The organism is Teredinibacter turnerae T7901 (genome assembly GCF_000023025.1).
Taxonomy (GTDB): Bacteria; Pseudomonadota; Gammaproteobacteria; order Pseudomonadales; family Cellvibrionaceae; genus Teredinibacter; species Teredinibacter turnerae_B.
Genome location: NC_012997.1, coordinates 3,978,586 through 4,036,256, shown reverse-complemented (window position 1 = coordinate 4,036,256; position 57,671 = coordinate 3,978,586). Strand labels below are relative to the sequence as shown.

Annotated in this window: 45 protein-coding genes and 1 riboswitch (1 of these 46 running past the window's edge); of the genes, 16 read left to right on the top strand and 29 right to left on the bottom strand. The window is 51.7% G+C overall.

The window, feature by feature from the left end:
- Positions 1 to 14: 14 nt before the first annotated feature.
- The 3 genes from TERTU_RS16140 (at position 15) to TERTU_RS16125 (ending at position 1,609) form a co-directional block, all read left to right on the top strand.
- Positions 15 to 356 (top strand): hypothetical protein, encoded by a 342-nt coding sequence (locus TERTU_RS16140; protein ID WP_041590447.1) that lies wholly within the window; start codon positions 15 to 17, stop codon positions 354 to 356.
- A 786-nt stretch (positions 357 to 1,142) separates the two neighbouring features.
- Positions 1,143 to 1,307 (top strand): DUF1328 domain-containing protein, encoded by a 165-nt coding sequence (locus TERTU_RS21470; RefSeq protein ID WP_015820981.1) that lies wholly within the window; start codon positions 1,143 to 1,145, stop codon positions 1,305 to 1,307.
- Between the two features lie 17 nt (positions 1,308 to 1,324).
- Positions 1,325 to 1,609, top strand: a complete 285-nt coding sequence (locus tag TERTU_RS16125; RefSeq protein WP_041590281.1) for a FliH/SctL family protein — start codon at positions 1,325 to 1,327, stop codon at positions 1,607 to 1,609.
- A gap of 246 nt (positions 1,610 to 1,855) precedes the next feature.
- On the opposite strand, the gene TERTU_RS16120 is transcribed toward TERTU_RS16125, so the two are convergent.
- Positions 1,856 to 2,584: a BON domain-containing protein gene (locus tag TERTU_RS16120; protein ID WP_015818542.1), complete on the bottom strand. Its 729-nt coding sequence runs from the start codon at positions 2,582 to 2,584 to the stop codon at positions 1,856 to 1,858.
- A gap of 41 nt (positions 2,585 to 2,625) precedes the next feature.
- Between TERTU_RS16120 and TERTU_RS16115 the strand changes: the two genes are divergently transcribed.
- The 4 genes from TERTU_RS16115 (at position 2,626) to TERTU_RS16100 (ending at position 5,130) form a co-directional block, all read left to right on the top strand.
- The gene (locus TERTU_RS16115; protein WP_228378176.1) at positions 2,626 to 3,822 is read left to right on the top strand and encodes an AI-2E family transporter; all 1,197 of its coding nucleotides are present in this window, start codon (positions 2,626 to 2,628) and stop codon (positions 3,820 to 3,822) included.
- Positions 3,823 to 4,031: 209 nt separating this feature from the next.
- Positions 4,032 to 4,358 (top strand): hypothetical protein, encoded by a 327-nt coding sequence (locus TERTU_RS16110; protein WP_015819924.1) that lies wholly within the window; start codon positions 4,032 to 4,034, stop codon positions 4,356 to 4,358.
- A 66-nt stretch (positions 4,359 to 4,424) separates the two neighbouring features.
- Positions 4,425 to 4,913 (top strand): hypothetical protein, encoded by a 489-nt coding sequence (locus TERTU_RS16105; protein WP_015820861.1) that lies wholly within the window; start codon positions 4,425 to 4,427, stop codon positions 4,911 to 4,913.
- A complete protein-coding gene (locus TERTU_RS16100) occupies positions 4,888 to 5,130 on the top strand; it encodes a hypothetical protein (RefSeq protein WP_015820370.1) in 243 nt (80 codons plus the stop codon). Before TERTU_RS16105 ends, TERTU_RS16100 begins: the two co-directional genes overlap by 26 nt.
- A gap of 501 nt (positions 5,131 to 5,631) precedes the next feature.
- On the opposite strand, the gene TERTU_RS16095 is transcribed toward TERTU_RS16100, so the two are convergent.
- From TERTU_RS16095 to TERTU_RS16070, 6 genes are all read right to left on the bottom strand, one after another.
- The gene (locus TERTU_RS16095) at positions 5,632 to 5,832 is read right to left on the bottom strand and encodes a lipoprotein (protein ID WP_015820816.1); all 201 of its coding nucleotides are present in this window, start codon (positions 5,830 to 5,832) and stop codon (positions 5,632 to 5,634) included.
- Positions 5,833 to 6,267: 435 nt separating this feature from the next.
- Complete coding sequence (locus TERTU_RS16090) at positions 6,268 to 8,259, bottom strand: response regulator (RefSeq protein WP_015819220.1); 1,992 nt, start codon at positions 8,257 to 8,259, stop codon at positions 6,268 to 6,270.
- Between the two features lie 30 nt (positions 8,260 to 8,289).
- Positions 8,290 to 8,757, bottom strand: coding sequence for a response regulator (locus tag TERTU_RS16085; RefSeq protein ID WP_015820670.1), 468 nt, complete (start codon positions 8,755 to 8,757; stop codon positions 8,290 to 8,292).
- On the bottom strand, positions 8,754 to 10,235 hold the full coding sequence (locus TERTU_RS16080) for a sensor histidine kinase (protein WP_015819070.1): 1,482 nt from the start codon (positions 10,233 to 10,235) through the stop codon (positions 8,754 to 8,756). Before TERTU_RS16080 ends, TERTU_RS16085 begins: the two co-directional genes overlap by 4 nt.
- A gap of 39 nt (positions 10,236 to 10,274) precedes the next feature.
- Positions 10,275 to 10,484 (bottom strand): histidine kinase, encoded by a 210-nt coding sequence (locus tag TERTU_RS16075; RefSeq protein ID WP_015818338.1) that lies wholly within the window; start codon positions 10,482 to 10,484, stop codon positions 10,275 to 10,277.
- Positions 10,485 to 10,494: 10 nt separating this feature from the next.
- On the bottom strand, positions 10,495 to 11,823 hold the full coding sequence (locus TERTU_RS16070) for a sigma-54-dependent transcriptional regulator (RefSeq protein ID WP_015818741.1): 1,329 nt from the start codon (positions 11,821 to 11,823) through the stop codon (positions 10,495 to 10,497).
- Positions 11,824 to 12,100: 277 nt separating this feature from the next.
- Between TERTU_RS16070 and TERTU_RS16065 the strand changes: the two genes are divergently transcribed.
- The 4 genes from TERTU_RS16065 (at position 12,101) to TERTU_RS16050 (ending at position 17,659) form a co-directional block, all read left to right on the top strand.
- Positions 12,101 to 12,760: a hypothetical protein gene (locus tag TERTU_RS16065; RefSeq protein ID WP_015818284.1), complete on the top strand. Its 660-nt coding sequence runs from the start codon at positions 12,101 to 12,103 to the stop codon at positions 12,758 to 12,760.
- A gap of 217 nt (positions 12,761 to 12,977) precedes the next feature.
- Positions 12,978 to 14,291 (top strand): efflux RND transporter periplasmic adaptor subunit, encoded by a 1,314-nt coding sequence (locus TERTU_RS16060; RefSeq protein ID WP_015817559.1) that lies wholly within the window; start codon positions 12,978 to 12,980, stop codon positions 14,289 to 14,291.
- The gene (locus tag TERTU_RS16055) at positions 14,288 to 16,246 is read left to right on the top strand and encodes a MacB family efflux pump subunit (protein ID WP_015817108.1); all 1,959 of its coding nucleotides are present in this window, start codon (positions 14,288 to 14,290) and stop codon (positions 16,244 to 16,246) included. Before TERTU_RS16060 ends, TERTU_RS16055 begins: the two co-directional genes overlap by 4 nt.
- An 18-nt stretch (positions 16,247 to 16,264) precedes the next feature.
- Positions 16,265 to 17,659, top strand: coding sequence for a TolC family protein (locus tag TERTU_RS16050; protein WP_015820132.1), 1,395 nt, complete (start codon positions 16,265 to 16,267; stop codon positions 17,657 to 17,659).
- Here the strand turns inward: TERTU_RS16050 and TERTU_RS16045 are convergent.
- The 8 genes from TERTU_RS16045 to TERTU_RS16010 all read right to left on the bottom strand — a co-directional run bounded on the left by TERTU_RS16045 (position 17,651) and on the right by TERTU_RS16010 (position 26,105).
- Positions 17,651 to 18,583 carry a cobalamin-binding protein gene (locus TERTU_RS16045; RefSeq protein WP_015820579.1) on the bottom strand — a complete coding sequence of 311 codons (933 nt, stop codon included), beginning with the start codon at positions 18,581 to 18,583 and terminating at the stop codon, positions 17,651 to 17,653. The genes TERTU_RS16050 and TERTU_RS16045 overlap by 9 nt on opposite strands.
- A complete protein-coding gene (locus tag TERTU_RS16040) occupies positions 18,547 to 19,317 on the bottom strand; it encodes an adenosylcobinamide-GDP ribazoletransferase (protein WP_015818481.1) in 771 nt (256 codons plus the stop codon). Before TERTU_RS16040 ends, TERTU_RS16045 begins: the two co-directional genes overlap by 37 nt.
- Positions 19,317 to 19,949 (bottom strand): histidine phosphatase family protein, encoded by a 633-nt coding sequence (locus tag TERTU_RS16035; RefSeq protein ID WP_015818282.1) that lies wholly within the window; start codon positions 19,947 to 19,949, stop codon positions 19,317 to 19,319. The genes TERTU_RS16040 and TERTU_RS16035 overlap by 1 nt, the downstream gene beginning before the upstream one ends.
- The gene (gene cobT, locus TERTU_RS16030; RefSeq protein WP_015817975.1) at positions 19,936 to 21,000 is read right to left on the bottom strand and encodes a nicotinate-nucleotide--dimethylbenzimidazole phosphoribosyltransferase; all 1,065 of its coding nucleotides are present in this window, start codon (positions 20,998 to 21,000) and stop codon (positions 19,936 to 19,938) included. The genes TERTU_RS16035 and cobT overlap by 14 nt, the downstream gene beginning before the upstream one ends.
- A 26-nt stretch (positions 21,001 to 21,026) precedes the next feature.
- Entirely contained in the window at positions 21,027 to 21,527 is a 501-nt protein-coding gene (gene cobU / locus TERTU_RS16025; protein WP_015818250.1) for a bifunctional adenosylcobinamide kinase/adenosylcobinamide-phosphate guanylyltransferase, read from the bottom strand.
- The gene (locus TERTU_RS16020) at positions 21,524 to 22,984 is read right to left on the bottom strand and encodes a cobyric acid synthase (RefSeq protein ID WP_015819583.1); all 1,461 of its coding nucleotides are present in this window, start codon (positions 22,982 to 22,984) and stop codon (positions 21,524 to 21,526) included. The genes cobU and TERTU_RS16020 overlap by 4 nt, the downstream gene beginning before the upstream one ends.
- Before the next feature lie 102 nt (positions 22,985 to 23,086).
- On the bottom strand, positions 23,087 to 24,958 hold the full coding sequence (locus TERTU_RS16015; protein ID WP_015819083.1) for a TonB-dependent receptor plug domain-containing protein: 1,872 nt from the start codon (positions 24,956 to 24,958) through the stop codon (positions 23,087 to 23,089).
- A 106-nt stretch (positions 24,959 to 25,064) separates the two neighbouring features.
- A riboswitch (cobalamin riboswitch) is annotated at positions 25,065 to 25,206 on the bottom strand.
- A 173-nt stretch (positions 25,207 to 25,379) separates the two neighbouring features.
- Positions 25,380 to 26,105 carry a glycerophosphodiester phosphodiesterase family protein gene (locus TERTU_RS16010; protein ID WP_015820427.1) on the bottom strand — a complete coding sequence of 242 codons (726 nt, stop codon included), beginning with the start codon at positions 26,103 to 26,105 and terminating at the stop codon, positions 25,380 to 25,382.
- 456 nt (positions 26,106 to 26,561) lie between these two features.
- On the opposite strand from TERTU_RS16010, the gene TERTU_RS16000 reads away from it, so the two are divergent.
- The 3 genes from TERTU_RS16000 to TERTU_RS15990 all read left to right on the top strand — a co-directional run bounded on the left by TERTU_RS16000 (position 26,562) and on the right by TERTU_RS15990 (position 33,682).
- A complete protein-coding gene (locus TERTU_RS16000) occupies positions 26,562 to 28,925 on the top strand; it encodes a S8 family serine peptidase (RefSeq protein ID WP_015817282.1) in 2,364 nt (787 codons plus the stop codon).
- A 484-nt stretch (positions 28,926 to 29,409) separates the two neighbouring features.
- A complete protein-coding gene (locus tag TERTU_RS15995) occupies positions 29,410 to 31,635 on the top strand; it encodes a DUF6359 domain-containing protein (protein ID WP_015818503.1) in 2,226 nt (741 codons plus the stop codon).
- 46 nt (positions 31,636 to 31,681) lie between these two features.
- Positions 31,682 to 33,682, top strand: a complete 2,001-nt coding sequence (locus tag TERTU_RS15990) for a bifunctional 2',3'-cyclic-nucleotide 2'-phosphodiesterase/3'-nucleotidase (RefSeq protein WP_015820386.1) — start codon at positions 31,682 to 31,684, stop codon at positions 33,680 to 33,682.
- Between the two features lie 156 nt (positions 33,683 to 33,838).
- On the opposite strand, the gene otsA is transcribed toward TERTU_RS15990, so the two are convergent.
- The 5 genes from otsA to TERTU_RS15965 form a co-directional block, all read right to left on the bottom strand.
- Positions 33,839 to 35,260: an alpha,alpha-trehalose-phosphate synthase (UDP-forming) gene (gene otsA / locus TERTU_RS15985; protein ID WP_015820510.1), complete on the bottom strand. Its 1,422-nt coding sequence runs from the start codon at positions 35,258 to 35,260 to the stop codon at positions 33,839 to 33,841.
- Positions 35,257 to 37,050 carry a glycoside hydrolase family 15 protein gene (locus TERTU_RS15980; RefSeq protein ID WP_015818860.1) on the bottom strand — a complete coding sequence of 598 codons (1,794 nt, stop codon included), beginning with the start codon at positions 37,048 to 37,050 and terminating at the stop codon, positions 35,257 to 35,259. The genes otsA and TERTU_RS15980 overlap by 4 nt, the downstream gene beginning before the upstream one ends.
- Positions 37,051 to 37,077: 27 nt before the next feature.
- Positions 37,078 to 37,803, bottom strand: coding sequence for a trehalose-phosphatase (otsB, locus tag TERTU_RS15975; RefSeq protein WP_015819622.1), 726 nt, complete (start codon positions 37,801 to 37,803; stop codon positions 37,078 to 37,080).
- 181 nt (positions 37,804 to 37,984) lie between these two features.
- Positions 37,985 to 40,843 carry an endo-1,4-beta-xylanase gene (locus TERTU_RS15970; protein WP_015817859.1) on the bottom strand — a complete coding sequence of 953 codons (2,859 nt, stop codon included), beginning with the start codon at positions 40,841 to 40,843 and terminating at the stop codon, positions 37,985 to 37,987.
- A 585-nt stretch (positions 40,844 to 41,428) separates the two neighbouring features.
- The gene (locus TERTU_RS15965) at positions 41,429 to 42,004 is read right to left on the bottom strand and encodes a hypothetical protein (RefSeq protein WP_228378174.1); all 576 of its coding nucleotides are present in this window, start codon (positions 42,002 to 42,004) and stop codon (positions 41,429 to 41,431) included.
- A 608-nt stretch (positions 42,005 to 42,612) separates the two neighbouring features.
- Between TERTU_RS15965 and TERTU_RS15960 the strand changes: the two genes are divergently transcribed.
- A complete protein-coding gene (locus TERTU_RS15960; protein ID WP_015817165.1) occupies positions 42,613 to 44,802 on the top strand; it encodes a S46 family peptidase in 2,190 nt (729 codons plus the stop codon).
- Between the two features lie 153 nt (positions 44,803 to 44,955).
- Here TERTU_RS15960 and TERTU_RS15955 read toward each other — a convergent pair whose 3' ends face one another.
- The 9 genes from TERTU_RS15955 to TERTU_RS15915 form a co-directional block, all read right to left on the bottom strand.
- Positions 44,956 to 48,549: a translocation/assembly module TamB domain-containing protein gene (locus TERTU_RS15955; protein ID WP_015817769.1), complete on the bottom strand. Its 3,594-nt coding sequence runs from the start codon at positions 48,547 to 48,549 to the stop codon at positions 44,956 to 44,958.
- The gene (locus TERTU_RS15950; protein WP_019603496.1) at positions 48,546 to 50,201 is read right to left on the bottom strand and encodes an autotransporter assembly complex protein TamA; all 1,656 of its coding nucleotides are present in this window, start codon (positions 50,199 to 50,201) and stop codon (positions 48,546 to 48,548) included. Before TERTU_RS15950 ends, TERTU_RS15955 begins: the two co-directional genes overlap by 4 nt.
- A 107-nt stretch (positions 50,202 to 50,308) precedes the next feature.
- Positions 50,309 to 51,946 (bottom strand): ubiquinone biosynthesis regulatory protein kinase UbiB, encoded by a 1,638-nt coding sequence (ubiB, locus tag TERTU_RS15945; RefSeq protein ID WP_015819335.1) that lies wholly within the window; start codon positions 51,944 to 51,946, stop codon positions 50,309 to 50,311.
- A gap of 25 nt (positions 51,947 to 51,971) precedes the next feature.
- A complete protein-coding gene (locus TERTU_RS15940; RefSeq protein ID WP_015820754.1) occupies positions 51,972 to 52,610 on the bottom strand; it encodes a ubiquinone biosynthesis accessory factor UbiJ in 639 nt (212 codons plus the stop codon).
- A 6-nt stretch (positions 52,611 to 52,616) separates the two neighbouring features.
- Positions 52,617 to 53,366 carry a bifunctional demethylmenaquinone methyltransferase/2-methoxy-6-polyprenyl-1,4-benzoquinol methylase UbiE gene (gene ubiE / locus TERTU_RS15935; protein WP_015820173.1) on the bottom strand — a complete coding sequence of 250 codons (750 nt, stop codon included), beginning with the start codon at positions 53,364 to 53,366 and terminating at the stop codon, positions 52,617 to 52,619.
- A gap of 151 nt (positions 53,367 to 53,517) precedes the next feature.
- On the bottom strand, positions 53,518 to 53,898 hold the full coding sequence (locus TERTU_RS15930; RefSeq protein WP_015817518.1) for a gamma-butyrobetaine hydroxylase family protein: 381 nt from the start codon (positions 53,896 to 53,898) through the stop codon (positions 53,518 to 53,520).
- A complete protein-coding gene (hslU, locus tag TERTU_RS15925) occupies positions 53,898 to 55,214 on the bottom strand; it encodes an ATP-dependent protease ATPase subunit HslU (protein ID WP_015816924.1) in 1,317 nt (438 codons plus the stop codon). The genes TERTU_RS15930 and hslU overlap by 1 nt, the downstream gene beginning before the upstream one ends.
- A 30-nt stretch (positions 55,215 to 55,244) precedes the next feature.
- Positions 55,245 to 55,784, bottom strand: coding sequence for an ATP-dependent protease subunit HslV (gene hslV / locus TERTU_RS15920; RefSeq protein WP_015818432.1), 540 nt, complete (start codon positions 55,782 to 55,784; stop codon positions 55,245 to 55,247).
- A gap of 189 nt (positions 55,785 to 55,973) precedes the next feature.
- A complete protein-coding gene (locus TERTU_RS15915; RefSeq protein WP_015818247.1) occupies positions 55,974 to 56,558 on the bottom strand; it encodes an SPOR domain-containing protein in 585 nt (194 codons plus the stop codon).
- 388 nt (positions 56,559 to 56,946) lie between these two features.
- On the opposite strand from TERTU_RS15915, the gene TERTU_RS15910 reads away from it, so the two are divergent.
- On the top strand, positions 56,947 to 57,671 hold the 5' portion of the coding sequence (locus TERTU_RS15910; protein ID WP_015819210.1) for a hypothetical protein. It continues 346 nt past the right edge of the window; only the first 725 of its 1,071 coding nucleotides appear in the window; its start codon is at positions 56,947 to 56,949; the stop codon falls past the right edge of the window.

Below are 57,671 nucleotides of genomic sequence, written 5' to 3'. Positions count from 1 at the left end.
GTATTCTTATTAATATGAAAAAATATTTAGTATTGTTTTTAGGGTTGCTGATTACATCAAATAGTCAGGCGGCATTTAATAAATGCACTGGTGTTTATGTGGGCCGTATTGGCTTGGATAGACAGGGCGGTTTGAATAGAGTTGTGTTTCTTGAAAAGCCGGGAGATGTTTCAGGATCTTTCTGGGTACTTTTTACCGATTGGGAAGCAGAACCTAAACAACAGGCATTATCGGTATTAATGGCTGCTAAGCTTTCTGGTCACCGAGTTGATGTTTATACGGCCGCCGTGAACAACTGCAATATTGGTGAAAGCGGACAGGTTATGGTGAGTTTGGAGCTAGCTACTAATCCATAGAATATTATTATCCAAGTATTATTGGGATCAAGTGTGGGAGTAAATGTTGAAAAAGTACTTTGTATTTTTGGTTGTTCTCGTAATTTCTTGCACAGTGCGCGCTGACTACGACAAGAATTTTGATGGGAAGATAACTCAGGTTCTTACTTATACGCACGTGGACGAGATCCTCATCCGAGTTGAGGGGCAACCTACAAACCATCCCGTCTGCACACTTTTTGATTATATGGTTATTGATAAATCTGTTAGTGTCGAGCGCCGGCAGGTAGTGCTTTCAAGAATTTTGCTGGCATACGCATCAGGCGAAATCGTCAATATAGGATATGACAGTAAAGATGAGTGTATAGAGGGTAGAATTAAGGTATATCGGATTGGATAAAATATACTTGCATTCTCAGTCCGAGATTTCAATTCACTATATCTATATGCTTGCTACCTAGCGCCTGTCGTATTTGGAAATGCCGGTTTTGGGTGCTAGGCAATCTCCATTGTTAACGGAGTGCGCTAATTTGCACTCGACACTTAAATCTCTGTTGCCGGTTAAGTGTTTCGAGGGGTAATCAGTTTTTATGCTCTCCTTCAACCTGTGCAAATCTTTCAATCTCCAAGCCTCAACTGAATATTTTACAAATCCATTTCTCGAATTCTTCGTTATATTTTCTTCCCTCTTTATCAGGTAGGTTGCTATCTTTTTGATTTATATGGAAAAAATATTCATATCACAAAATTGGCACATCTCTAGCAGTACTCTTAGCGAACCACTTTAAACGGTAAAGGAGATTGATCATGTTTAGTTGGGCACTTGTATTTCTTATTTTTGCTTTGGTTGCCGGTGTATTAGGTTTTACCGGTTTGGCAGGTACTGCTTCCAGCATCGCTTGGATCTTGTTTGTTGTTGGTCTGATTGTATCGCTGATCTTCCTGGTGGCAGGCCGTCGACCTACGGTGTAGGTTAACTATCTTCATGCGTGAAGATAGTTAAAAAGGGAGCTTTCCCCAAGGCTCCCTTTTCTTTAAAGCAGGAAAGCAGGAAAGCAGGAAAGCAGGAAAGCAGGAAAGCAGGAAAGCAGGAAAGCAGGAAAGCAGGAAAGCAGGAAAGCAGGAAAGCAGGAAAGCAGGAAAGCAGGAAAGCAGGAAAGCAGGAAAGCAGGAAAGCAGGAAAGCAGGAAAGGATTTATAAAAAAGCCGCAGCTCTATCTGCGGCTTTTTTCGTGGGCGGAAACATTTACTTAACTGGCTTCCCCATCGGGTAACACAAAGGCAAGCCCGGGTTGGTTGTGAACATAGTGAATGTGATACTGGAGTTGGCTTGCTGGTGGGTTTTTCGAGGGCGCTCGTTTAAGTGGAAATATAAATCTGCGAGTGTTGCTGATTTGGCGAGCGATGGTGAAGGGAGCGCATATGCGTCGAGGATGTATCGCGAATTTTGATTTGATGTAAAAAACCCCTGCACCTGTAAGGGTACAGAGGTTTTTGTGCGAAACGGAGGAGTGGGGTTACTAGCTGTCGCGCTCTACGACCAGACGGTTTTCAAAAGAGTGAATGTCGTCAGTACGTTTAGCAATCATGCCAGCAAGCTCTTTTTCCTTTTTGCTGTCAACGGAGCCACTTAGTACAACTTTTTGGTTCACCGTGTCCACATCAATTTTTAAACCTGCTACGTCAGGATCGGCGAGCAAATCGGTCTTTATGGCTGCGGTAATGGAAGCGTCCTTAACATATTGACTGAAAGAGCGTCCCGCGCTTTGCTCGTCAATTTTTGCTTGTTTGTTGATGGTGAGACGGTTGTCGACCGAGTCGATTGCATCCATGCCCATAGCGATGCTTTCAGCCAGATTTTTCTCTACGTCTGATGATACTTCGCCTGAAAGAATGGCTTTGTTATCGTTGACTTCAATGTCGATGTCAAATGCGTTCAAGCGATCATTCATCATAATAGCTGTTTCAAGCTTGCCTTCCATCCAGCCATCGCGGAACGCGTCTTTGGTATTGTCCCACGTCTGGTTCGCGTCTTGTTTGAAATCCTGCCAATACTTGTCGGCGGATTCAGAGCGCGTATGTTGCATGTTATACGGTGTTTTGTTCACATGTTCGAAGGCTTTTTTATCGTCCATCGGCTTTTTCTCATCCGATGAATAGTCGCCTGCCATTGCCGCGCTACTAAGCACAAATGCTGAACATGCAATTGATAAAGGTTTCAGTACACTAATTTTTGATCGAGATTTCATATTTGCATCCTCTCTGGTAATTCCTACATGGTGCGACCTTTTTGTCGCTGATTTCTCGTCGATTTTATTGCTTTAAGCAAAAAATCTCGGGTTACCTATATTTGAGAGCAATAAATTTGCCATGTTTTAAATGCCTGTCCATGTATGGATGGCATGGTTATCGCTGTAGCCCGTTAACAATTTTGATATTAAGTAGAAGGACTGAGATGAAAGATCTTCGATGGATGCTGTCTTGCGCATTTCTGATTTTGGTGTGTTTTGTGGTTTATATCACCCGTTCACTAGTATTGCCTATTATTGTTTCCATGTTTTTTGCGTTGTTGTTGAACCCTATAGTGAACTATCTCAACCGGTTTGCAGTGCCCAGATCGTTGTCGTCAGTTCTTACGGTTTTAACTTTAGTGATTGCCTTGGGGTTAACTTTTTCGCTCCTGGTCTCGCCCATGGATAAGTGGGTTAAGCAAGTATCAAAAATTTCGGAGGATATCAGTCAAAAAATTGATGAGGTTGCAAAGCCGCTTACAGGGGAGGCGGAGCAAAAGTGGTATCAGCTCAGCAAAGATCGCGGCGAACCTATGTCGCAGAAAATTAAAAGCCAGGTATCCGTGGCGTTTATGCAGGTGGCAACCAATTTTACTCCAGTCGTATTATTTCAGGCGCTCACTGTAATTGTTTTGACTTTCTTCTTTCTTACACACGGTCAGTCGTTGTATCGCAATGTGGTCGCAACCTTGCCGACCTTTCGCCATCGGCGAATATTTGTGACCATTGGGAAATCAATACAGTCGGACGTTTCATACTATGTGTTAATCATTTCGGTGATCAATACGGGACTTGGGTTAAGTGTCGCGGGCGCGCTCTACCTGTTAGGTGTTGAGGATGCGTTATTATGGGGGGCATTCGCGGGAATTTTTAATTTCGTCCCCTATCTCGGTTTATTTGTTGTTGGCGTTATTATTACTGGCGTTGGGTTTATTCAATTTGGTGATAATTGGCAGGCACTCTATCCGGTGATGGCGTTTTTATTTTTGAACGGCATCGAAAGCCAAGTGGTTACTCCTACTGTACTTGGTCAGCGTTTTCAAATTAATCCCCTGATTGTAATCCTGTGGTTGTTTGTTTTCGGCTGGCTCCTGGGCGTGGTAGGGATGATTTTAGCGGTGCCAATATTGGTGAGCTGTAAAATTGCGAGTGCTCATGTTCCAAGCTTACGAAATTGTCAGAAACTCTTGAGCTAAATGTAAGTCTTACAGTTGAGTATATGGCATTCGGGTTTTTCACTGAAAATGCGCGTAAAACCCCGGATGTACACGAGAAAAAACAAGATTTATCTTTGGCATATCTTTGGCATTAATTTGGTCAGGCTCTAGTGAAAAGCGTTGTAACCTGCAGCGCATCACTGGTCACTTCATTAGCAAAGATCGAAAAAACGAGAAAGGAGTTTGATATGGCTATCAACGAAACTATCAGCGAAAAAATTAACGAAGAAGTTCCAGAACCCTCTGCTACTAAGCAGAGTATTCCAGAGGCTCGCGCATCTATTGACGATGCGGTTGTGCAATTTAAGGCTGCCGCTAGAAGCGCGCGTGAAGCTGCACGTACGATGGGTCTCGCGGTTTCATCCGACGCTCAAGGCTACTACGAAGATGGAAAAGCGAAGGCTAACGAGGCATCGGAAAAAGCGATGGCATCCGCCCGTGAGCGACCTCTAATGGTTGCTGGTATCTCTTTTGCGGCCGGCTTTCTCGTTTCCCGCTTATTGAAAGTAAAATAGCGAATGCGACGGTGACAAGGATGTCGCCACTGCATTGTGTGATTAGACTTGAGCTTGGAGGTGGGTATGCAACCGAATGATCAGGCTGGCGGTCCGACAAACGAAAGTAAAGATGCCGAGAAGGGCGCTCCGGGCTTGGATTCGAGATCAGGTGAACCTGAAGGGCCAGATTATCTCGACATTGTGAGTGCCGGCGGAGACTGGATAACTAATACCGCGCAAATATTCAGGCTCGAGGTTGAGCGTTCTGTTCTGTCGATTATTAAGTTGGGGCTTTACCGGCTTGCAACTATTCCTTTATTTATTCTAACCTGGCTCTCTGGTGCTTTGTGTATTGCCTATGGTGCTTACTTTGTCACAGGAGAGGTGGGTGTTGCGTTCATTACGGTGTTTTTATTGCAGCTAGGGGCATTGTGTTTGCATTTGCATAAAGTGAAAAAGCTGAATGATAAAATTGGCTTTTCCGATACGCGGGAAGAGATAAGGTTGATGATGGAACAGCTGAATATCGGTAAAGCGGGGGTGCAAGATGGCACGAGTGAAACTAGGCATTGATGCAAAAATTTCCGAACTTCGCCTTAAAAACCGGTTGCATAGAAAGCGAGTGATGCCGCTGGTAGCAGATATTGAACAGTCACCGGACAAATATATCTGGTCGATGGCAGGGGTCAGTTTCGGCTGCGGCCTATTCGCCCCCAAAATATATCGTGCAAGGCATCACCTTGCAGGTATGGGTTTTGGCGCGGGCCGATTGCTAATTGGCTTGCTGTAAGTTCAGGTTTTAGAGGCCTCTGTTTAACCTGGTAATTTTCCGAGCGACCTTACTGCGATTAGCTGTTGGGCGACTTTATAATTTATACGCAAGCCGGGTTTCGCCCGGTTTTTTTTCGAGCTGACTCTGTCGTCGGTGTGTTTCTATGCGTTTCATGAATGAATATCAACTTTTTTCTATCGCTTGGCGTGTGAGGGATAATCTGTGTTGGTGGGAATAGAGACAGATCGATATTATCGCTTTATCACTTTTAGATGATTATCTGTGAACGATTCTGCTCGAAGGGTTAGCCGAATAATCCTGGTATGAGGAGCAAGCGTGAGTTCGCACTGCGGCTATTGTGAGCGTTTTTTCAGGGTGATGTGATCGACTTGGAGTATCTCTGATTTAGCTGTAAGCAGCTGAAAGGCTTAAGCTGGCCTGGATAAAATACATGAGTTTCTTGGCAATAAAAAAAGGGAGGTAAAACCTCCCAAAGGACTTCGCTACTGGTGGAAAATCTTAACAGTTTTCGTCGGTGGCTTTTTCGCAAGCGTCTTCCATTGCATCACCGGCATCGTCTGCTGCGTCGCTTACAGCGTCTTTGGTGTTCTCGTAGGCCTTATCAACTTCTTCTCCGAAGTTTTCAGCTTTGCCATCGTCACATGCTTGCAGACCGGCAATCAGTGCCGCAATACCAACAATTTTAATTACGCTATTCATGGTCTCTCTCCTTTAAATTAACTTCGTAATTCTGCTTCTTTTGCAGTGTTAATTTATATAATTCAAGACGCGTGCCATTTTTGAATTGCGTTTTTAGCCTGAAAAAGCACAATAAAATACAGCCTAAGCGATTTTTTTTGGTTTCGGGATGTAAGCTTTGCTTTTTCCTGGGGTACAAATTACAAATCGAGACAGTCTTAGACCTATTCTTGCTTTTAGGGAAAAGAGTATCTGCTTTACTCAAGGGCTGCGCGGCTTTGCTGTCGGGTGGTTCGCTCACGCGGTGGAATAGGTTGCGTCGGTTGGCTCACCAGGGGTCGACAGGTATGGGTCGATCGACTGTCTATATTTGGGGAGACAAAAAAAACAGCCCCTTGGGGGCTGTTCGTTCGCGGTAAGGCGCAGTGTTTCGCTGAGCGCTGCTCTGAGACTTCCTTAGCCCAAGGATGACTGGTGGATGCGCTCCAGCGCATTTTTCAATATATCCCTGTTTACCGGTTTTAAAATGCTATGCAGCAGGGGGACACTGATAAATTTGTCTTCATCGACTTCCTCGCCGCTCAGTGCGATCAGTTTCACTTCGCTGTTATTTTTATAGATCTCCTTGGCGAGTTTGTATCCGCTGGTGTCTGGGAGATTTATGTCGAACAACACCGCGTCGTACTGCTGGTGCGCGACTTTGTTTAGGGCTTCTTTTCCCGACAAAGCCTGGTCGGCCTTCCAGCCTTCCTGCTCTATCAAAAGGGCTGTGATTTCGCAGGCGTGGGGATCGTCTTCCACAATGAGCACGGTACCGGGCTCTACATCGGTAAAATCTTCGCTGCTGGATAAAGGTTCCAGCAGTGAGTCCGGTAGCCACCGAGCCAGAGAGCGCTCCAGTAAGCGACGTTCAACAGGCTTGCCAAGAAAATCACTGAATCCAGCTTTCAAACATTTCTCGCGGTCGCCTTTCATGCTCGACGCAGTGAGTGCGATAATGGGTTGTCGCAATCCTGCAGCCCGCATTCGCTTAGCAGCTTCGATACCGCCGAGCACCGGCATTTGAATATCCATCAGGATGAGGTCGAAAGGCTCTCCAGATAATTGGCGCGCTGTCGCCATCTCAACCGCTTGTAAGCCATTTTCGGCGTACTCAATGGTAACGCCACTGTCGGCGACCATATGCCCAACCAGTGAGCGTATATCGGCGAGATCGTCAACGACCAGCACGTTGCCGGAGTAGTAGCGCACGCTTTCGTTCGATGGTGCCGGTGAATGTGTGTCGATACGAAGGATCTGGGCAGGTTGACCGTCGATTTTTTCGTGCGGCAGCGTGCAGCAGAAGCAGCTCCCGACTCCTAACGTGCTCTCAACGGTGAGTTGTCCTCCCATTCGGGAGACCAGCTCACGGCTGATGGTCAGGCCCAATCCGGTGCCGTTTTCGCTGGCTTCGCTTTTGCTCGCAGCCTGGTTGAACGGCAAGAATATATCGTCCAACTGCTCTGAAGATATTCCAGGCCCGGTATCATGGACACAAATTCGAAGTTGCTGCTCTTCGCCAACGTTTTCAACAATACTGGATACTTCGACGATAACGCTGCCCTGGGATGTAAACTTAATGGCATTGCCTATCAGATTGAGCACAATCTGGCGCAATCGCGTAGCATCGCCGTAAAAGACGGGCCGCAATTCCCCTGTCAGGCGAACCTCAAAATCGAGTCCTTTGTCTTTTGCCTTCATGTTGAATAGCAAATAGATGTCCGAGAAAAAGGGCTGTATCTCGAAAAAGCTTTTTTCTATTTCCAGTTTGCCCGCTTCAATTTTAGAGAGATCGAGCACGTCGTTAAGCAGCGCCAGCAAATGTTTCCCATTGTGAGAGACGATTTGCAGGTACTCCTGATCGGCTTCGTCCTTACTGCGCGTGGATAGTAAATCGGTATAACCGAGGATGGCGGTCAGTGGGGTGCGAAGTTCGTGGCTTAGTCGTGTGAGGAACTCTGTTTTTGCACGGCTTGCGGACTCCGCGCGCAAGCGTTCCATGCGCTCGCGTTCGGTTTCGCGGCGAGCAAGTGCGTAGCGCACGGCGCGGGCAATGGTCTCGACGGAGAGGTCCGCTTTTACCAAATAGTCGGCAGCACCAGCCTGCAGGGCAATATGGTCGAGGCTGGTATCTTCTACGCCGGTAAGCATAATGATTGGGAAGGAGACATCGTGCACAACAACCTCCTTAAGTAGCTGGATCCCATCGTAGGCTCCGAGCTTATAATCCATTAAGCAGAGGTCATGCTCATCCTTGAGCATGCGTTCTTTGGCTTCTTCGTAATTCTTTACCCAATCTAAGGTGTAGGTCGCGTCCATAAACTCATCGAGCAGGTCGCGCGTAAGGATAAAATCGTCTTCGTCGTCCTCCACCAGAAGAACGCGTCTATATTTTTTTAGCATGGGCATTATGGTAGACCCCCAGCAGTTAAATAAGGCTTAACGGTGCTGCGGCAATTCCACAAACTCAACCCAGTATTTACCGACGGTGGTCATAAGCTCTACCAGCGCGTCGAAGGTTACAGGTTTGGTGATGTACGAGGCCGCACCAAGGTTATACCCCTTGATCATATCCTCTTCCGCTTTGGAAGTGGTGAGAATGACAACGGGAATAGAGCGTAATTTTTCATCCGCTTTAATTGATGCCAAAGCTTCACGCCCATCCATTTTGGGCATATTTAAATCGAGCAAAACAATACTTGGATACGGGTATTTCTCCCTGTCCGCGTACTCCCCTGTACCCTTAAGGTAATCAAGTAGTTCAACACCGTTGCTAACGAAGTAGAGTTCATTCAGTACGCGACTTTCGGCAAGGGCGTCCTTGGTGAGCAGTTTGTCGTCATCATCGTCATCTGCCATTAAGATCTTTAATGGGGTTTTTTCCAGCATCTCAACGTCGGTTTTCATGGGTTTGCCTCCTCAGGCAAAAAATCTTGTATCGGTCTGTTGCTCTGGGTTAGTGGGAGTTCAATGACAAATCGGGAGCCTTTTCCCAACTCGCCAAAGGCTTTGATGACCCCTCCATGGCGCTCTACAATACGGCGGCATATTGCCAGCCCAAGGCCCGTACCGGAGTATTCGTCACGGGCATGCAGGCGTTGAAACAACGTAAAAATCTTTTCGGCGAACTGCTGGTCAAAGCCAATACCATCATCGATGATGGTGATCCGGCACCATTCTTCATCGTCTTCAGTAAATGTGTCGCAATCGATCTGAACACTCGGTTGCGCGTCAGGTTTTCTGAATTTAATTGCGTTGGTAATCAGGTTTTGGAACAGGCGACGCATTTGGCTCGAGTCGCACTCGACCACAGGCAAGGCGGCGACTTTGATATCTGCATCTGAATCGTCAATCGCCATGGAGATATCGTCGAGCACAACGCTCAACAACTCGCCGAGGTCGATTTTCTCAAACGGATTTTGCTGGGTGAACACACGTGAGAATGTTAGTAGATCGTCGATAAGAACGGACATGCGTTCGGATGCTGCGAACATCCGGTTAATGTAGTCCTTGCCGCGATCGTCAAGTTGGTCCGCGCAGGTAGTATTCAAGCGCGCACCGAATGCGCGGATTTTACGAAGCGGTTCCTGTAGGTCATGCGATGCGACGAATGCAAAGTTTTGAAGCTCCCGATTACTGCGCTGGAGTTCTTCCGAGTAATGTTCCAACGACTCTGTGCGCACTTTTACCTTCTGTTCCAGCTCTTCGTTTGCCTTGTGAATCAATTCTGAATAAAGCAAGCGCTGGCGAATGTGTTTGTTTACGGACAGATAAATAATAAGGATCAGTATCAGTCCGAAAGAATTTGAAAAAAGCAGTGTTCTAAACGCGCTGGTACGCCCTTTCTTGGCGGCTAAGCTGCGCGCATCCAGCAGGTTGTATTCGATTTCTTCCATGTGTTTGATCTGAACGCTAATTGCTGCCATCAGATCATGGCCCCGGTCTGAGTAGAAAAGTTCTTGCAGCTCGGCGTCTCGCTTGGATTCTTTGAGGGTTAACCCCAGCCGCATGTTGCTGATTTTCTTCTTCGCGAGTTCAGAAAGTTCGCGGAAGTTGTTCTTTTGCTCGGGGATCTCGGTGGTGAGCTGATCAAGTGAGTTTAGGATCGAGCCCAATTCGCCAGTTGACTTGGCATAAGGCTCGAGATACTGCTTGTCGCTGGTGATAATGTAGCCACGTTGACTGGATTCCGCACTGACTAGCTGAGCGTACAAATCCTTAATGACTGTAATGACATGGAGTGTGTTGGCAATGCTCTGGTGGGTCTGTGCCAATGTCTTGATCGAATTGTAAGCAATTACGGTGTTGGTGGCAATGAAAACGAGCATAAAAAAGCCAGCAATCAGCCAAACACGGTTGGTTTTGCTTGGTTTGGAAAAGGGCATTGTCTTTTTTTTCCAAGGGGCTTTGCGCGGGAAAAGTCGCTAGGCGTTGTGATTGTCCAGTTGGTTTTTGAGGTCGGTAAGTGCCTGTGAACAGGTCTGGCACTCACCGATAATGCGTGTAAAAATTTCAATCAGCTTGTCAGAATTTCCCTCGGCATTGGCTGCCATGATTTTGCCAAGCTCGGCATTCATAGAGATGTTGTTGAGTGGGTTTCTCGCTTCGTGAATGAGTGTATTTATCTCCGCCAAAAAATTTCTCCTATTCTGACGACTCGTATTCGTTTAGGCGGTTGTATAGTGTTTTGAGGCTTATCCCCAGCACTTGCGCCGCCTGCTTCTTGTCTCCATCCAAGTCTGCGAGGGTTACTTCAATTAATTCTCTTTCGACTTCTTCGATGGTACGTCCGGAGCGTAAACTTGGTTCACTATTTTTTTGCGTTTTGCTGAAAGGGGAGCCCAAGTGCTTGGGTAATTGCAGAAATTCACCCGCGGGGTCGCTCATGATAAAGGCCCGGTGGATGGTGTGCCGCAGCTCTCGGACATTGCCTGGCCAGTCGTAAGCCATAAGTTGCTCCATCAGTTCTTCGCTCAATGCAAAGCCGGTGCCGTAGCTGTCGTTCATTTCTGAGATAAAGTACCGAGCCAGTACAGGCACGTCTTCTTTGCGTTCCCGTAGCGAAGGAATTCGCAGGGGAAACACTGCCAGCCGGTAGTACAAATCCTCGCGCATACAGTTGCCTTCGGCGAGTTGTTCTTCGGTGCGGTTGGTGGCTGAAACCACACGACAATTGATCGGAATGGATTTGGTGGCGCCCAGCCGCACTACCGTTTGTGTTTCGAGCACACGCAGTAGGTTAGGTTGTAAATCAACTGGCATTTCGGTGACTTCATCCAGGAACAAAGTGCCGTTTTCGGCCTGCTCAAATACCCCGGGCTTGCGGGCAACGGCGCCGGTGAACGAGCCTTTTTCGTGGCCGAAGAGTTCGCTGCCAATGAGTTCCCGCGAAAATGCGCCGCAGTTGGCTGCTACGAAATTGCCGGTGCATTTGCTTACATGGTGGATTGCGTTGGCCACCACTTCTTTACCAACACCGCTTTCGCCCATAATCATCACGTTGGCTGGAGTGTTGGCGACGCGCACAATCATCTCGTACAGGTCTTTCATCACTTTGGATTCGCCTACAAGGAAACCAAGGTGCTTCTCAATACCGTCGCGAGAGGTGGTTTGCTCAACGACACTGTCGTCGAACAGCGACTTGAGTTGTTCGAGGGTGATGGGCTTGATCAGATAGTTGACGCGCGGCCCGTAGAGGGATTTCACCAGATTTTTCACCGCAGGGTGGCCCGTTATGACGGTGACCTGGGTATGGGCTAAGCCTTCTTTGGCGAGCGTATCTAGCACATTGAAACCACTGCCGTCCGGCAGCATCAAATCCAGCAAAATACGGTCGAATTGACTTTCTTTAAGTAGTTCCGTGGCACTAGCGACGCTATCAGCCGTTTTTACTTCATGACCCAATAAACCAAGGAGTTCGGTTGTAACTGAGCAAAACCCCTTGTCGTCGTCCACCAATAAAACTGCTGCCAATTTAACCTCCAAGTGTTTAAGCGCCCATCCGCCATCAATATTGGAGATGGAAATTCATACAGGTTGCAAAGGGGGATAATCATAACGCAATTATCTCGCCAATGTTGTATTGAATATTTCAATCAGCTGCCGAACCAGATTTTACCAAGGTGTAAAACTATGTAATTGCGAGCGAACAGGTTTTATCGGGGCAGTATCGGGATCTTTAAACGGTGATGAATTGTTACCGAATGCTAAAATATTTCGAAAATATTAGAAGGCGCTAATTAGGCGGGTTATGAATTTATTAGTGGATCTCCCCAACGCACTTTTTTATTTCAGTGTGATTCTCACAACACCGGTGTTCGTATGGGCTGTTTACTCGGCACGCTGGCGTAAGCTGATGGCCGTGAGTGAGAGGCAGCATCTGTGGTACGGCGCAATAATCGGGCTAGGTCTAAGTTGGGCGTTTATGGGGGTCTCGGTATTGGGTATTTTTCGATTGCACCCTATGCTGGTGACCATCTTAACCTTAATGTTTGGATTTCGGCTCGCGGCAATTGCCGGTGCTGCTGCGTTGTTCGTCTCATGGCTGTGCGGCGTGGGCACATTTCAAACGCTGCCGTTTACCTGGTTGGTAAGCGTTCTACTACCGGCGGCGGTTACTACCTGTCTGTTGTACTGGGTATCGCGTACACGCATTCAAAACCTTTTTCTTTACACCTTAGGGGTGGGGTTTGTTGGTGGGCTGCTCACACCGGTAGTCATTGCATTAAGCTCGCTGGCTTTTTTTTGGGTGTTTCAGCCATTCTATTTACCGCTGTATAGCGACAACATTTATTTACTGTTTTTGTTTGTATTTCCTGAAGGCTTTTTGAATGGAATGATGACCAGTGCATTTGCCGTAATGACACCGCATTTGCTCAAAACCTACGACGATGACTTCTACCTAAAATAAGTGAACCAGCTGCGCCAGCCCGCAATAACTTTACCTAACTTTACCCCGTTGACGCCGGTTTACAACGCTGTTTTAAATCTTAGCCCACCTTGTATACGTTACTATAGGCGCCACACGCAATCGACCAGGATGCCCGTTTTCTGTTCGATTGCGACCGAAAACTCGGCTCGTAGCGAATAACACCACGCGCCCGTAAATATTAATAAGTGAGATCGGTATGCCCAACCCGCAATCCCCAAGTTTTTCCCGACGGTTCCTTTGGCGAGCCCGTTACTGGCTTGCTGCCGGTGTGCTGCTCCTTGCCGTGTTCGCGTGGTGGCATTTTCGTCAGGACGCATCACCCGCAGCCAAACCGCTCATTACCAAAGTCGAAAAAGGCAACATTGAAAATACCGTTGCTGCCGCCGGCAGTCTGGCGCCGGGGCGCAGTGTGGATGTGGGCGCGCAGGTGTCGGGTCAGCTGGAATCGCTGGCGGTGGACGTGGGCGAGGTGGTGAGCGAAGGTCAATTGCTGGCCAGTATTGATGCCTCGGTGCAGATGCAGCGGGTGGAGGCCAGTCGGGCCAGCTTGCAGGCGCAGGAAGCGCTGCTCAGTGGGCGCAAAGCGGCGCTCGAACTTGCCGAGGCGAACGTAAAGCGGCAGAAAAATATGCTGGTCGATCGCGCTACCAGCCAGCAGGAAGTGGATACGGCGATTAACGCGCTGATGAACGCGCAATCCAGCATGGCGCAGTTGCAGGCGCAAATCGCACAGAGCCGCGCGGGGCTTGCCAGTGACGAAGCCGAACTGGGCTACAGCAAGATAGTCGCGCCCATGGCGGGTACTGTGGTGTCGATTAACGTGAAGGAAGGCCAGACGCTAAACGCAGCGCAGTCTGCGCCCTTGGTGATGACGATTGCAGACTTAACCAACATGACGGTGGAAACCGATGTGTCTGAAGCTGATGTGGGCAAGTTGAAGCCGGGCATGGCCGTGTATTTTACGACCTTGGGCAACGGCCACCGTCGCTGGTACGGCAAGTTGCGCCAGATATTGCCCACCCCGGAAGTGACCAACAACGTGGTGCTCTATACCGCGTTGTTTGATGTGGAAAATAAAGACGGCACCTTGCTAAGCGGTATGACTGCCCAGGTGTTTTTTGTTACATCGTCTGCGCGCGACGTGCTGACTGTACCGATGGCCGCGTTGAGTCATATTCGCCCGCTGGATGATCCTGCCCGATCTCAACCTGCTGCCGAGCCCGCGGCAGAGACGCCGCAAAAACCCGCCGGTTATGGCGGCAATGGCGGCTATAAATCGCGTCGCGCAATGGCCAGCGGTGCCAAGCGGCAAGCGGAGGTCACGGTTATCGACGACAAAGGCAACAAGCAGGAGCGCACAGTTGTTATCGGTGTCAGCAGCCGTGTACAGGCGGAAGTGGTTTCCGGCCTGCAGGCGGGGGAGCAAGTGGTGTCAGGTATTGTTGACCCCATGCGCGGTGCCGCAGGCGCGCGCGACGGACGGCCGATGGGCATGCGAGGTTTCCGTTGAGTGAGTCAACACCCCTTATTTCACTGCGCAATATCGAGCGCAGTTTTGGAACCCCGGGCGGGGTTCAGGTTAAAGCCTTGCGCGGGCTCAGCCTGGATATTTACGCGGGTGAATTCGTTGCCATTGTAGGTCAGAGTGGCAGTGGTAAGTCGACCCTGATGAATATTCTGGGTTGCCTCGATCGCCCTTCGGCGGGGGAATATCTGTTCGCCGGGAAAAATATCGAAACCTTTGACGCGGACGGCCTGGCCTGGCTGCGCCGCGAGGCATTCGGTTTTGTATTCCAGAGCTATAACCTGTTAGCCGGTTGCACGGCTGAGGAAAACGTCGAAATTCCGGCAATTTATTCCGGTGTCCCACAGGAACAGCGTCGCGCTCGCGCGGTGGAGCTGCTCAACTCGCTCGGCCTCGCCGAACGCCTTGATCACTACCCCAACCAGTTGTCTGGTGGCCAGCAGCAGCGGGTGTCGATTGCGCGCGCACTGATGAACGGCGGCCAGCTTATTCTCGCTGATGAACCCACGGGCGCGCTGGATTCGCAATCCAGTCGCGAAGTGATGGCGCTGTTGGCTGAGCTGGCGCAAAACGGCCACACCGTCATTCTGATTACCCATGATATGGAAGTGGCGAATCATGCGGACCGCATTATCGAGCTGCGCGACGGCCAGGTGATTGCGGATAACCGCAAAGCTGATACTGAGTCTGTGGGCGATGCGAGTTTGCCAGACCTCGCGCACGCGAACCAGAAAACCTCCTGGTTGGGGCGACTCGAAGCCTTGCGTATGGCAATGCGTTCACTGCGCAGCAATATTTTCCGCACGGTGCTTACCTTGTTGGGTATTGTGATTGGCGTTTCATCGGTGGTCGCCATGCTCGCCATTGGCGAGGGCGCAAAGCAGGATGTGATCGACCGGATTAGTGCCATGGGCACCAACATGCTCACCGTGTTTCCATCGTGGCGGCGCCCGGGCATGCGCGGCGGTGCATCAACGGCACTCACGTTTGATCTGGCAGACGCGCTGGGGCGCGATCTCGATAATATCGCCGCTGTGCTGCCGGAAATTCAAGGCAGCGCCACGGTACGTTTTACCGATCAGGATTATCAAACCAATATAACGGCGACGGCGGCGAACCTGCCTACAACCCGAAACTGGCCATTGGCGCAAGGGGTATTTTTTACCGACCAGGACAGTGAAGATTATGCGCCTGTCGCGGTGCTGGGTAAAACCGTGTACAGCAATTTATTCCCGGATGGCGGCAACCCGGTCGGGCGCTATGTGCTGATTAATAATATTCCGTTCCAGATAATTGGTTTGATGACGGGCAAGGGCTCGTCGGGATTCGGCGGGCGCGACCAGGACGACGTGATTTTTGTACCGCTAAAAACCGGTGGCTTGCGTTTATTCGGGCAAAATTATCTGCGCTCCATCACCGTCGCGGTTGCAGATGCGGCGCAGATAGACGAAACCGAACAACAACTCACCGCTTATATTCAGCAACAAACCGGCGAAACCAATTTCCGCATCTTTAACAGCGCTGAGCTGTTGGAGACCGCGTCGGAATCCCAGGAAACCTTTACCATGCTGTTGGGCTCGGTTGCCGCTATCAGTTTGCTGGTCGGCGGCATCGGGGTGATGAATATTATGCTGGTGTCGGTGACTGAGCGAACCCGGGAAATTGGTATTCGCATGGCCACCGGTGCGCGCCAAACGGACATTCTGCAGCAATTTCTTGCCGAAGCGGTGGTGGTCTCCTGCGTGGGAGGCGCGGTGGGACTATTGCTCGGGGTCGGCGCTGGTAAATTACTGGAGTTGAGCGGCAGCAAAATTGTATTTACCGCTGCACCGATGCTTGCCGCATTTGGCTGTGCTGCGGCGACCGGTTTAATTTTTGGTTTTGCACCCGCCCGGAAGGCCGCCCGGCTCGACCCGGTTGTTGCTCTGGCAAACGAATAATAAAAGGTGTTGTATTCAATGCGTTCGATCGCGTTTTTATCCGTCAGTTTTTTAGTTGGGGCCTGCGCCAGTCAAACGCCGCAGTTGCCGGAAGGCGATATACCTGAGCAGTGGACCAGCATTAACTCACCCAGTGTTGAGCAGTGGCCGAGTATGACCTGGTGGGAGGACTTTCATCAGCCTGAGTTGACCCTCTATCTTACTCAGGTACGCCAGCAAAATCTCGCGCTTGGCATTGCGCAGCGCAACCTTCGCATAGCGCAAATTAACCTGCGCGATGCGGGTTTCGATTTGGCGCCAACACCCAACATAAGCGTTAATTTAAGTAAAACTGCCACGGATACACTTGATGACGGTGTTAAACGTGCGGTTGCAGACCAGGCGTCGGCAACTGCGACGCTTGGCTATAGCGATATTTTAAAAAAGCCGGGGCAGTTTCAGTTGGCGCGAGCCACGTTTGCCGCAGAACAGGCGCAGCAGGCGAGTATCGCGCTGGATATTTATAACACCGCCGCGCAGAGTTATTTTCAGTTATTGTTTATTCGCGAGCAGCTTGCGGTGGCGCAGCAGAATCTTGATAGCGCGGAATCGCTGTTAAATATTATTCAATCAAAAGTCGATAACGGCACTACCCAGCCGTTGGATGCCTTGCAACAGCGCATCGCCGTGCAGCAGCAGCGCAATGCGCTGGCCTCGCTGCAGCAAAATGAATTTTCGGTGTTATCGACGCTCGCGCTTTTAGTCGCCAAGCCTGTGGCCGATGTGCATTTTAACGGCGATACCCTGGCCGATATTGTGGTGCCGGATATTCAGCCGGGGTTGCCTGCCGCCTTGTTGAAACGGCGCCCGGATATTATTCAGGCCGAGGCGAATCTGCAAATCGCCAGTGCGAACCAGTTGTTGGCGCGGCTTGCCTTTCTGCCCAATATCAGCCTCACCGGTCAGGCGGGTGCCGTGAGCGATTCGCTTGCCGAGTTAATTAAATCGCCAACGGTGGTGTTGAGTGCTGCGGCGAGTGTGGTGGAAACACTGCTGGATAATGGCGCGCGTGCGCGCAACAACACCAAAGCGCGGCTGCGCCTGGAAAATTCGGTGGCGAGCTACCGGCAAACAGCGTTGGCGGCCTTTAATGAAGTGAACGTGTTATTACAAAACGCTCGCCTGGCAAAGCAGCTGAGTGATGTCGCAAAGGCCGATTTACACCGTGCAGAGGAAGCGAATCGCATTGCACAAATACGTTACCAGCAGGGCGCGGAACCCTATCAAACTCTGTTAACCACGCAGAACGCCATGTTTGCGATCAGAGTGCAAAGCCTGCAGACCAAGCTGGAGCGCATTAATACGCTGCTCGCGCTCTATCAGGCGTTAGGTGGCGGTTGGCAAAAAAACAGCGCTACAGAGCAGTTATTCTGACAGCGGTGTGCGGGCGTTTTCCAGGTGCACGCACATTTCATTTACGCCTTGCAGGATGCGGGCGGTGTGGCGCTGGATAATATCGGGTGGAATAAAAAACAGGTGATTATTTTGCACCGCTTTTAGACTGGGCCACTTGCGCCAGTCGTCCAACCACTCCGGTCTTTCCTCACCCATGCCACTGGCCACAATCACGTCCGGGTTGCGACTCAGTACTGATTCCAGACTGATTTTTGGCGCGATGACTGGGGCATCGGCGAACACATTTTGCCCTCCACACAATGCAATAACGTCGCTGATAATATGCTCGCCATTGAGTGTTTGCAGGGGTGAATTCCAGACTTCATACAATACCGTTAAACGCTGGTGGTCGGTGTACTGATCGCGCAGCCCCTGCAAGCGGGCGAGAAACGTTTGTGCGGCTTTTTCGGCAACTGCAGTGGTATTTGCCAGTTTTCCGTAATCGCGAATCGAGCGTGCGACATCTTCCAGTTGGAGCGGATTACTGGCATACACTGGAATTCCCAATGCGCGCAGTTTGCCGATTATTTTACCGCCGTAGCCGGAGTTCCAGGCGATAACCAGATCCGGCTGTTGGGCAAGTATGGCTTCAATACTGTGACTGCTGATAGAACCAACGCGGGTAATGGCTTTCGCCTGCGGTGGATAATCGCAGTAGTCTACCGCGCCGACCAGATATTGCCCGGCACCGGCGGAATACAGGTTTTCTACAATGTGCGGTGCCAGCGCAATGATGCGTCGCGCGGGTTGTTGCAGACTCACCTTGTCGCCGTTGTAATCGGTCACGGTAATGGCGTGCGCCCCAGATGCGGCTTGGGCGCGGGATGCCAGTGGCATCAGCAGGCCCAGCAACAGCGCAGCGGAAATTAGGCGGCGGGCGAAAAATAAACGGTGAATAAACATAGAATGGTGGTTTCCTGCAGTTCTATCATGGCGCCGACACAGTCGCCGGTATAGCCGTTAATACGGTTCAACCAGAGCTGGCGCCAGCTGAAAAAGACCAGTGCCTGTAAACAAAAAAGTGCGGCGGTGAACCCTGCGGGCAACCACCAAAAAGATACTGTAAGCAGGGCACAGCACTGCACAATAATGGCAGTGCTCGGCCTGCCCGGCCCAGCAATACCCAGCCCCTGCTCGCGGGCGTAAGGCGTGGTTTGCATATACAAGCTGGCCCACAGGCGCGCGCACACCAGTGCGCAGCCAATTGCAACCGCAAGCTGGACGTGAAACTGGCTCAGCAACGCGTGAATAAAAGCCAGTTTTAACAGCAGTTGCAGTACCAGTGCGACCACGGCCATAGCGCCGCACTCGGGGGTTTTTAGAATAGTTAACACGCTCGCGCGGTCGCGGTGGCCGGCGGCAAGGGCATCGCTGCAATCGGCCAGGCCATCCAAATGCAGGGCACCGGTGATCAACACCCACAGCAATAAAATAATTGCGCTCGCCGCCAGGTCGGGCAGGGCGGAACTGATCACCAGGCTACAACTGCCAATAATGGCGGCGAGGAAAAGGCCGGTGAACGCAAAATAATGCACCGCGCGCTGGCGATTGGCCTGGCTGTAATCCTCGGGCGATAAAAAACGCGCGACCGGCAGTTGGCTGAGCAAACCGATTGCCAGCAGCATCGCTTTTAACATCAGGGCTGGCTGCTCACAAAATTGTGTGCCGCGAGCTTTATCATACGGCTGTCGCCTTTGTCGTAAATTTTTATGCGAGACAGACAAGCGAAGGGCACTTCGAAATTTTGCGCTTTATTGATAGGCAGGCCGATTAGCCGGGATAAAAATATACGCATTAATCCGCCGTGCGCCACGAGTAAAACGTTTTGATTGCGGTAGTTTGCGCTGACCTCGGCAAAGAATTCATCGAGACGCGCGGCGACCTGGTCCAGCGGCTCGCCGCCGGGTGGGGTATAGGAGGACGGGTCCTGCATCCAGGCGAGAATATCCGCGTGCTGGTTTTCCCAAATGGTTTGCCGCTGCTGCCCTTCCCAGGCACCGAAACTCATTTCGCGCAGCCGCGTATCTACCGTGAATGGTAGATGTTTTTCGTGCGCGTAAGCCTCGGCAAATGCGCGACAGCGAACGAGTGGCGAGCTTATCACTGCGTCCCATGGGGTGTCGGCAATATCACAACTTGTGCGCATACTGGCGAAACCGGCGGGGGTGAGTTTCACATCGGTGGAGCCACGGAAAATATCGCCGCCCTCGCATTGGCCATGCCGCAATATGTCGAATTGGGTAACGCTGAATTCATCAGAGGCGATCATCGACACCGGCTCCTGTAAACGTGGCCATCTGACCGTGCAATGCCAGGGCCTGTTGTAACAGTGGTACCGCCAGCGCGGCGCCGCTGCCTTCGCCGAGACGCATTTCCAGATCCAGCAGCGGTTGGATATTCAGTTGCTCCAGCACATTGCGATGCGCCGGTTCCGCGGAGCAGTGTGCAAACAGGCTCCAGTCCCGCAGCTGCGGTTGCAGACTTTGCGCAACCATAAACGCCGCGCTGGTAATAAAACCGTCCACGAGTACTGGAATACCGCGCTGCGCGCAGCGCAGGTAGGCACCGCATATGGCGGCAATTTCGAACCCGCCACACAGCTGCAATGCGGCCAGCGCTGGGCTTTCGCTGGTGCGCACCTGCACCTGATATTTGTCTTGAACGCGGTTGAGTACGGTTTCTTTGTGCGTCACACCTGCAATACTCAACCCGGTGCCGGGCCCGGCGAATTCTGCCGCGGGGCGGTCCGCCAGTAGAGCGTAGATCAGGCTTGCGCTGCTGGTATTGCCGATGCCCATTTCTCCGCCGATAAACAGTTGGCAATCTGCCAGTGCGTCCACCTGATCGCGCCCGGCGTTGAGGGCGGCGATCAGTTGTTCTTGCGTCATTGCCGGTTGTTCGCTGGCGTCGGCGGTTCCCGCTCCCAAGTGCAGGTTTTTATCTGCCGCCAGGAGCGCGGGTTGTGCAACCGTGCCTAAATTCAAAATATCAAAATCTGCATGGCAGAATCGGGACAGCACATTAATCGCCGCTCCACCGGCGACGAAATTGTCGATCATCTGGGCGGTGACCTGCTGCGGGAATGCAGAGATGTTTTGCTTGCACAGGCCGTGATCGCCGGCAAAAACCCGGATCGCAACGCGGTTTAGTTCGGGTTTTACACAGTGTTGCCAACCGGCAAATTGTACGGCGATCTCCTCCAGACGGCCCAACGAGCCCGGTGGTTTGGTGAGGGTGTTTTGGTAGGCGCGCGCGGCCTCGGCACTGTCGGCGTCGATGCGGGCACAGGGGGTGGTAAGCCAGTCTAGCGGATGAGTCATAATTCGATTTCGCTGAAAATAAGGTGCTATTTTAACGACAGTGGCAAGCCCGCCACCACCAGTAAAACCTGATCGCAGAGTGTGGCGAGCCGCTGGTGCATGCGACCGGCGTTGTCGACAAAGTCGCGGCTCAGCTCGCCGAGTGGCACGACGCCACTGCCCACTTCGTTGCTCACAAATATCAGCTCGCTTTGCAAGCGGGGTACAAGGTCAAGTACTGCGGCCATTTCACTGGTAAGGCAATCGTTGGCCAGGCAGTTGCTGATCCACAGCGTGAGACAGTCTACCAGCAGCAGGTTGTTGGCGCCGTCCTGCTCCAGCAGGGTTGCCGCCAGGTCCTGGGGCGATTCCACCGTCCGCCAGTGGGTGGGGCGCTGTTGCTGGTGGTGGGCGATACGCTTTGCCATCTCCGCATCACCGGCCCAACCGGTCGCGATATAGATCACCGATTTGTTGCTCTGGCTGGCGAGCTGTTCGGCATGGGCGGACTTGCCGCTGCGGGCGCCGCCGAGAATCAGGGTTTTCACAATGTCGCCTCACAGGCTTGCAGTAGCTGTTGCAGGTTGATGTGTTGTTCCAGGGTATCCGCGAGGCGGTCGAGTTCGGTGTTTTGCATCGCTTTAATGTCGATAGCCGTCTCTCTCGTCAGGCCCGCCCACTGCAGCAGGGTGTTGGCGCCGCCAGGGCTGTCGAACACGCCGTGGCAATAGGTACCGAGCACGGTGTTATCGGCATTGAGACAGCCTTCACGGCGATGATCGTTCCATAAAAAGGGCTGTTCCGCGGTTTCAGTCAGGCGCGATTCGCCCTGGTGAATTTCGTAACCCGCGACCGTTGCCGTCTCGCCAGCCAGGGTCAGCGCACCATCAATGTTGCGCAGTTGCTTTGCCTGCTCGAGTACCGTGTCCAAAGGCAGATACCCGAACCCGGCGGAATCACCGGGTTCACCTTCCAAACCGTGCGGATCGCGCAGGGTGTGGCCGAGCATTTGATATCCGCCACATACGCCGAGTATTTTGCCGCCGTAGCGCAGGTGCCGTTGCAGGTGTTTATCCCAGCCGGAATTGCGCAGCGCGGCAAGATCACCGCGCACGTTTTTGCTGCCGGGCAAAATAATCAGATCCGCCTGAACGCGCGTTTCGGCGAGGGCGACAAACTCCAGATTAACGTCGGGGTGGTGGCGCAGGCTGTCAAAATCGGTATGGTTGGAAATGTGCGGCAGCACGGGCACCACGACGCGAAAATGACCGGAGTGGTTTGGCTGTTCGCGATTAATGGCATCCTCTGCTTCGAGGTGAAAATTGTGCAGCCAGGGAATAACGCCAAATACCGGCTTGCCGGTTTTCTCTTCGAGCCAGTCGAGTCCGGGTTGCAGCAGAGCGAGATCGCCGCGAAAGCGGTTGATCACAAAGCCTTTAATACGCTTGCGTTCGGAGGGCGAGAGCAGTTCGAGCGTACCGACAATGTGGGCGAAAACACCGCCGGGATTAATGTCGGCGATCAGCACGACCGGGCAATCGACCGCTTCGGCAAAGCCCATATTGGCGATATCGCCCTGGCGGAGATTGATTTCCGCCGGGCTGCCCGCGCCTTCGGTAATTACGCTGTCGTACTGGCTGCACAACCGCTGGTAACTCGCTAAAACTTTTGCCAACGCCTCGGGTTTGTAACGGTGGAAATTCTGTGCCGTCATATTGCCCTGGACTTTGCCCTGAATAATGATCTGGGCTCCGGTATCGCTGGCGGGTTTTATCAGCACCGGGTTCATATCCACCGTGGGTGCAATACCGCAGGCTTGGGCCTGCACGGCCTGAGCGCGGCCAATTTCACCACCGTCTGCAGTGACGGCGCTGTTCAAAGCCATATTCTGCGGTTTAAACGGGGCGACCGCATGGCCTCGGCGCAACAACACCCGGCACAGGCCTGCAACCAGTGTGCTCTTGCCCGCGTCCGAGGTGGTGCCCTGAACCATGAGTTTTGTCATTGTGTGTACCCGGCGTGTTCAACGTTAGAAGCAAGCGCGACAGCGCGGGCGAAAATCGCTGCCCGGCCTGTCGCACAGTGAGTTGCCAACAACGGCAGCGGTTTAGAAGTCGAATTGCACCCCTGCAGAGACCGTGCGCCCGGCGTTGTTATAGCCGCCCGCGAGGGCGTAGTCTTCATCGGTAATGTTGTCTAACCGCAGCGAGAACAGAAGCTGATTCCAGCTGTAATTGGCACTGGCGGACAGCAGGTTGTAGTCGTCCAGCGAAGCGCCGTCGATGTCATCCGCGTTGCGCGCGTCGTACAGGTTAACCAGCAGGTGCAGGGCGTTGTCCATCCCGTTTACACGTACACCGAGGTTGCTGGTGTTTTGCGGACGGCGTGGGCGCGGTTCACCGGCACGGTCTTCTGTGGTGTTATAGGTGGTGTTGAACACCAGGCTCAGGTGCGAGTTAATGGCGTAATCGGTGGTGAATTCCACGCCTTTTGAGGTGCTTTCGCCTTCCGCCTGCAAGTAGCCGCTGTAACCAATCAGGTCGAAATAAATTTCATCTTCGACTTTTTGCGAGAACAGCGTAATTCCCAGGTTGATTGATTGCTCGCCACTGAGCTGACGGTAGTAGTCGAGCCCGAGGTCCAGGCCTTCGCTGGATTCCGGGTCCAACGCCAGGTTGGCTGCCGCGCCCGACGCCCAGGGGCCATTGTTATAGGCTATTTCCGAAAGTGCCGGGGCGCGGAACCCGCTGCCCGCACTGGCGCGCAGTTTTAACGTGCTCTCATCGTTTTGCACGGGCAACCACGCGGTGGTTACCCGGTAGCTGTTGTAGGTGCCGAAGTCTTCGTTGTCGTCATTGCGCAGGCCCGCAGTGACATAAACGCTGTCTTGCAGGTTGGCCTGCAACTCCGCAAATATGCCCAGCTGGGTGCGCGATTGCTTCGGATCGGCATCCACGGCGTCGATGATTTCCTCTTTGTTATCCGCTCCCCACACGGCGGTGAGGTGTTTGCTCAGGGGGTAAGATCCCAGATATTCCAGTTTCTTGAGCTTGCCGCGGCTGCCGTAGCTGCTTTCCCCGTTGCTGAAAAATTCCCGCTTCACGTTGGTCTGTGCGTAGGCCAGTGACTGACGGGTTTGCTCCCCGCTATAGGCCAAGGATACTCGGCCGACGGATTGGGTGAACTCGCTGTCGCTGTCCGGAGTAACGGTTTGGCTGCTGGATGAATACGCATCGTACTCGTTTTCTGCATGGGTTCTGCGCAGTACAACTTGCGCGCGCAGCTTGTCGGTGATGTTCACACCGCCGCGCGTATGGACGGTTAAATTGTCGTAGCCGTCTTCCTCACCACTCGTGTCGTAGGTCATTGCATTGAAGCCGTCGCTGTGCAACGCGGTGACCGAGGCGAAACCATCCATACGGCTGTTGCCTGCACTCAATGAGGCATTCAGATTCTGCGTGTTGTAGCTGCCAATATCTGCTGCCAACCGGCCTTCAAAACCTTCTTGTGTTGTGCGGGTGAAAATATTGATTACACCTCCGGCGTCTGCGCCGTAGACAAAGCCCTGCGGCCCGCGGAGAATTTCAACGCGCTCCACATCGCTGTTCATGTTCAAGTGCTCCACGTGGGTCATGCTCTGAGTGCCGGTAGGGTCGGACATTTCTACACCATCTACCATTATCAGTGTGCGATAACCTTCTTCACCGCGAATACTTACTGACGATATCTTGCCGAGGCCGCCGCTGTTTGTGCTGCTAATACCCGGTTGATTGCGCAGCAATTCGTTTAATGTCGTTGCTGCTTGCAGTTGAATATCCTGCTCGGTAATTACTGAAACCGAGGCGCCCACTTCGCGCAGTGGTGTTGGCAGGCGAGATGCGGTAACCACCACTTCTTCAAGGGCGTCACTGGCGGTGGCGGGGTTGGTTAACAGGGCAATCGCAGCCGCGAGGCTGGAGAGAGTAAAACGCGTTGTCATGAGATCCTCATTGGTGAATGAGGGAGGAATTCCGGGGATGAGTCGTAACCCAGGCGTAGCGCGAAGATTAGTGTCATTCCAGGATGGCAGCCCTCCGCTCCATCGTTGAAAGTGTGATCGTCAGGCTGGTATCGGGCTGATGCGTGCTATCCCTTGATAGCACCGCATTTACCGTTGCGGGGGCAGCGCCGGATTTACACCGGACTTCCCAGTTAAGCCATGCGGCGAGCGATAGTTGATGACTTTGTCGCTGCGTATGCCTGGCTGTCGTTTTCGCGTATGGCAGCGAAAACACCTGAAACCGGGCGCGACTTTAGGTAGCGGGGGAGGGCTTGTCAATAGCGCAGGTGAAATACTGTTTCGGATTTTTATCCACCGGCACAGAGGTGTGGGGTTCGATCTGACTGAAGCTGTTGGAGCATCAACCCCGCTTGATTATCTCATGAACAAAATTAGTTTCTATATATGCGGCGCCGTCGACCGCCCAGCGCTGGGCTTCCTGGTGGGTGTTGATGTTGTAGATAAACCACTGCCATGCGCCTTGCCAGAGATCGCCTTCAATAAAGTTAAGCGGTTCGGCGATAAGCAGATCCGGCTGTAAATCGCGGGCTTTGTGCAAGGTTTCTGCGGAGGTATCTGGCAGGCACCAACCAATTGGCAGGTTGCAGGTATTCTTGGCCAGCACCAGTAAATCGTAATCGAAGGAAATTATACGTCGCCGTTCGCCTAATACGTCCGATGCCAGCAATACTTTTTCCAGAAACTGGTTAGGGCCAATGCGCGGCAGACAGTCTTCTTTTATTTCAATGAAAAACTCCACGGAATAACTTGCCAGCGCCTGGCTCAGGTCCGCGAGGCTTTGTATCGGCAGAGGCGAAAAGGATTCGCGAAACTGTTGTGGGTAGTGACACGATATATTTTGCAGTTCGGCAAAGTCTAATTCTTTTAATGCACCTATTGCGGTGGTTGTGCGTTCGAGCGTGTCGTCGTGAAAAACCACAGGAATGCCGTCTCGGCTCATTTGAATGTCGAACTCCACGGCTTCGACACCAGCCTCTATAGCAGCGATAAATCCCGGTAGCGTATTTTCAGGGAAGCGGGACGGATAGCCTCGGTGGCCAACCGTTTTCCAATCGGGTTTAGACATAACGAATTCCGCGTTTTATTACTGAGATCGCGACAGGCGTCGCTTCATTTCATTTTAGTGCTTTTTATTTAACTCTGCGCTATGCCCCCATTTGATTTTTTTAACCCATCCCACTGACCAAAAGGTCGCATGCATCGAAATTCTGCACTCCAACAAAGCGTTGCACGTGTCATTCGGCAACTATGATTCAGTAGCGCAAAAAGCCGAGATTGTTGTTTGGCGTGAAAAGCAGAATGACATTCATGATCCTCGCGCCAAACGGTCAAGTGCTGTGCGCTAAACATTTTCTAAGTTTTGATTCGTTCACAAATTTTTACAATTAGCTCACGTAACGACTTCGTTCCTGCAGTTTTGCATACGGTTCTTGCACTGGCGCGAAGGCAACTCAAACGTTTGTTTTGCAAACAAAATTAATGTTGAGAGGATTCTATGTTCGTAAGTCGAAAACTACGAAGTATGTTGTCTGGTGCTCGAAAAATATCAGCTTTGGCTTTGAGCACCACTTTGCTTGGTGTGCCAGTGTTGGCTGTTGCAGCACAAACGGAGGATCACAAGTTCTCCGCGTTTGTAAATCCCGCGCCGAAAATCGCACCCCAATATATCGTGAAATTTAACGACGTCGCCGGGCTTACACCACAAGCCTCGTTTCGCGCACAAGGCGTTAGACAAGCGCAACAATTGGCGGCCGCTAATGCTCGAGTGATTAAGCGACTGGAGCACATAAATGCGATGGCGGTTTCGGTAGACGCCGCGCAGTTGGCGACGCTGCGTGCGCAACCGGATGTGGCCTATGTTGAGCGTGACCCGGAGCGCCGTTTGCTGGCACAAGCGACACCTTGGGGAATATCGGCAGTAGAGGCTGATGCGGTTAGCGATAGTGATAGCGGTAGTCGCAAGGTGTGCATTATCGATTCCGGTTACGACCGAACTAACCCGGATCTGGCGAGTAATAACCATGCGGGTACCAACGTTTCCGGTACGGGTAACTGGTATGTCCCGGGAGGATCACACGGCACTCATGTCGCGGGCACCATTGCTGCGTACAACAATTCCCAAGGGGTTTTGGGGGTGATGCCCAGCGGCTTGATCGCGATACATGTGGTTAAGGTATTTAACGCAAGTGGCTGGGGTTACGCCTCTGATCTTATCGATGCAATTGGGGTATGCCAAAGCGCCGGAGCTCAGGTGGTTAATATGAGCCTGGGGGGTTCCGGCTCCTCTACCGCAGAACGCAACGCGATGCAGGCATATACCGACGACGGTATGTTGCTGATCGCCGCAGCGGGGAACGATGGCAATACCGCGCATTCGTATCCTGCGTCATACGACAGTGTTGTCTCTGTGGCTGCGGTCGACGAAACCTACCTGCAAGCGGAATTCTCGCAGGCGACCAATCAGGTGGAACTTGCCGCGCCCGGTGAAGCGATTTTATCTACAGTCGGGCGGGGTGATGGTGTTATTGGCTCCATCACTGTCAGTGGCAGCACCTACGGTGATGACCGTGTCGTGCCCCACAACCGTTTTATCTCTTCCGGTGGCAGTTATGTGGTGCAGTACAACACGGGGCAGGTGTCTGGTTCGCTGGCGGCCTGTACTGTGTCTGGTAGCGGCAGTTATAGCTGCGGCAATATGTCGGGCAAAATTTGTTTGGCAGAACGGTTTGGCAACCAGGTGGGCAGCAGTTACCCGGAGATAAATGCCGCACTCGCCTGCGCTAATGCCGGCGCTGCCGGGATTATCGTTTATTCCAATACCGCTCGCCCCGGATTGCAAAACCCGTTTTTAGTCGACACCAACAGTCAGGTTAGCGTGCCTTCGGTTTCTGTTAACCGCACGCTTGGCCAGACTTTGCAGTCGCGTATCGGTCAATCCGTCACATTGCGGGTCGATGGTAATGTGGATTATGCCTATTACAACGGCACCTCTATGGCGACGCCGCATGTTACCGGGGTAGCTGCGTTGGTATGGAGTTATGACACGGATTGCTCGCCGGGTGAGATCCGCACGCTATTGCGCGATACCGCACTGGATATTGACTCCCAAGGCCGCGATAACCGCACTGGCTATGGCTTGATCCAGGCTGCCGCAGCAGTAACGGCGCTGCAACAGGATGGTTGTACGGGTGGCGGTGGCGGTACTCCAGGGGCCTATCTGGAAAATGGTGTTCCGGTCACAGGTCTTGCGGGCAGCGCGGGTAGTGAAACCGTGTTCACTCTCGCTGTGCCTGCGGGAGCATCTAATTTGAACTTCGCAATTAGCGGTGGCTCTGGCGATGTGGACCTGTATGTCCGCTACGGTTCCGAACCGACGACAGGGACTTACGACTGTCGTCCCTATTTGAACGGCAACAATGAATCCTGTCCTATTGGCAGTCCTCAGGCGGGAACATACTACGTGAAGCTAATTGGTTATACCTCATACAGTGGTGTGACCCTGGTGGCAAGCTACACCACTGGCGGTGGTGGCGGTGGTGGACCGGCCACCTTCAGCAATAACAGCAACTACAGTATTCCCGACAACAGTAACACCGGGATCACCAGCCCGATAACCTCGACCCGAACGGGTTCCGCCGGTACAGTAAGTGTGGATATTTCTATTGTGCACACTTACATCGGCGATTTAATTGTGGATGTGATCGCGCCCAACGGCACGACGGTTAACGTGTTAAATCGCCAGGGCGGCAGCGCAGACAATATCAATGGGACTTACCAGTTGAATTTTGGCAGTGCACCCGCCAGTGGGGAATGGAAGCTGAAAGTGCGTGATCGCGCGCGTTACGATACCGGCTATATTGATGCCTGGAGCATCACCTTTCCGTAATCGATTGAAAAACTCACTGTAAAGTCAGTGCGTTATTAGAGGCTCCAGGCTTTCACCCATATCTTGGAGTCTCTAATCGCCACGCGCTGGCAGTCTTACAGCGTTTTTTATGGTGATTAGCCTGTTTATGCATTACCCCTCGAGAAACTTTGCGCCCGTTGCGGGCGCTTTTTTATTGTTTATTGAGTTGTTGAGCGTTGTTCTTAAGGTGTATGGCGAGAGAACCCGCTGGCGCGGGTGACCAAAGTTGATTAAAACCAGCTGATTAAAACCAGGCTTAAAAATAATCCGTTTTGCTTAATTGGTGGATTAAGTTCTCCCGCCTTCCGCGGAAAAGACTCCGTATAAAAAACAGTTCTTTACGCACCGTGTGCGATCTGTCTTTCAAGATTAAAAAACCTTTCACGTCCGCGTCATTTAAACACGCTAATGTGGTTTTTTATGCTGCGCACTGTGTTTAACCCCCAACCAGGAGATTCCTGCGATGTTATCCAACTGGCGTTTGTATTTATTGTTAAGTATTTTTCTCGGTTGCTCAGCGTTAGTAAACGCTGCGCCTTATGAATGGAATTATCCTGCTCCGGTGTTAACTCCTAGCGCAGGGAACAACAACGGCAAGGTCGTATTTTTCGATGTATCACATGGCGGTACTGAAGGGAATGCGGATTGGGTTATTGATGGTGGATTTTCGGATTTTGCGAATGCATTAAAAAATGCCGGATATACCGTTAAAGAATATCGGGGTGTCGATAAAAACAACGACGGCATTATCAAGTTTGTCGATGATTACACATCCCCTTCCGCTGGTGCTTCTGCCGCCAATGAAGCCATTATCAGCTATAGCGCCATCAGCGCTGCCGATGTTTTGGTATTTGCGGAAAGCAACCGGCCGTTTACGCAGGCAGAGCTCACGGCGCTGGAACAATTTCTGGCCGATGGGAAGGGTATATTTTTTATTGCCGATCACTACAATGCTGACCGCAATCTGAACACTTGGGATAGTACCGAAGTCTACAACGGCTACAACCGATCCAATCTGGCGAAATACAATGTGGGCGGCGCCTATGGTGATTTGCGCAACCCAGGCAGTGCCACCGCGGGTTGGCTGGCCAACAATTTCGGCATTCGTTTTCGGTTTAATGCCATCAATTGGCTCTCGGGTGCCAGCGGCATTCAGCCAGCGTCTCAAGTGGAAGGCTTGACCACGGGAGTAACCCCAGTGCTTATGGCTGCGGGGGCGACGCTTGCGATTACTGATCCAACACGAGCGAAAGGACTGGTGTATTTTTCCGCGAGTGACAACCCGAGCGCATGGAATTACGCGGTAGACTCGGGCCTCTACTTCGGCGGAACCGCGGAGGGCCCCTATGTCGCCATCGCCAAATCCGGCGCAGGCAAGGCGGCGTTTATTGGCGACTCGAGTCCAATCGAAGACAGTTCCACGAAATACCGCAGGGAAGATACCGGTGGCAGCAAGAGCACCTACCCTGGCTGGACCGATTCCGGGAATGCTGCGCAGCTGAGTGTTAACATCGTAAACTGGCTGGCGACTGCTGAGTCATACACGCATTTCAATTCCAGCGCGCACCCGAGTGGTACGGCGACGCCCAATCCTATGGCAAGCGAGGAATTGACTGACCCGGATAATGGTCAACCCTGGAGCAATCCAAGTGGCAGCTATGACCCGTGGAATCCAGCCAGTTTTGCCAATGGTGCATATGGCGCGCCATACAACATAGGCGGTGGCACCAGTTCGAGCAGCAGCAGTAGCAGTTCGTCCAGCTCTTCATCCTCAGGTGGAACGGGTATTGCCAGTGTTAGTGCCGCTTTGGCGGCATCGACGGGTACCAACCTCACTGTGCGCGGTGTTATCACCCAGGCGATTAATGGTATTTATGCGTTGGAGATTGCGGACGAGAGTAATAATTCTGCAACGATTTACGTGAAACTGGAAAGCCAGTATCGCAGCGAGTTCAGCCCTCAAAATAACCCATCAATTGTTGGCGAGACACTGCAAGTCAGTGGGCGGCGTGATGTTTACATGAGTCAGCCGAGCATCGAATATGTAACGGACATGCAGATCGTCACAGCCTCGGGCGGAGCCTTGAGTGTGGTTGAAGCGCTGGCAGAGCCAGTATCGACACCGGTGACAGCTGTAGGGGTGATAACGCAGCCAATTAACGGTATTTATGCTCTGGAAATGGCAGACGAGAGTAACAGCGCGGCGACCATATATGTGAAGCTGGAAAGCCAGTACCGTGCAGATTTCAGTCCGCAAAATGACCCGACCCTGATCGGTAAAACGCTGATGGTAAGCGGCGTACGAGATAATTATCAGAGTCAGCCAAGTATTGAATATGTGGACGCTATGGAGCTGGTCTCTGATGGCGGTAGTTCGGGAAATTGTGGGGGTGCAACGGCGGTGTCTGTGGAAACTGCGTACGCGAGCGCAACCGGTACCGACCTGACCGTTGTAGGCGAGGTAGTTGCCGGCGTGAACAATCCCTACGCGCTGGAACTTGCCGATCTCAACTCGAGTACCACAGTGTATGTGAAACTGGAATCAGACCAGCGCGCGCAGTTTAGCCCGGCGAATAACCCTGCCATTTTGGGTGAGGTTATCGAAGTCGTTGGCAAACGTGATTTGTATATGTCTTACCCGAGCCTCGAATACGTTAGCAGTTTGCAGATCTTGAATAACTGTAATTAATTGTTGGCCGGCTCTCTAACATTGTAATTTTAAACAAGGATTTATCATGATTCGAAGTAAACTTTTTTCGCGAACCGCTACATTGGCTGGCGCAATACTGCTGGCGGCGTGTAGTTCGGACGATGAAATCAGACATGTGGATTTACGCTTGATGGAAACAACGGACATCCACGCGAACGTAATGGATTACAACTATTACAGCGGGCAAACAGATATTAAGATCGGCCTTGTTCGTACTGCCGCCTTAATTAAAGCTGCGCGCGCCGAGTTAGTAGAGCCGGAAAACAGTGTTTTAGTGGACAACGGGGATTTGATTCAGGGCAGCCCGATGGGTGACTGGCGAGAAGCTGAAGGTTTGCAACCCGGAGTTGTGCACCCAGTATACAAAGCGATGAACCTGCTGGATTACGACGTCGCCAACTACGGCAATCACGAGTTTAACTACGGGTTAGAATTTTTAGCTGAGAGCGTAAACGACGCAAATTTTCCCTACATCAGCGCCAATATTTTTAAAGACGACGGCGATACCGACGAAAGCAACGATGAGCTCTATTTCGAGCCTTATAAACTGATTGAAAAAATCGTGACTGACACCAAAGGCGATCGTCATCGCGCGACCATCGGTTTTATTGGGTTTGTACCGCCACAAATTATGCAGTGGGATAAAGCTAACCTGGATGGTGCGGTAACCACCAAAGATATTAAAGCGATGGCTGAACGTTATGTCCCTGAGATGAAAGCCAAAGGTGCAGATTTGATCGTTGCGATTCCTCATTCCGGCATTAGTACTGCCGAGTACAATGCAGAAAACAAAGCGGAAAACAGCAGCTGGTATCTGGCCGATGTAGACGGCATAGACGCGATAATGTTCGGACACAGCCATCTGACGTTTCCCTCCGAGGCGTTCGCAGATACACCGAATGTTGATATTACAGCCGGTACAATTAAAGGCGTACCAGCGGTAATGCCTGGGTATTGGGGCAGCCATCTGGGAATTATCGATTTCGGCCTGGAATATAACGTCGATAAAGACGAGTGGAAAATTCTTAGTACCCGCGTAGAAGCACGTCCTATTGTAGTGGACGGCGAAGCCTCGGTTTCTGCCGATGCCGCTTTGGTTGAAGCTGTTGAGAGCGATCACGACGCGACAATTGAATATATGAGCACGCCTATTGGTGAATCCACGGACGATATTTTCAGCTTTCTTGCGCTGGTAAAAGACGATCCCTCAATTCAGATTGTAAGCGATGCGCAAAAGGATTACGTGACCAAACTGATTCAAGGGGATGTTAATCTACAGAACCTGCCGGTATTGTCCGCTGCTGCGCCATTTAAAGCGTGTAATCGCGAGGGGCTTTGTGCTGACGAGAGTGCGTTTACTACAGTACCCAAGGGCCTGTTGACATTGAGTAATGCGGCCGATCTTTACTTGTATCCAAACACACTGGTTGCGGTAAAAATTAATGGCGCCGAACTGAAAGGCTGGCTGGAATGTTCCGCATCGCAGTTTTTCCAAATCGACACCAGTATATCTACACCACAGGAGCTAGTGGATTACGCTGGCTTCCCTACCTATAACTTCGACGTTATCGATGGGGTGACTTACAAAATCGATGTTACCCAAGCACCGCGCAACAACCGAAGTTGTGAAGTGATCAACGAAGATGCCCACCGAATTATCGATTTGCAGTTTAATGGTGCCGACGTGGCCGACACTCAGGAGTTTATTGTCGCAAGTAATAATTATCGTGCGAACGGTGGAGTATTCCCGGGTACAGGTAGCGATCATGTTGTTATTAACTCTCCAAATGCTAACCGCGAAGTCCTCGCAAATTATATTCGCGATAACAGCCCTGTTACACCGACAGCGGATGGCAATTGGAGCTTTGCACCGATAACCTCTGCTACGGACCTGACGATAGTATTTAGGGTTCCGAATACCGATAAAGCCAAAGCCTTTGTGGATGCTCAATTGGACAGCGCTGTGTTTATGGATGTAACCGAGAATAACGAAGCGCGTTACGAACTGGTATTGCAAGCGCAGTAAGTCAATTTATCTTGGCGTTTAAACCGATAAAGCCCCATGTGTTAGCACGACATGGGGCTTTTATTTTGAATGGATAACAATCGTTTAGAAAAGCCGGTCTTGATGCATATTTTATAAGACCGTGTTTTAAAGCATCGTATTTTAAGTCCCTGCGTTTTAAGAGACCGAAAGCGTTGCCACCTCAAAATTTTGTAACTGGTTTGACGGCACCCGGGGTTTACTTAAGTCGTTGAGAAAGTTCTCCTGCCAGGTATAGATATCGTTTTTGTGAAGCACTTTCATCATTTTTTGCCAGCGATCCCGTCGTTCATCCAATGGCATTTCTAACGCTCGTGCCAAATCTTTGGCGACCGCTTCGGTATCGTAAGGGTTTACCAGAACAGCGGCGTCGAGCTCAGCGGCAGCCCCTGCCATTTTTGACAGCACCAGCACGCCGGGATCTTCCGGATTCTGCGCTGCGACATACTCTTTCGCTACCAGGTTCATTCCGTCGCGCAATGGCGTGACGAAGCCAACCTGAGCGAGTTGGTACATTGCGAGAATCGTGTTGCGGCGGAAACCTCTATTGAGGTAGCGCAGCGGCATCCAATCAAAATCCGCGTAGGTGCCAATAATGTGGCCTGCGGTGCGGTCAATTCGACTGGCGAAATCATCGTAGGCCTGCACATCACCCCGCGATGTAGGTGCTACCTGCAAGTACACCATTTGCCGCAACAGATCTGCGCGCTGTTGCAGAAGTTTTTCGTAGGCGATAAAACGGTGTTCGATACCTTTTGAGTAGTCGAGTCGGTCGACACCAATTATGAGTTTTCGGCCTCCCAGGCTGTGTGCCAAGCGTTGGTAATCTTTGCTTTCTTTACCCTTTGCAACAAGGTTAGGGGTGGAGTCGGTCTCGATGCCAATGGGGTATACCTTCACCAGTGTCGTCTCGCTGCCGCAGTGAACCACATCGTTCACCACTGACGCTTCGAGACTTAAACGCATACTCTCGCGGAAGCCTCGCGCATCGGATTCGGTCTGAAAGCCGACTAAATCATAGTGCATCAGCTCGCGCAAAATTTCGCGATATTCCGGTACCGCGCGCAACAGATCGTAAGGTGGGAAAGGCGTATGCAGGAAAAACCCAATGCGGCATTTCACACCCAATTGGCGAAGTTGCCGCGCCAGGGGAATCAAGTGGTAATCGTGTACCCAGATGGTGTCGTCGTCCTGGATAAAGTTCAGCAGGTGCTGGGCAAACTTTTTGTTTACAGAGTGGTAGCCGAGAAAATCGGCTTTCTGATAGCGCATTAATTCCGGACGCTGATGGAACAATGGCCAGAGCACGCTGTTAGCGAAACCTTTGTAGTAGTGGTTGTATTCGTTTTTTTTCAGGCTGACCGTCGCGTAGTCAATATTGCCGCGGCGATCTATTTCCACATTTGATTCTTCATTGTTGCTGATTTTTCCGTTCCAGCCGAACCACAACCCGCCTTCCTTGGAAAGTGCCGCCAGTACACCAACGGCCAGACCGCCTTGCGAGCCTCCGGTGTTGCTGGGTTTTGCTACACGGTTAGATACTACGATTAAACGACTCATAGGGCTTCCTCCCAACGTTTGCTCAACACGCGCGCGCTGTTGATAATTCCGACCATACTGTAAGTTTGGGGAAAATTTCCCCAGAGTTCCCCGGTTTCCGGGTTGATGTCTTCCGAGAGCAGCCCCAGAGAATTGCGGCGCTCCAGTAAGTCTTCAAAAAGTTTGCGGGCTTCGTCTTTGCGGCCAACCGCCGCGAGTGCATCGATATACCAGAACGAGCAGATGGTGAACGCGTTTTCCGGCTCACCGAAGTCGTCCTGGGTGATATAGCGGAACAGGTATTTACTGCCAGCGGGTTTAAGATGTTTTTCGATGGCTTCGAGTGTACCGATAAATTCCGGGCTTTTTGCTTCGACGAAACCGAGCTCAAATGCCAGCAGCAATGAGGCGTCCAGGGTGTCGCCATCCCAGGTGGCGGTATAGGCGTTTAGGGACTTGTTAAAACCGCGCTCGTTAATAGTTTGTTTAATCTTGTCAGCGTGTTCTCGCCAGTAACTGGATTTTTCCGCAAGTGACAGTTTGTCCGCGATTTTGGCGAGACGATCCGCGGCGGTCCAACACATCATGCTGGAAAAGGTGTGTACGTGTTGCTGACCGCGCAATTCCCACAGACCCGCATCGGGTTGGTTGTAGTTGGCTATTGCCAGTTCGCCGACGTGCTCGAGCAAACGGAACAGACCTTCATCGCCGCGACGACGAATACGCTCGTCGAAAAACATTTGCGTGGCCGAGAGAATAACTGCACCGTAAACATCGTGCTGAATTTGCTCGGCGGCCTGATTGCCAATACGCACAGGCCCCATTCCTCTGTATCCGTCCATTGCCTCCAGCAGGCGTTCGGGCATGTCTTTTTTACTGTTAATGCAGTAAACCGGCTGTAGGCCTTTGCCGTTCATGGTGGCCACAATATTCATGATGTACTGTAAATACTGCTCCATGGTGCGGGTCACACCCAACCGGTTGAGCGATTGCACAGTAAAGTAGCTATCCCGCAGCCAGCAAAAACGGTAGTCCCAGTTGCGGACAGTGTTGGCGGCTTCTGGGATAGATGTGGTCATGGCCGCGATAATTGCACCGGTATCTTCGTACGAACTCAGCTTGAGTGTGATGGCGGCACGGATGACGGCTTCCTGCCACTCAAAAGGAATCGCAAGATAGCGACACCACTCCTGCCAATAGGATTCTGTTTCGGTAAAAAAGCGGTCTGTAAGTTCGGAAATATTTTCCGTAATTGACACGTCTTCACCGAACACCAGGTGTTTGGTTTCGCCTAAAACGAAAGTGGTTTCATCAAGAATAGCGGTTACAGAAAGATCGGTGGTCAGGCGCAGGGCGAGGTCGTCGCCAATGTATCGGATATGATTGCTGCCCTGGGTGCGGTGAAATTTACCGGCGCCATCGCTGTGATTCGGGTTGCAGCGTACTTTTACGCGGGGGGAGCCGATAGGGATAATTTTACGCATGATCGTTGTTGGCCGATGGATGCGACCGTACTGGTGGAATCGGGGGGCAAAATCCAGTATTTCGATACCGTTGCCGAAGCGATCCATCAGACGTGTTTTAACGATGGCGGTATTGTGTTCGTATGCCTGTTCGGTTGTTTCCAAATCGATAAGGTCGATAGCGAAGCTGCCACCAGTGTCCTGTTTTCCGCTCTTTAGTAGAGAGCAAAAAACGGGTTCACCATCAAAGCGCGGATAGCACATCCATGACACAGTGCCTTTTTTATCGATCAGTGCACCGATACTACAGTTACCAATCAATGCTAATTCGAGATTGGGTGATTCCATTGTTGTCCCCTTATGACTACTAAAAACCTACTTCGCGTTTTTCTCAATAAGTTCAGTCAAAAATGATTTTACCTGCGCAGGATCTGCAAGGCGGTGGTGGGCGCTGGTTTCTCCATCACCGACTTTAAAACTGAAGCCTCCGGTACGATTAACAAAACGAAAGCCGTCTTCGTCGGTGACGTCGTCGCCGAAAAATACTGGTGTTCTGCCTTTGAATGGTGGCATTTTCATAAAGCGCTCTATCGCATTCCCTTTATTGGCCAATGCAGGCTTGAGCTCGCGTACAGCTTTCCCTTGAATAACTTTGTAATTAGCGCTTATTTCGAGTGACGATAGAAAGTTATCCAGCGCGGCTTCGCATTCTGGGTGTTGGCGAAAATGTACCGCGATGCCGAGCGGCTTCATTTCGAAAATCAGCGCATTTTGCTGCGCAAATTGAGAAATCGCAGATTGATAAGCACAGAGCTGGTTATCGTCCAACGGAATATGCTGGGTTTCTTTTCCAGGGAATTGCCACTGTCCGCCGTGATTTGCGGCTACAGGACAGGGGCACTCTGTAAGGTGCTCACCAATATTTTCCAGTGACCGCCCGGTAACGATGGCAAACGCCTCACCGGTGCTGTCTGTTATACGATTGATTAATGTTTTTAGATGGCTATCTACAACAATAGCATCTGGCGTTGGCGCAATGTCTACGAGTGTGCCATCGAAATCGGCAAAAAGAGCGAGGGAGTCGATTGTTGGTAATTGCATTTTTTACGACTTGGTTTGGTAAATTTTACAAAAAAAGCGCTTTTTTCTGCGCGCAATTAGTTTTGCTGGTGTTAGGAGGTTTATAGCAAGGATCGTGCTAGCAAAAAAAAGCGCAACATTCGTTGCGCTTTTTACTGGTTGATCCGCTAAATTTTAAATTTAGCAGTTTGGTTCCTGGGGCTTATCTGCCGAGATAGTCCATCAACCAATCCATCGCTGGGCGGTGCTGGCCATTGCTCTGAATCAGACCGGTGCCCGTGCGCCAGGTAGACCCTACAACGTAGCCCCAAAGGGTAATACCCTTCACGTTGGGGTGGTTGTAGAACACTGGAAAGTGGGTCTGCATATATTGCAATTGGGTCTGGTCATTGGTCGCTTCTATATCGTATTCGGTGATGTAAAGCGGTACGCCAAGGGTTGATATCAGATCCAACTTGTCTTCAATTTCCTGTGCAGTCCACACACGTGGGCTATAGAGGCTGTGAGCCTGCATGCCGAGCGCGTCAACCACGCCTGCCTGTACGGCTGGACGGATCAGATCCATGATCTCAGTGGTGTTCCAGGTCAGGAAGTTGTAGTCGTTGTATATCAGGATCGTATTCGGGCAGTACTGACGTGCCAGACGGAACGACTCGATAATCCAGTCACTGCCGAAGGCGTTTTGCGCATAGGTCGCCGGGGCGTGACCCGCAACCGCTTCGTTGACCACATCCATCATTGCCGTGTCGGGGTAACGGGTGCAGTAATCACGAATCCACTCTTCAATTTCCGCGCGCTGTTCAGCCGCACTCAAACCGCCGATCCAACCCGGCTGCTGACTTCCCCACACCATGGTGTGTGCTTTTACCGGAATGCCGTTGGCGCGGGCGAATTGGTAGATGCGGTCAACTGGCGCCCAGTTGTACTGGTCGCGAGTGCCTTCTACGGATCCCCACTTGCCTTCGTTTTCTGGTGTGATCTGGTCCCAGTATTGAGCAAAGTCGGAACGCACGTTGCCGCCGGTGGTGATGTTACCCACGAAGAACGGCGGGAACTGTGGGCCACCAGAAGAACTGGTGGAAGAGCTGGAGCTGCTGGAAGACGAACTGCTCGATGAGCTGGAGCTGGTGCCACCGAAGGGGTTGCCGAAGCCGATAGAACCGTTGCAGTGAAGCATTTCGCTGTAGGAGCCACCACCGCAGCTGCCGCTGTAAGCGCCGGTGTTGTCTTCCTGGTCTTCCGCTTCGAAGATCGCTCCGTCAACAGAGACATAGTCGACCTGTACATCGCGATCACCGGAATCGTTGGTGAATGCTACGCGCAATTCGCCTTCGGCGTCAGTTGTTGCGGTGTAGTCGTCCATACTGGCAGAAATCGTCCAGGTTTGGATAACATTGCCGCCGATCACCAGATCAACGCTCTCGTCACCGGTCACACCGCTCATGCGGATAACAATGGTGTGCGCGCCAGGCATGCCGGATGAACTGCTGGACGAAGAGCTGGAAGAGCTTGAGGAAGAGCTGGAACTGCTGGAGGATGAAGACGAGCAGTTACCGCCGACAACGCCACCGCCACCGCTTTGGCTGTTGCAAGTGTTAGCGCCGATACAGCTTGCACTGTTTTCCCATCCCCAGCCGGTGGTTTGATTCTGACACAACGGATAATTTGTGCCGTACCAGTTACAGACCTGTCCGCAGTTTGGCGTGCCGCTTGAAGATGAAGAGCTGCTTGAGCTTGAGCTGCTGGACGAGCTGCTGGAGCTGGATGAGGACGAACCACCACCAGTACTTGAGGAGCTTGAGCTGCTGCTGGACGACGAGCTGCTAGACGATGAGCTGGAGCTGCTAGAGCTGCTCGAGCCAGTGTTGGTGCCGCAAGCGCCAACGCGTGTCCAGGATGCATCGCTGCCTGGCACGGAGTTGGTGTACCAGTTCGCGCTGTACAGGGTGTTTTGATACACCATTTGGTCACCCGCGTTGGCGTGGTTGTATGCACCACCAGACCAATCGCGCGCGGTCCAGTTAGGATACACATTCACTCCTGCACAGCTACCGCCGGTGGCACCACTGGAGCTGGAACTGGAGCTGCTCGACGAGGAGCTGCTAGAGGACGAACTGCTGGAGTTCGATGACGAGGAACTTGAGCTGCTGCTTGAACTGGATGTTGAACTGCCCGACACATCGATCAGCTCCAGCATCTTGTTCGCGTAGCGACGGCCGATTTCGCGGTAGCCTGCGGCGTTAAAGTGGTACTGGTCACGCGAACCCAGACCTGCGGCCGACACATAGTGGCCGTTGGCTACAACTGATGGGATTTCGTGAACGCGGGCGTCGTGGCTCGTGCAGCATGCACCGGGAACCATTTCACCGGCGATGAAGGGCACTTCGCTGGCGCTCAGGCCAAGGTCCGTACGCAGGTCGGTCACCACTTCGTTGACGCGACTGGACCAGGTCGAGCTGCCGGTGTCGCTTTCACCCTGGTGGAAAATAATGCCTTTAATCACGCCGTCTTCCTGGGCTTTACGCGCCAGGTCAAGCATCCAGGCGTAACCGCCAGCACCACCAGGTACTGAGCCGTTCGCGCCGGAAGGCTGACAACTGCCTAAAGCAGCACAGTTTTTACGGAAAAAGTTAATGCTTTGGCCCTGGTAGGCCGCGCCGACTAAGCCAACCCGCACCCCGGCGCCGCTGTTTTCGAGCATGGTACGACCAAAGTAGTCGCCTGGCCCAAGACCGCCGTTATTCCACGCGTGAGCGGTGTTGTAGCAGCGGATTAAGGGGGGAGTTGCTGTGCGCCATTCGCCGTAGCTGGCACCGCCGACCGTACAATTGTTGTCGGCTTGCATCGCAAGCAACCCGGTGGGCACTTGCTGATCCTGTGAGGAAATTTGTCCCTGGCCTTCCATATTGGATTGACCAAACATGAGGTAAATATGGAAGTTGGGGTCTGGAGCAGCGAAGGTTGCAGCGGCTGACAGGGCGAGTGTCGAGGCGCACAACATTTTCGCTACACTGCGTGAAAGCCGGGCTTTCATAGACAATGCGCGTTCGTAGTTTTTCATAGGTAGGCTACCCATTGTTGTTGTGATTGCGGTTTTTCATTTCGCGCGTATTCGCTGCTGAGTACCTCGAAGCTGGCGTAACGACAGTAAGACACGCCGCGAAAATCAGTTGAACTTCGGCTAGGTATAACGCTATTTGTTATTGAAATTTAAAGTGCTATTTAGCTGAAGACTAAACACCTGAATGGTCGCTGAATTTTTCTGCATACTTTTTCGAATACATATTCTGCATACAAAGAGGTATACGGGAAAAAAGGTTCAGACAACGCCGTCTGTACCGTGGAGGAAAGGCACAGATATTTTATTGTTATTGTCGGCGAGACTATATGCAAAAAACGGGAGCAATGAAACTAGACGAAAGTATAGTTTTGCAGCAGGGGGTAACCCGAATCTATTTCTCTTGTTAATAAAATAATTGCGATTTTTTATCGAAAAATCTAGCACTAATTCGAAATGGTGATAAAAATCCTCACAAAGTTTTTGTGATTTATATTTGTGTCACACTTCTTTATTGCTGGGGTGGTAGTAAAAACAGTCGTTAGTACGATTTTTATGGCGCGAAAGTTTCTATTGATGCACAGGTTATTAATGAGGTTTGAGAACCTCACCGAATTTGTTCTGGTGCACGGAAACCAGTGTATTTTCGAGACTATTCGGGCAGTCCAGTATCGCGGTTTCGATGTTTGCTACGTCTTCTTTGCTGCAGGCTCGCGCAATCAGCTTAAGCAAATGGCTGAACAGATCAGAGAGTTCGGAATATATATGCCGGCAACCTCGGGCGTGCCTGGCGAGATAGCCGTATGCTGCGCATCCCATCCCGATAAAATAATCCTGGCTTATACCCTTCTGCCGATAAATTTCCGGAAATAATGCACCGATAAATAACGCGACATCGCCCAGTTGCCTCAAGAGTATGCATCGCTCGCGGTCGTCGCCAGACTCCAACGCATCCTTGTACAGCAGTGCGAGGGGGCGAATCTCCATTTTACCTTCGCTATAACTGTACAGGTTTTCGCTTCGCCCAAAGCGGGCGAGCAGGTTGCCGGTGTACCACAGTGTGTCCTCCTGCGGGCGCGGTGTGATAGTCGTCACATGTTGCTGGAGTTGATCGCGAAAATAGAGTTCCAGCGATTGTGTGAACCCAATTTTGTCTGAATACATGCTGCCCCCATGGAAAACGGGATTCCCGGAGCGCTCAATAATATGCTCGCGCACAGCGCTTGCTGTGCGCCAAAACCCTATTGCGGCTCTACCGTGAGTCGGTTAACGCGGGTGATATCGTTTTCTCGTTTTACCTAGCAAATTTCGTGACCGTCGCACAGTTCTGTACACCGGCGAAGATGATCTAACTGCTGCTAGCCAATAGTTAAGCCGGTGATAGCAGCACAAGGCGGGGTAACTAAGTAAGTAATGCAGGTGAGTTGTGTAGGGAGTTTAGATAGGTTGTGTTGAGTAGGGAGTGTAGATAGGTTGTGTAGGATGCGTTGAGATAAGGGGCAGGCTCAGGGAAGCGCAGACGTGCACGTGGCGCCAGTAGCATGAAACCTGCATACACACAGGCTCCGCTCAGGAGCTGATATGTTGTATCATTCGGGGTGCTGGTGTCGGTGCGTGTTTGAAACTCAAACATCGTATAAGGCACTTACATCGAGTTTGCTATGCTCGCTTAGGAAATGGAATTTTTATTTGGTATATCAACCTTTGGTATATCTGCAGCTTTTGCAGCTGTCTTATTTAATATTTTTTAGATTAATGACTAGGATCACGCAATGAAAACGAATAAGTGGCTAACACAGTCGCTGGTAGTGGGCGCTTTTATGTCCGCTACATTAATATCTGCCGTTCACGCTGATGAAGGCATGTGGGAGCCATCCCAAATGCCGGAAATCCGTGACAGACTCGTTTCGGGCGGTCTCAAGATCGATCCCGCTAACCTATCCAGTTTTGAAGATTTTCCACTGAACGCGATTGTCAGCCTTGGTGGTTGTAGTGCGTCATTTGTATCACCCAAGGGTTTGGTGGTGACCAACCATCACTGTGTGTATGGTTCTGTTCAATATAACAGCACCACCGAAAATAATTTGCTTGAAGATGGATTTCTCGCGAGAAGTATGACGGACGAAGTGCCCGCAGTTCCCGGTAGTCGTATATACGTCACCGAAGCGGTGACCGATGTTACAAACAAAATGAATAAAAATTTGCGCGACGATATGAGCGGCATCGAGCGCTACAAAATGTTGGAAGACAATCGCAAAGCACTGATCAGCGATTGCGAATCCACTAACATTCACCGCTGTGATGTGTCTGCATTCCATCAAGGAATGGAGTATCGCTTGATCAAGCGATTGGAAATTCGCGATGTGCGTCTGGTCTACGCACCAGCGACCAGCATCGGCAAGTACGGCGGTGATATCGATAACTGGCAGTGGCCACGCCACACCGGGGACTGGGGTTTTTATCGCGCTTACGTTGGCAAAGACGGTAAACCGGCCGATTACAGCAAGGACAACGTTCCCTACACATCAAAAAGTTTTCTAAAAGTGGCCGCAGACGGCGTAAAAGAAAACGACTTTGTGATGGCCGCAGGTTATCCCGGGCGCACCAATCGCTACCGTACCAGTGATGAAATAGAAAACCAGTTTACCTGGTACTACCCCGAGGCGCGTGCATATCGCGAGGATATTATCGCCACGATTGAAGAGTCGTCGCCCGCAGACAGTCAGGCGCGCCTGAATTACGAGAGCACGATTTCTTACCTAGCCAATTATGCGAAGAACTTTCAATCCATGGAGGAGAGTTTTCAGCACAGTGATTTCCTGGCGCGTCGACAGCAGCAAGAGAAAAAATTCGCAGGCTGGTTGAAAAAAGATAGCGCGAGAGCGGCCAAGTATATGCCGGCGATCAGCGGGCTGAACGCGCTGGTAGCGCAGGAGCAGGCGACTCGCCAGCTGGATTTGTGGCGAGGATATTTTTCGTATGCCACTCTGCCGAGCGTTGCTGAAGACTTGTATCGTTTGGCTGTCGAGCGCGAAAAACCGGATGCCGAGCGTGAGCCCGGTTATCAAGAACGCGACATGACACGATTTAAGCAGTCGTTGGAACGTATCACCCATCGTTATGATGAAACCGTAGACAAGGCCATTCTAACCTACCTGTTGGGTCGCTACATGGAACTTGATCCCGCTCAGCATTTAGCCAGCGTGGACAAGCAATTTCGCCTGGGTAATAAGCTCGACGAAAAAAAATTGGCGAAAACACTGAATGGCCTATACAAAAAGTCCTCGCTTGACGACGAAGCTGTTCGCCTCGCCTGGATGGACAAAAGTGTTGCTGACTTCAAGAAAAGCAAAGATCCATTTATTCAGTGGGCGGTTAACTCTTTCGATGAGCGCATGGCCCTTGAAGAGCACGATAAGGAAATTGAAGGTCAGTTTTTACGCCAGCGCCCACTGTATATGAGTGCGTTTGTTGCCTTCAATCGAAGCTTGGGGCTGCCGGTTTACGCGGATGCTAACAGCAGCCTGCGGATTACCTACGGTCACGTCAAAGGCAATCAGCCCAAAGACGGTCTGCTGAATCTGCCTTTTACAACTTTGGAAGGTATTGTGGAAAAAGATACCGGCGTAGAACCGTTTAACGCGCCGAAGGAAGAATTGGCGCTGATCCGCGAGAAGAAATACGGCCCGTATAAATTGGACGCAATAAATTCCGTACCGGTTAACTTCCTTTGTACGCTGGACATTACCGGCGGCAACAGTGGTTCGGCGACCCTTAACAGTAAAGGTGAATTAGTCGGGTTACTGTTCGACGGTGTATACGAAAGTATTATCGGCGATTGGGATTTCGACGATGACCTGAACCGTGCGATAGTTGTTGATATTCGCTATATCCTGTGGGTAATGACCTATTTGGATAAGGCCGATAATCTGCTGGAAGAAATGTCCATGGTGCGTAAATAGCTGCGCTTTTGCTTCCATTCGCCGCTACTCAGCTATCTTCGAGTAGCGGCGATATTACCAGCGGGCTTCTCCCAGCGCTTGTGCGCTGGCCGTTGGTAAATCCCCTTCTACCGCAATTCTCTTACTCTCTATCCTGATCTTTTTCGACGGCGATTAATCTTTATCGCGCTCATCGCTTTTATCGGCTTTTTTCTTGTCGTCGGTCGCGGAAGGCAGCTTTGAATCCCACGTGTAGGTCAAGTCAACGCTGTCTACCTTGCCCGAGGCGGCCTCGATTTTTAATTGCTGGGTCAGGCTGTATTCAAGAATAAATCGTCCGACGGCGCCCACCAGCCCATACTGGTATTTAACATACAGTTTGTCGCTCACTTGCTTGCCCGCACCCACGGAGCTGGAGCCGGTGCTGCTGTCGGAATCAATCGTGATATCGGTCAATCCAAGTTCGCCACCGATACGCTGCAGTGTCGGCAGGGCTTGGGCGAGCGCCATCGACAGGGCGGCGGCTTCGGCCTGTCCGTCTTCACCTTTACCAACATCGGACATGGGTTTGCCAGTGAGCATATAGGAGAGTACATCGCTCTCACTCATGCTTGGGGTGGAGTAAAGCTGTGTTTTTGGATGTTTGGCCGTGCCGTACAACCAGATACCGGCTTTAATCTGGGTATTTAAACCGGTTGCCTGCGGGCGTTCGATAGTGCGCGCTGCGCGAACATCGAGATTGGGATTGTCCATCGACCCTGTGAACACAATCTGCCCATGCTCTATTTTTAAATCCTGGCCGTAACTCTTGTACTGTCCGCTCGGCAGCATCAGGCTACCTTGTAATTGCTGACGGCCGCTCGCATCGAGATTGAAATTTAAATCGCCGCGAATTTGCGTTTTGAGGCCAAACCCTTCGAAGCGGATATTGTCTCCAGCAATAATTTTTAAATCGCTGGTGAAAACCAGTGGTGAAGGTTTTTCTATGGGTTCTTCGCCATAGATAACGGCATCTTCCGAAACGCTGCTGGCGGACTTGGGGAGTTCCTTCAGTTCCATAAAGGAATCCGAAATTTTTACGCTGCCGCCAAGGTGCCAGCGAAGATCTTCTCCTTCCAATTGCAAGTGAGGACTGGCGGTGAAGCGTCTGTCGGGCTGGTCCACTAACTGCAATTGTTCACCATCAATTTTTATCCGTGCGGCAAAGGGAAAGCGACCGCTATCGGTCGGCTTTATATCGCCTTGCAGCGTCATGTCGCCGTTGCCAACGGCGCCTTTACCGCGTAAATCAATTGAAGTTTTGGCTGCGTCAATATCAATATTCCAGTTGCGCAGCCGACTGCCTGTTTGTGGAAGAATAAAACCGAATTCACTCAGGCTGACCTTCCCTGTGACCAGTGCATCGACGTTTTCCGTGTTTTGCTGGTAGTGTAAATCGATGCGGGTCTTGCCTTCCAACTCGGCAATCGTTGGCACGAACGGTTGGATATAGGCCAGGGTGTCCAGAGCTCCATCGATGGTAATGTCGATAGCGGGCTGCTTTTCCAGTGCAGACTTAACGGTGCCGGCGACGCGTAACTGCTGACGTTTATCGATAACTGCACCAGCATCGATATTGACGACGTCCTGATTACCATCAATGCGCACGAAGGTTTTTTCAATCGGCAGATCCAGGTTGGGTTCGTCCTCGTTGCGGTAATGAATGCTCGCATCGACTAAATTAAACGCGCTTTCAATACTGAATGTCCGGGGAGCGAAATTCGCCAGTGTTGCCTCGATATTGGCTTTGCCACGCAACTCCCCTTCCGTTTGCCAGGTGGTGGGTAGGCGTTGCAGGTACTGTTTAAACAGCGTTTTTTCGCGGTCAAAATAAATCCCGTTTACATGCGTCGCGACGGTCAGATCACGTTGGTCCAGCAGCTCAACTGTGTCGAGGCATAGTTGCGCTTGTGCCTGCTCGAGGCAAAAGTCGTTCAACGCCACGCGCGCTTGTGACAATTGAATAGGGACAGTCTGCCGGAGTTTCCACTGACCGAAGCGCAAGCCTGTGCTGATATTCAGCTGTTGGAGCTGGATATCCCAGATAGCCGTATCCAGTGTATAACCTGCGCTGGTGTTGCCAGCTGTGATACCCCCTGTCATAGCCAAGGTTTCGAGATTCAGGTCCCCTGGTATCCCTGATACGCTGAGCGTGGCGCGATGTTTGGGCAGGCTGCCGGAGGCGGAGAATTCGATTCGTGTAATACCGTTACCCGCGGTCGCCAATTGTTCAGCGACTAAATCGAGTTTTTGCAGCTGTATTTTTTCCGGCGCGGCGAGCTGTAAATTTTTAGCGATCAGCGCCATATTCGCCTTGCCGATCTCCGTGTCGGCAAAGCGCAGGTTTTGCGCATTGAGGGTAAATTGCGCATCGGGTGCGGTGGCTTTGCCAGCGATGTTACCCACCAGATGGCCACTGCCGTTGAGCGCCTCGGCGATGGTATTCAAATTGCCCGCGTTGAAATCCAGATCGAGTTTAATCGCTTGATTATCGATACCGTATTCGCCACTGGCTTTGAGCTCGTTGACATCGTTCTGCAAGCGCAATTTTTCCAGGCTGATTTTTTGCCCTTGCAGCTGTGCGATAACATCGCCCTTCAGTGGCTTTTTGCCGAGATCCAGGTTGGCAATTTGCAGCGTGATTTTACCGTCTTTCAGTTCTTCTTTATAACCGACATCTGCGTCGAGCCGGGCGGTAATTTTCGCGACGTCAATTTTATCGCCAAGCCAGGCCTGTAAATTCAACTCGTTCAGTTGCAACTGTGCTTGCGCGCGAACCCCATCACGCCAGTTTACTTGGGCGCTGCCTTGCAATTCACCGCCGCTGGCTGGTGTTACCTGCAGCTCTTTCAGTTCGCTGCTGCTGTTGGTCAAGTCAGTAAAACTGTCGACAACAAGGTGAAAATCCCCGGCACTGGTGACAATGTCGGTTTGCCCTTCAGCTTGCACGATTTGCGTTGTCAGGTGGATTTTAAAGTCGCCGTTGGGCGATTCAACTTGCGGGATCTGTGGATGAGAAAAATCTTCCCAACTCAATAAAAGGTCGCATTCCAGCGGTTGTTCCGTTACGCAGGAGCCTTGTGTTGCCACGTGATGTGAAGGAAGATTGAGCGCGATCTGCCACCTGGGAGCGAAGTCCAGTTTGCCATTTAAACGGTAGGTTTCTCCTTGGAAACCGGCGGCGAAAGTCTCAATATTTATCTTACTGCCAGCAGCTCTTGCGCGAAGGCTAATGTCATTGACTTGCGCCAGGGTTTGTTGCGCGCGGGAAAGTTGAAAATCCCCCACACGCAAATCGTTGAGTACAATGTTAACGGGCAAATGAATTTTCGGGAGTGCAGGTGGTTCATCGCTTGTCGGCGGCGGAGGTGACTCAACCAGCGCGATGCTAAGTTTGTTCAAGTGAAAACGGCTGATACTGACTTGGGTTTCCAGTAATTTTCGCGGCTGCCACTGTAGGTTAAGCCCCGTTGCGGTAATTTCCTGAAATCCCAAGGTATTTGTTTTCGCCGTAACCGTGAGCCGGGAAAATGTTACTCCCTGCCAAAGACTGCCGTTCGCGTCAGCATACTGAATGGTAACGGGCAGATAGGGTTCGCTCACGTCCACCGCCCAGCGAAATCCGCTGGTGGTATCCAACAGCCAGAAAATGCCGCTGGCAATAGCGGTGATAACAACCAGTATAACTAGCGCTATGCCACGCAGTGCGTGTTTTATCCAGGGCTTCATAGATCAGCCCCCACACTCACGTGGATACGAAAATCGTCTGCACTGTTTTCAGGAAAGGCAAAGTCCAGCCGCAGTGGGCCGACAGGCGAGTACCAACGCACACCCACGCCCCAGGCTTTGCGGTAGTTGGGGTTTTCATTAAAGGCGTCGCCAATGTCGTAAAAGGTGGACAGCGACCAGCTTTTTAGAATGAGATGGTCGTATTCAATGCTGCCTACGATGAGCTTGCCGCCGCCGGTAATTTCGCCGTTTTCTTTTTCGATGCCAATGGTGTTGTAGCCGTAACCGCGCACACTGTTATCGCCACCGGTATAAAATCGCACAGAGGGCGGCAACTCATTGATATCGTCCATCAGGGTTCCTGCAATTTCCGCCCGCGCAATAAAACGGCCGCGCTCGATTGGAGAGAAAATGCCTTTAACCCGGCTGTACGCCTGCACAAAATTGACTTCCGACGCCCACATTTCGTGACTGAATGTAATACCGGTTTCGAAGCGATAGCCACTGGTTTGCCTCGGCTCTTCGCTTGCATGTATCCAGGTCGCCCCTACACCAGGAACAATCAGCGTTTTACGAAATTTCGTTTCCTGTTGTTCCTGGTACGTTTCCTCCCTTAAATTAACTCCCGCATTCACGACCCAGCCGTCGTTGAATGAATAAATCGAGCGCGCGCTGGTGGAGAGGGTGTTGCTCTGGTAAGCCTCGTACTCTTCCTCCAGATAACCCGCGCTCAGTTCGTACCATTCTTTTGCGGCATTGTGTTTGGGAATAATGTAAGTGCCGAGTAATTCTCTCACCCGCTCAGCCAGTAGCGCATCTGTTCGCCAGTGGTGACCCAGATCGTTTAAATAGCGATTTGTGTAATTACCGCGTAAGCGCGCGCCCTGGTCGGTGGAATAACCGATGCCTGTGCCAAAGCTGTGGTGCGGTGCCAGTGAGAGATCAAAATCCAACGGTACCCGGTGTTCGTCGTCTGCCTGCTCGAAGCGCGGTGTGATAATAACTTTGCGAAAGTAGTCCGTGCCCTGGAAGCGCTTATAAACATCTTGCAGTGCCATTTCTGAATAGGGTTCGCCAGATATATCTCCGGCGAGGCGGCGTAAAAATGTTTCGCGTAATTCCAGGTCGGGGTAGCGTTGTTCGCCAATGCGATAGCGGGGGCCGATTTCGAGTTTTAGGGCAACATCGGCGGCGTCATCTTTGGGGTAAATAGCCAGTTCGGATTGGGTATATTTCGCTTCCCAATATCCAAAGCGGCGCGCGGTATCCAGCAGGGTGCCTTTGTAGCTCTCGTATTCGCCATGCTTTAATGATTGCCCCGACTTTAACGCGGGATGAGATATTAATGCTTCCAGTTCGGGGACGAGTGATGCTGGCGCGCGATCGGTGCTAACGTTTATTTTACGGTACCGCACGCGGGGGCCAAGCGTGACATCCAGGTCCAGCTTCCAGCATTTTTCGTTTTGTTCAAAGCGCTGTTTTATTTCGGTGTTGTAGTAGCCGTACGCGCGCACGGCATCCTGCACTTGTTGCGGCAGGTCGCGACGGTACTGCTGTACTCGCCACGCGGGCAGTGAACAGCTTTCGCCTGCAAGTTTTACATGCGCGCGTATATTTTCTTCAATCTGGCCGTCCACTCCGTGAATGGACATGTCTTCTTGGGCTGTTCCGGCCGACGCTAGCGCCAGCAAAAAGCCCAGCCTGACGGCGCTTTTTAGTACTGTGTAGATGGTAGATCACTCCCTTATAGCCTGTGCCGCTATTTAATAATCAGTGCGACTAAACCGGTCATAAGTAAGAGTATGGTTTGTGGCGAAAGTGCACCGAGTTGCGGACTCTCCTGTAATGCAAGCCAAATGCCGCTTCCGAGCAGACCGAAAGCAATGACGTTCAGAACGCTGTTGCGCAGGCGTCGCGAAGATCTGGATTCTGAGTCTCTCAAAGCTTCGCTGGCTGCTTTTAATTGTGGCGCAATCTGCGCGAGTTGCTTAACTTCAGTGACTGTGTCAAAGATGAGATGGGGGACTTGTGGGAATTTCTCGATCCATTCTGGCGAGTGGTATTGAAAATCTTTGAGCAACGCCTTTGGCGAGAAGCGCTCGCGCACCCACCGTTCTAAAAATGGATGGGCGGTTGCCCACAGGTCGAGATCTGGGTAAATCTGGCGGCCCATCCCCTCAATATTGAGCAGCGTTTTCTGCAGCAAAACCAGTTGCGGTTGCACTGGCATGCGGTAGCGGCGCGCGGTGCGGAACAGCGAGATCAACGCCTGCCCGAACGAAATTTCTTTGAGGGGTTTTTCAAAAATGGGTTCGCACACGGCACGAATTGCCGCTTCGAAGCCTGACACCGACGTGCCTTTTGGCACCCAGCCGCTGAGTACGTGCAGCTCGGCGACCTGGCGATAATCGCGGCGAAACATAGCGAGCAGGTTGCGTGCTAAATAGTATTGGTCTTCGCGAGTGAGCGAGCCGACGATCGCCATGTCCACGGCCATATAGCTGGGGTTGTGCGGGTGGAGTTTGGATATAAATACATTGCCCGGGTGCATGTCTGCATGGAAAAAGTTATGGTCGAACACCTGAGTGAAAAATACTTCGACGCCGCGTTCGGCCAGAACTTTTAGGTCGATGCCGTTGGCCTTCAGGTTTTCTGAATCGGTGACCGAGTGGCCGTATATGCGCTCTAGCACCAATACGTTTTGCCGGGTGTAATCCCAATACACTTCCGGGATATACAGCATGTCGGAGCCTTCAAAGTTGCGGCGCAATTGCGTGGCATTGGCGCCTTCGCGGCACAGGTCCAGCTCATCGAAGATGGTATCCCGGTATTCATCCACCACTTCCACGGGGCGCAAACGGCGGCCTTCGCTGCTGTATTTTTCGACCAGTTCTGCAAACCAGCGCAGCAGGCTGGTGTCTTTTTCGATGGTGGGCTCGAGCCCGGGCCTGACGGCTTTAACCACGACCTCTTCGCCGCTGTGTAATTCGGCAGTGTGGACCTGCGCCACCGATGCCGATGCCAGGGGTTCTCGATCGAAATGTTTGAACAACTGGTCTATGGGTTTGCCCAGGGCGCGCTCGACAATTTCTATAAACAGATCGCTGCTGAAAGGAGCGACGTTGTCCTGCAGGCGGTCGAGCTCGGAGACAATATCCGGCGGCATTAAATCCGGGCGGGTAGACAGCTGCTGGCCGAATTTTACAAATATCGGGCCCAGTTCCTCGAAGGCTTTGCGCAAGCGCATACCGCGCGGTTCGTCCACTTTTGGATAGAGCCGGTAGGCCAAAAGTAACATCTTGAGGGTGCGCGGGCTCTGAGGGTTGCGGAGCAAATCGTCGAGCCGGTAGCGGCCAATGGTGTGGAGAATATGGAGGAGGCGAAGCAGTCGAGCCACAAAATTACTCGTTTATTAAGTTGCGTTATTTAGGTCTGCGTTGGCTAAGCTTGTCGAGGCGCAGTTGCAGCCGGTCGACACCTTGACGCAATTGGTTGACGTGTTCGCCAAATATTTGTATTTCTTCCCTGGCTGGCACCGCACGGAGTTCTTCGGTAATAAATTCCTGGATGCGCCGTGCAGAATATTCACGGTTCGGAATCCAGCGGCTCGCCACATCTCGCCCGAGTTGCGCCACCAAGTGGGCAGGAAAGCTGCCAATCGCGTTCGCAAGTGCATCTTCCCAGTCTATGTCGATATTGGCAAAGCAGCGTTGATAATCTGCTAGTAAACCGATCTGGCCTTTCACCGTAACCCCGGTATTAGCGAGGCTGGTACTGGCGGTGAAAACGAGTGAGAGAATGTCCCGCAGATCGCCGCGCAGTTCCACATCTGGCGCAGTGGCTGCGATGGTGGTAAATCGCAGCTGGTCCCCCGTTGCACGAATGTGGCATTCAAACGCTGGCGAGGTGCTGACGATGCCTAACGTTTTACTGGGTAAGCGGCCGATTGCCGCGCGGGTGCCTGGGTCGTAACGCAATGCGCTGTTGATGACTTTTTCCAGGCTGCTCGAAATCAATACGCTGAATTCGTGAAAATGGGTTTCACTTGCCGTGGCTGTCATCGCGGGTCAGGCCTTGGTGCCTTTGTGGAGTGCGACTATGCCGCCGGTCATGTTGTAGTAGCGACATTGCGCAAAGCCGGCGTTTTCCATCATGCCTTTCAGGGTTTGCTGGTCTGGGTGCATGCGGATACTTTCGGCAAGATAGCGATAGCTGTCAGCGTCCTGGGTGATCAGTTTGCCCATCATCGGCAATACATTAAAGGAATACAGGTCGTAGGCTTTTTCGAGCAAACTGTTTTGCGGTTTGGAGAATTCCAATACCAGCAGTCGTCCGCCCGGTTTGAGTACGCGATTCATCGCGGCAAGCGCCATATCTTTATCGGTCACGTTGCGCAAGCCAAATGCAATGGTGATGCAATCAAAGGTGTTATCGGGAAAAGGAAGAAACTGGGCGTCGGCCTGCGCGTATTGCACATTGCCGAGAAAGCCCTTATCAACGAGTTTGTCGCGGCCCACTTTCAACATGGAGTCGTTGATGTCGGCCAGTACAACCTGGCCTTCGTCGCCGACCAGACGGGCAAATTTTGCGGTAAGGTCGCCAGTGCCGCCAGCAATGTCCAGTACCCGGTCGCCGGGGCGCACACCGCTTAGCTCAATGGTGAATTTTTTCCACAGGCGATGAATGCCACCGGACATGACATCGTTCATTAGGTCGTATTTTGCGGCAACAGAATGGAATACACCGGCTACGCGCTCGGCTTTATCTGCGGCGTTGACTGTCTCGAAACCAAAATGCGTGGTGTTCTCGTCGGACATGATTTAACCCCCGTCTAATAAGCGCCAAATTGTACCGTATTTGGCGTTGGCTTAGGGCCTGTTGATGAGTGAGTGGGGGTTTATACGCGCAAGAATGTAACGCGAGTAGGGTTTAGTGGAGGGAAACCACGGGGGGTTTACGGCTCTGCTGTCAGGGATCGATCCATTTAACCGCAGTTGTTTCCGCGGCTTCTTCCTCTTGCTTGTGCGCGGCAACACGTTGCAGGTAATCCTGCCAGTTGGCGGTGTGGTTAGTGGCCAGTTCGTGCAAATACTGCCAGGTGTATATGCCTGTGTCGTGGCCATCACTGAAAACCAGTTTTATGGCGTAGTTCCCTTGCGGCTCAACGCCGGTAATTTGTACCCCTGACTTATTAAGCTGCAGAACTTCCTGTCCGGTGCCATGGCCGGTTACCTCTGCCGATGGTGAAAATACGCGCAGGTACTCGGCGCTGAGCGAAAACACTGTTTCCGCCCAGGTCAGCTCGATAATACCGGATTTTCGGTGCAGTTTAATATGTGTTGGTTGCATCAGAGTATATAGCGGCTCAAATCTTCATTCGTTGCAAGTTCGCCCAACTGTTTATCCACAAAGGCAGCGTCTACCACTATTTCAACTGATTCACCGTCGGTGTTGAAAGAGGCTTCTTCCAAGAGCTTCTCCAATACTGTATGCAAGCGTCGGGCACCGATGTTTTCGGTACGCTCGTTTACATCAAAAGCGGTTTCGGCGATCCGTCGAATCCCATCTTTGCTGAACGCGAGACTCACCCCTTCGGTTGCCAGCAGCGCCTGGTGTTGTTCTGTGAGGGATGCGTCCGGCTCAGTGAGAATGCGCTCAAAGTCTTCCGGGCTCAAGGCTTCCAGTTCAACGCGGATAGGCAAGCGGCCTTGTAACTCCGGAATCAGATCTGATGGCTTCGAGAGGTGGAATGCGCCTGAGGCAATAAACAGAATATGGTCGGTTTTGATCATACCGTGTTTGGTGCTCACTGTGCAGCCTTCGATCAGTGGCAGCAGGTCACGTTGTACGCCTTCGCGCGATACATCGGCGCCAGACGCATTGTCGCGCTTGGTCACTTTGTCGATTTCATCGATAAAAACAATGCCGTTTTGCTCGGCTGCTTCAATAGCCTGTGCTTTGAGCTCTTCTTCGTTGATGAGCTTGGCGGCTTCTTCGTCGGTAAGTTTTTTGAACGCTTTTTTAACTGTGAGTTTGGCTTTGCGGGTTTTACCAGATGACATGGACGAGAACATATTTTGCAGTTGGCTGGTCATGTCCTCCATCCCGGGTGGCGCCATAATCTCTACACCTACTGGTGTCGCGGCCATTTCAATTTCGATTTCTTTGTCATCCAAATCGCCTTCACGCAATTTCTTGCGGAATATCTGGCGGGTGCTGGATTCATGTTGCTCCTCGCCACTGCTGCGCGCCGGTGGCAGCAACGCGTCGAGAATACGCTCTTCGGCAGCTTCCATCGCGCGATAACGGCATTTTGCCATCTCCTGTTCGCGAAACAGTTTGATGGAGCCGTCTACCAAATCTCGCACGATCGATTCCACATCGCGACCGACATAGCCCACTTCGGTGAATTTGGTGGCTTCTACTTTAATAAACGGCGCGTTGGCCAGCTTGGCCAGGCGGCGTGCAATTTCTGTTTTACCGACACCGGTAGGGCCGATCATCAGAATATTTTTTGGAGTGATTTCGTTGCGCAGGCTCTTGTCCACCTGCATACGGCGCCAACGATTGCGCAAGGCAATTGCAACAGCTTTTTTTGCTGCTTGCTGGCCCACGATAAATTTGTCCAGTTCCGAGACAATCTCTCTAGGTGTCATTTGCGACATGAGTAAACCTTTTATGTCTTCGCTTGAGAATTAGTATTCCAGCTCTTCAATCGTCTGATTATGGTTGGTGTAAATGCAGATATCGCCTGCAATAGTGAGGCCTTTCTGCACGATTTCCCGCGCAGACAACTCGGTGTTGTCAAGCAGGGCGCGAGCGGCCGATTGCGCGAAGGCACCGCCGGAACCTATGGCGATCAGGTCGTCTTCCGGCTGAATAACATCACCGTTTCCTGTAATGATCAGCGATGCTTCCTTGTCGGCCACTGCGAGCAGGGCTTCCAGGCGGCGCAAGGCTCTGTCTGTGCGCCAGTCTTTTGCCAGCTCAACTGCTGCGCGCACCAACTGGCCACCGTGGCTTTCGAGTTTGGCTTCAAAGCGCTCGAACAAGGTGAATGCGTCTGCGGTGCCACCGGCAAAACCGGCGATGACCTGATTTTTATACAGGCGCCGAACTTTGCGGGCATTGCCTTTCATGATGGTGTTGCCAAGAGAAACCTGGCCGTCGCCGCCGATGACTACCTGATTGCCGCGGCGAATGGAGAGAATGGTGGTTCCGCGATACTGTTCCAATGCGTTTCCTTAAGTCTCGTGTAAAACAGTAAAGTGGGGACGCGGGAAAACAAATTCAAGCAAAACATGGCTCGTTCTGACGCCGAGCGCAGGGTAATCAAGCTGGTCAGCCGACGCGACAGGAGCAAGGTTATTGAGAATGCATTGGCGCTTTGACGGCTCGCACTGGCAGCCTGGACAGGTGATGACTTATGGCGCGGGCGCTTTCATCCGTTTTAGGACCAGTGCTTCATGGTGATTGGACACCAGTGTGCTGCGCGCCTTCGCCAGCATGGAGCGGGATTCAAATGGGCCGACCAGTACACGGTTCCAGGTGTCGCCTTTGCGCACTTCTGCGCGTTCAACCCGGGCATCGAGATTGAGCAACAATAGCTGAACGCGGAGTTCTTCGGCGTCGTCCACGTTTTTAAACGACGCGACCTGAAGGATATATTCGTAGGTATCTGTTTGCGCGGGCGGCTCGTCGCTCGATACGGTATTGTCTTTGTCGGTGAGCTCGGGAATCGATACCCGGGTTTCTTTTAAAACTTCGTAAAAATCGAACTTTGGCTGGGTCGGTTTGCTCTCTTTCTTGGCCACCTTAGCGCTGCTGGAAGACGTCGTTTTGCTGTCTGCAATACGCTGTACCGGGTCCAGTTGAGACAAACGCATTAAAAACATGATGAACGCCCCCAGCACACAGCCGGTAAACAGCCATACCCAAGCGGGTACGCGGGGCTCATTGGATTTGCGACGATTAGATGAGCGTCGAGTGCGAGAGTAATCTTGCGCCATTGGAAAGCGTGGACCTGCGTGGAGCTTAAATCAGGAGTCGAGTCGAACTGGATTAGCATTCATTAACACTGCTCGGCCAAGCATTCGCCGATACAGGAATCGATGTGTTGGGTGCCAGGAGAGCGTACTAATCGGCGTTCGCCAGATAATGGCAAGCGTATCACAAGATGAGGGTCGAAACAGAATTTCTACAATATTTTTATTGGTTTAGCGTCACAATCTAAGCTATTATCGAGGTTATTCAAGCGCCTGAAGGCCGTTCATTATGGCGGTTTTATCAGAGGCTCTTTCCGCGACTTAACCGCAATAATTCTCGGAACCGGGTTTTGCGGTCGGTTTTATTTTGTCGCATCAGCCTGTTGGGTAAAAAGCCTGAGAGTGGATAACTATGGTTTGTGTACTGCGATTAATTCAATCTTCCTTTTTTCTAATCTTCGCTTCGTTGTTGCTGGCGGGTTGTGGCGGTGCGCCTGGCACGGTGGGTTCTGATGACTTAGTGGCCAAAATCAGCTTTGTCAGTGCGACCCCCGATTACCTGACCTTAGCGGGCCAGGGCGGCGTGGAACAGTCGGTGGTGTCATTCAAGGTTACCGACCAGTACGGCGCAGCACTCGGTGGTGTTGGTGTCACCTTTGAGCTTAGCGATGATGTGGGTGGTGCGCGCTTGAGTACCACTCGCGCATCTACCGGGTTCGATGGTGAAGTGAACACAGTGGTAAGTAGTGGCACCGCGCCCGTAGCGCTCTATGTTACTGCGACAATTGACGGTACGCATATTCAAAGCTTCTCTGACGAAATCTCAATTTCCACGTCTGGCTTCAGCGCTTCTTCGTTTAGCTTGTCGGTGATCATCTCTGATGAAGTCACAGGTTCTTCTGAGCCATATGATTATTACGGCAACCCATATAACCCCGTAACGAATGGATCACTGCGCATTGAATCCGCTGGTGAGCTTGGTGGTATTGAAGCTGAGCTGCAGATGATTGTGACCGACCAGTTTGGTCACAAGGTTCGCGATGGCGCAAAAGTGACTATCGTTTCGCCCATGGCGGGTCTGGTACGACCATCGGCATGTATCGTGGCGGACGGAATTTGTCAGGCGACCTGGACCAG

Excerpts from the sequence above, each read along its gene's own strand:
- TERTU_RS15970 (WP_015817859.1), bottom strand. The coding sequence starts at position 40,843 with ATGAAAAACTACGAACGCGCATTGTCTATGAAAGCCCGGCTTTCACGC.
- TERTU_RS15915 (WP_015818247.1), bottom strand. The coding sequence starts at position 56,558 with ATGGCGCAAGATTACTCTCGCACTCGACGCTCATCTAATCGTCGCAAA.
- TERTU_RS16090 (WP_015819220.1), bottom strand. The coding sequence starts at position 8,259 with ATGCCCATGCTAAAAAAATATAGACGCGTTCTTCTGGTGGAGGACGAC.
- TERTU_RS16085 (WP_015820670.1), bottom strand. The coding sequence starts at position 8,757 with ATGAAAACCGACGTTGAGATGCTGGAAAAAACCCCATTAAAGATCTTA.
- TERTU_RS15980 (WP_015818860.1), bottom strand. The coding sequence starts at position 37,050 with ATGGAATCACCCAATCTCGAATTAGCATTGATTGGTAACTGTAGTATC.
- TERTU_RS16010 (WP_015820427.1), bottom strand. The coding sequence starts at position 26,105 with ATGTCTAAACCCGATTGGAAAACGGTTGGCCACCGAGGCTATCCGTCC.
- TERTU_RS15995 (WP_015818503.1), top strand. The coding sequence starts at position 29,410 with ATGTTATCCAACTGGCGTTTGTATTTATTGTTAAGTATTTTTCTCGGT.
- TERTU_RS16100 (WP_015820370.1), top strand. The coding sequence starts at position 4,888 with ATGGCACGAGTGAAACTAGGCATTGATGCAAAAATTTCCGAACTTCGC.
- TERTU_RS15990 (WP_015820386.1), top strand. The coding sequence starts at position 31,682 with ATGATTCGAAGTAAACTTTTTTCGCGAACCGCTACATTGGCTGGCGCA.
- TERTU_RS16020 (WP_015819583.1), bottom strand. The coding sequence starts at position 22,984 with ATGACAAAACTCATGGTTCAGGGCACCACCTCGGACGCGGGCAAGAGC.
- TERTU_RS16015 (WP_015819083.1), bottom strand. The coding sequence starts at position 24,958 with ATGACAACGCGTTTTACTCTCTCCAGCCTCGCGGCTGCGATTGCCCTG.
- TERTU_RS16040 (WP_015818481.1), bottom strand. The coding sequence starts at position 19,317 with ATGTTAAAAGCGATGCTGCTGGCAATCGGTTTGCTCAGCCAACTGCCG.
- TERTU_RS16060 (WP_015817559.1), top strand. The coding sequence starts at position 12,978 with ATGCCCAACCCGCAATCCCCAAGTTTTTCCCGACGGTTCCTTTGGCGA.
- TERTU_RS16120 (WP_015818542.1), bottom strand. The coding sequence starts at position 2,584 with ATGAAATCTCGATCAAAAATTAGTGTACTGAAACCTTTATCAATTGCA.
- TERTU_RS15960 (WP_015817165.1), top strand. The coding sequence starts at position 42,613 with ATGAAAACGAATAAGTGGCTAACACAGTCGCTGGTAGTGGGCGCTTTT.
- TERTU_RS16050 (WP_015820132.1), top strand. The coding sequence starts at position 16,265 with ATGCGTTCGATCGCGTTTTTATCCGTCAGTTTTTTAGTTGGGGCCTGC.
- ubiE (WP_015820173.1), bottom strand. The coding sequence starts at position 53,366 with ATGTCCGACGAGAACACCACGCATTTTGGTTTCGAGACAGTCAACGCC.
- TERTU_RS16105 (WP_015820861.1), top strand. The coding sequence starts at position 4,425 with ATGCAACCGAATGATCAGGCTGGCGGTCCGACAAACGAAAGTAAAGAT.
- TERTU_RS15955 (WP_015817769.1), bottom strand. The coding sequence starts at position 48,549 with ATGAAGCCCTGGATAAAACACGCACTGCGTGGCATAGCGCTAGTTATA.
- hslU (WP_015816924.1), bottom strand. The coding sequence starts at position 55,214 with ATGTCGCAAATGACACCTAGAGAGATTGTCTCGGAACTGGACAAATTT.
- TERTU_RS15965 (WP_228378174.1), bottom strand. The coding sequence starts at position 42,004 with ATGTATTCAGACAAAATTGGGTTCACACAATCGCTGGAACTCTATTTT.
- cobT (WP_015817975.1), bottom strand. The coding sequence starts at position 21,000 with ATGACTCATCCGCTAGACTGGCTTACCACCCCCTGTGCCCGCATCGAC.
- TERTU_RS15940 (WP_015820754.1), bottom strand. The coding sequence starts at position 52,610 with ATGACAGCCACGGCAAGTGAAACCCATTTTCACGAATTCAGCGTATTG.
- TERTU_RS16035 (WP_015818282.1), bottom strand. The coding sequence starts at position 19,949 with ATGATCGCCTCTGATGAATTCAGCGTTACCCAATTCGACATATTGCGG.
- TERTU_RS21470 (WP_015820981.1), top strand. The coding sequence starts at position 1,143 with ATGTTTAGTTGGGCACTTGTATTTCTTATTTTTGCTTTGGTTGCCGGT.
- TERTU_RS16140 (WP_041590447.1), top strand. The coding sequence starts at position 15 with ATGAAAAAATATTTAGTATTGTTTTTAGGGTTGCTGATTACATCAAAT.
- TERTU_RS15950 (WP_019603496.1), bottom strand. The coding sequence starts at position 50,201 with ATGTCCATTCACGGAGTGGACGGCCAGATTGAAGAAAATATACGCGCG.
- TERTU_RS16080 (WP_015819070.1), bottom strand. The coding sequence starts at position 10,235 with ATGCCCTTTTCCAAACCAAGCAAAACCAACCGTGTTTGGCTGATTGCT.
- TERTU_RS16065 (WP_015818284.1), top strand. The coding sequence starts at position 12,101 with ATGAATTTATTAGTGGATCTCCCCAACGCACTTTTTTATTTCAGTGTG.
- TERTU_RS15930 (WP_015817518.1), bottom strand. The coding sequence starts at position 53,898 with ATGCAACCAACACATATTAAACTGCACCGAAAATCCGGTATTATCGAG.
- TERTU_RS16000 (WP_015817282.1), top strand. The coding sequence starts at position 26,562 with ATGTTGTCTGGTGCTCGAAAAATATCAGCTTTGGCTTTGAGCACCACT.
- otsA (WP_015820510.1), bottom strand. The coding sequence starts at position 35,260 with ATGAGTCGTTTAATCGTAGTATCTAACCGTGTAGCAAAACCCAGCAAC.
- TERTU_RS16045 (WP_015820579.1), bottom strand. The coding sequence starts at position 18,583 with ATGTTTATTCACCGTTTATTTTTCGCCCGCCGCCTAATTTCCGCTGCG.
- TERTU_RS16095 (WP_015820816.1), bottom strand. The coding sequence starts at position 5,832 with ATGAATAGCGTAATTAAAATTGTTGGTATTGCGGCACTGATTGCCGGT.
- otsB (WP_015819622.1), bottom strand. The coding sequence starts at position 37,803 with ATGCAATTACCAACAATCGACTCCCTCGCTCTTTTTGCCGATTTCGAT.
- TERTU_RS16110 (WP_015819924.1), top strand. The coding sequence starts at position 4,032 with ATGGCTATCAACGAAACTATCAGCGAAAAAATTAACGAAGAAGTTCCA.